Annotated in this window: 46 protein-coding genes and 1 tRNA gene (1 of these 47 running past the window's edge); 19 read left to right on the top strand and 28 right to left on the bottom strand. The window is 51.6% G+C overall.

Features of this window, described 5'->3' with window-relative positions; all coding sequences use genetic code 11:
* Positions 1 to 93 (top strand): IS3 family transposase (locus Q3A88_RS01545; protein ID WP_130960768.1); only part of this gene is annotated, 93 nt, incomplete at its 5' end.
* Positions 94 to 442: 349 nt separating this feature from the next.
* Here the strand turns inward: Q3A88_RS01545 and Q3A88_RS01540 are convergent.
* Positions 443 to 688 carry a CopG family ribbon-helix-helix protein gene (locus Q3A88_RS01540; protein WP_317177276.1) on the bottom strand — a complete coding sequence of 82 codons (246 nt, stop codon included), beginning with the start codon at positions 686 to 688 and terminating at the stop codon, positions 443 to 445.
* 165 nt (positions 689 to 853) lie between these two features.
* Here Q3A88_RS01540 and Q3A88_RS01535 point away from each other — a divergent pair, with 165 nt between their 5' ends.
* Positions 854 to 1,285, top strand: a complete 432-nt coding sequence (locus Q3A88_RS01535; RefSeq protein WP_317177275.1) for a hypothetical protein — start codon at positions 854 to 856, stop codon at positions 1,283 to 1,285.
* Positions 1,286 to 2,048: 763 nt separating this feature from the next.
* On the opposite strand, the gene Q3A88_RS01530 is transcribed toward Q3A88_RS01535, so the two are convergent.
* The 3 genes from Q3A88_RS01530 to Q3A88_RS01520 all read right to left on the bottom strand — a co-directional run bounded on the left by Q3A88_RS01530 (position 2,049) and on the right by Q3A88_RS01520 (position 4,197).
* A tRNA-Pro gene (locus Q3A88_RS01530) sits at positions 2,049 to 2,125 on the bottom strand.
* Positions 2,126 to 2,203: 78 nt separating this feature from the next.
* A complete protein-coding gene (gene yejM, locus Q3A88_RS01525; protein ID WP_039468869.1) occupies positions 2,204 to 3,952 on the bottom strand; it encodes an LPS biosynthesis-modulating metalloenzyme YejM in 1,749 nt (582 codons plus the stop codon).
* 14 nt (positions 3,953 to 3,966) lie between these two features.
* Entirely contained in the window at positions 3,967 to 4,197 is a 231-nt protein-coding gene (locus tag Q3A88_RS01520) for a YejL family protein (RefSeq protein WP_005967239.1), read from the bottom strand.
* Between the two features lie 220 nt (positions 4,198 to 4,417).
* Between Q3A88_RS01520 and yejK the strand changes: the two genes are divergently transcribed.
* Positions 4,418 to 5,428 (top strand): nucleoid-associated protein YejK, encoded by a 1,011-nt coding sequence (gene yejK / locus Q3A88_RS01515; protein WP_317177274.1) that lies wholly within the window; start codon positions 4,418 to 4,420, stop codon positions 5,426 to 5,428.
* 79 nt (positions 5,429 to 5,507) lie between these two features.
* Here the strand turns inward: yejK and Q3A88_RS01510 are convergent, their stop codons facing one another.
* The 4 genes from Q3A88_RS01510 to Q3A88_RS01495 all read right to left on the bottom strand — a co-directional run bounded on the left by Q3A88_RS01510 (position 5,508) and on the right by Q3A88_RS01495 (position 9,450).
* A complete protein-coding gene (locus Q3A88_RS01510) occupies positions 5,508 to 6,656 on the bottom strand; it encodes a DUF1624 domain-containing protein (protein ID WP_317177273.1) in 1,149 nt (382 codons plus the stop codon).
* Positions 6,657 to 6,755: 99 nt separating this feature from the next.
* Positions 6,756 to 7,040 carry a 50S ribosomal protein L25 gene (gene rplY / locus Q3A88_RS01505; protein WP_010277411.1) on the bottom strand — a complete coding sequence of 95 codons (285 nt, stop codon included), beginning with the start codon at positions 7,038 to 7,040 and terminating at the stop codon, positions 6,756 to 6,758.
* A gap of 407 nt (positions 7,041 to 7,447) precedes the next feature.
* Entirely contained in the window at positions 7,448 to 9,208 is a 1,761-nt protein-coding gene (locus tag Q3A88_RS01500) for a DEAD/DEAH box helicase (protein ID WP_317177272.1), read from the bottom strand.
* 2 nt (positions 9,209 to 9,210) lie between these two features.
* Complete coding sequence (locus Q3A88_RS01495; RefSeq protein WP_039287104.1) at positions 9,211 to 9,450, bottom strand: YecH family metal-binding protein; 240 nt, start codon at positions 9,448 to 9,450, stop codon at positions 9,211 to 9,213.
* Between the two features lie 224 nt (positions 9,451 to 9,674).
* On the opposite strand from Q3A88_RS01495, the gene rsuA reads away from it, so the two are divergent.
* The 3 genes from rsuA (at position 9,675) to Q3A88_RS01480 (ending at position 12,326) form a co-directional block, all read left to right on the top strand.
* Positions 9,675 to 10,370 (top strand): 16S rRNA pseudouridine(516) synthase RsuA, encoded by a 696-nt coding sequence (gene rsuA, locus Q3A88_RS01490; RefSeq protein ID WP_010277405.1) that lies wholly within the window; start codon positions 9,675 to 9,677, stop codon positions 10,368 to 10,370.
* A 40-nt stretch (positions 10,371 to 10,410) separates the two neighbouring features.
* Complete coding sequence (locus tag Q3A88_RS01485) at positions 10,411 to 11,601, top strand: Bcr/CflA family multidrug efflux MFS transporter (protein ID WP_014915010.1); 1,191 nt, start codon at positions 10,411 to 10,413, stop codon at positions 11,599 to 11,601.
* 380 nt (positions 11,602 to 11,981) lie between these two features.
* A complete protein-coding gene (locus Q3A88_RS01480; RefSeq protein ID WP_010294807.1) occupies positions 11,982 to 12,326 on the top strand; it encodes a YejG family protein in 345 nt (114 codons plus the stop codon).
* 40 nt (positions 12,327 to 12,366) lie between these two features.
* On the opposite strand, the gene yejF is transcribed toward Q3A88_RS01480, so the two are convergent.
* The 8 genes from yejF to yeiP form a co-directional block, all read right to left on the bottom strand.
* The gene (yejF, locus tag Q3A88_RS01475; RefSeq protein WP_317177271.1) at positions 12,367 to 13,983 is read right to left on the bottom strand and encodes a microcin C ABC transporter ATP-binding protein YejF; all 1,617 of its coding nucleotides are present in this window, start codon (positions 13,981 to 13,983) and stop codon (positions 12,367 to 12,369) included.
* Between the two features lies 1 nt (position 13,984).
* Positions 13,985 to 15,010 carry an ABC transporter permease gene (locus Q3A88_RS01470; RefSeq protein ID WP_014915012.1) on the bottom strand — a complete coding sequence of 342 codons (1,026 nt, stop codon included), beginning with the start codon at positions 15,008 to 15,010 and terminating at the stop codon, positions 13,985 to 13,987.
* Complete coding sequence (locus Q3A88_RS01465; protein WP_014915013.1) at positions 15,007 to 16,104, bottom strand: microcin C ABC transporter permease YejB; 1,098 nt, start codon at positions 16,102 to 16,104, stop codon at positions 15,007 to 15,009. Before Q3A88_RS01465 ends, Q3A88_RS01470 begins: the two co-directional genes overlap by 4 nt.
* A gap of 9 nt (positions 16,105 to 16,113) precedes the next feature.
* Positions 16,114 to 17,922 (bottom strand): extracellular solute-binding protein, encoded by a 1,809-nt coding sequence (locus Q3A88_RS01460; protein WP_317177270.1) that lies wholly within the window; start codon positions 17,920 to 17,922, stop codon positions 16,114 to 16,116.
* A gap of 466 nt (positions 17,923 to 18,388) precedes the next feature.
* Positions 18,389 to 18,970, bottom strand: coding sequence for a bifunctional murein DD-endopeptidase/murein LD-carboxypeptidase (gene mepS / locus Q3A88_RS01455; protein WP_010277383.1), 582 nt, complete (start codon positions 18,968 to 18,970; stop codon positions 18,389 to 18,391).
* 322 nt (positions 18,971 to 19,292) lie between these two features.
* The gene (locus Q3A88_RS01450) at positions 19,293 to 19,994 is read right to left on the bottom strand and encodes a phosphatase PAP2 family protein (protein WP_110164216.1); all 702 of its coding nucleotides are present in this window, start codon (positions 19,992 to 19,994) and stop codon (positions 19,293 to 19,295) included.
* Positions 19,995 to 20,032: 38 nt separating this feature from the next.
* The gene (locus Q3A88_RS01445; protein ID WP_317177269.1) at positions 20,033 to 21,034 is read right to left on the bottom strand and encodes a GTP-binding protein; all 1,002 of its coding nucleotides are present in this window, start codon (positions 21,032 to 21,034) and stop codon (positions 20,033 to 20,035) included.
* A gap of 86 nt (positions 21,035 to 21,120) precedes the next feature.
* On the bottom strand, positions 21,121 to 21,693 hold the full coding sequence (yeiP, locus tag Q3A88_RS01440; RefSeq protein WP_010277377.1) for an elongation factor P-like protein YeiP: 573 nt from the start codon (positions 21,691 to 21,693) through the stop codon (positions 21,121 to 21,123).
* Between the two features lie 357 nt (positions 21,694 to 22,050).
* Between yeiP and Q3A88_RS01435 the strand changes: the two genes are divergently transcribed.
* Positions 22,051 to 22,305 (top strand): YkgJ family cysteine cluster protein, encoded by a 255-nt coding sequence (locus tag Q3A88_RS01435; RefSeq protein WP_039514939.1) that lies wholly within the window; start codon positions 22,051 to 22,053, stop codon positions 22,303 to 22,305.
* Between the two features lie 10 nt (positions 22,306 to 22,315).
* Here the strand turns inward: Q3A88_RS01435 and setB are convergent, their stop codons facing one another.
* A complete protein-coding gene (setB, locus tag Q3A88_RS01430) occupies positions 22,316 to 23,494 on the bottom strand; it encodes a sugar efflux transporter SetB (protein ID WP_039288087.1) in 1,179 nt (392 codons plus the stop codon).
* A gap of 333 nt (positions 23,495 to 23,827) precedes the next feature.
* On the opposite strand from setB, the gene fruB reads away from it, so the two are divergent.
* From fruB to fruA, 3 genes are read left to right on the top strand one after another with little or no spacing between them, the layout of a single operon-like run.
* Entirely contained in the window at positions 23,828 to 24,961 is a 1,134-nt protein-coding gene (fruB, locus tag Q3A88_RS01425) for a fused PTS fructose transporter subunit IIA/HPr protein (protein WP_014915019.1), read from the top strand.
* Entirely contained in the window at positions 24,958 to 25,896 is a 939-nt protein-coding gene (fruK, locus tag Q3A88_RS01420; RefSeq protein ID WP_005967280.1) for a 1-phosphofructokinase, read from the top strand. Before fruB ends, fruK begins: the two co-directional genes overlap by 4 nt.
* Before the next feature lie 18 nt (positions 25,897 to 25,914).
* Entirely contained in the window at positions 25,915 to 27,606 is a 1,692-nt protein-coding gene (fruA, locus tag Q3A88_RS01415; protein ID WP_110164218.1) for a PTS fructose transporter subunit IIBC, read from the top strand.
* A 109-nt stretch (positions 27,607 to 27,715) separates the two neighbouring features.
* Here fruA and nfo read toward each other — a convergent pair whose 3' ends face one another.
* Both nfo and Q3A88_RS01405 read right to left on the bottom strand, forming a co-directional pair.
* Positions 27,716 to 28,561: a deoxyribonuclease IV gene (gene nfo, locus Q3A88_RS01410; RefSeq protein WP_039514553.1), complete on the bottom strand. Its 846-nt coding sequence runs from the start codon at positions 28,559 to 28,561 to the stop codon at positions 27,716 to 27,718.
* 90 nt (positions 28,562 to 28,651) lie between these two features.
* Positions 28,652 to 29,725 carry a YeiH family protein gene (locus Q3A88_RS01405; RefSeq protein WP_180786070.1) on the bottom strand — a complete coding sequence of 358 codons (1,074 nt, stop codon included), beginning with the start codon at positions 29,723 to 29,725 and terminating at the stop codon, positions 28,652 to 28,654.
* Between the two features lie 120 nt (positions 29,726 to 29,845).
* On the opposite strand from Q3A88_RS01405, the gene yieE reads away from it, so the two are divergent.
* The 4 genes from yieE to Q3A88_RS01385 all read left to right on the top strand — a co-directional run bounded on the left by yieE (position 29,846) and on the right by Q3A88_RS01385 (position 36,244).
* Complete coding sequence (gene yieE / locus Q3A88_RS01400) at positions 29,846 to 30,718, top strand: DNA-binding transcriptional regulator YeiE (protein WP_014915023.1); 873 nt, start codon at positions 29,846 to 29,848, stop codon at positions 30,716 to 30,718.
* Between the two features lie 135 nt (positions 30,719 to 30,853).
* Positions 30,854 to 32,329: an amino acid permease gene (locus Q3A88_RS01395; protein ID WP_014915024.1), complete on the top strand. Its 1,476-nt coding sequence runs from the start codon at positions 30,854 to 30,856 to the stop codon at positions 32,327 to 32,329.
* Between the two features lie 316 nt (positions 32,330 to 32,645).
* The gene (locus tag Q3A88_RS01390) at positions 32,646 to 34,790 is read left to right on the top strand and encodes a TonB-dependent receptor (RefSeq protein ID WP_317177268.1); all 2,145 of its coding nucleotides are present in this window, start codon (positions 32,646 to 32,648) and stop codon (positions 34,788 to 34,790) included.
* Between the two features lie 464 nt (positions 34,791 to 35,254).
* Positions 35,255 to 36,244, top strand: a complete 990-nt coding sequence (locus tag Q3A88_RS01385) for a 2-hydroxyacid dehydrogenase (RefSeq protein WP_317177267.1) — start codon at positions 35,255 to 35,257, stop codon at positions 36,242 to 36,244.
* A 420-nt stretch (positions 36,245 to 36,664) separates the two neighbouring features.
* On the opposite strand, the gene Q3A88_RS01380 is transcribed toward Q3A88_RS01385, so the two are convergent.
* Both Q3A88_RS01380 and Q3A88_RS01375 read right to left on the bottom strand, forming a co-directional pair.
* Positions 36,665 to 37,585 carry an ABC transporter permease gene (locus Q3A88_RS01380; protein ID WP_207193806.1) on the bottom strand — a complete coding sequence of 307 codons (921 nt, stop codon included), beginning with the start codon at positions 37,583 to 37,585 and terminating at the stop codon, positions 36,665 to 36,667.
* Between the two features lie 71 nt (positions 37,586 to 37,656).
* Positions 37,657 to 39,168 (bottom strand): sugar ABC transporter ATP-binding protein, encoded by a 1,512-nt coding sequence (locus tag Q3A88_RS01375; protein ID WP_180786074.1) that lies wholly within the window; start codon positions 39,166 to 39,168, stop codon positions 37,657 to 37,659.
* A 266-nt stretch (positions 39,169 to 39,434) separates the two neighbouring features.
* Between Q3A88_RS01375 and Q3A88_RS01370 the strand changes: the two genes are divergently transcribed.
* A complete protein-coding gene (locus Q3A88_RS01370; RefSeq protein ID WP_317177266.1) occupies positions 39,435 to 40,523 on the top strand; it encodes an oxidoreductase in 1,089 nt (362 codons plus the stop codon).
* An 86-nt stretch (positions 40,524 to 40,609) separates the two neighbouring features.
* Here the strand turns inward: Q3A88_RS01370 and Q3A88_RS01365 are convergent, their stop codons facing one another.
* The 5 genes from Q3A88_RS01365 to ptrR form a co-directional block, all read right to left on the bottom strand.
* Positions 40,610 to 40,822, bottom strand: a complete 213-nt coding sequence (locus Q3A88_RS01365; RefSeq protein ID WP_039275478.1) for a KTSC domain-containing protein — start codon at positions 40,820 to 40,822, stop codon at positions 40,610 to 40,612.
* Between the two features lie 213 nt (positions 40,823 to 41,035).
* Positions 41,036 to 41,680 carry a glutathione S-transferase gene (locus Q3A88_RS01360; protein ID WP_317177265.1) on the bottom strand — a complete coding sequence of 215 codons (645 nt, stop codon included), beginning with the start codon at positions 41,678 to 41,680 and terminating at the stop codon, positions 41,036 to 41,038.
* Positions 41,681 to 41,862: 182 nt separating this feature from the next.
* Positions 41,863 to 42,708: an S-formylglutathione hydrolase gene (gene fghA, locus Q3A88_RS01355; RefSeq protein WP_317177264.1), complete on the bottom strand. Its 846-nt coding sequence runs from the start codon at positions 42,706 to 42,708 to the stop codon at positions 41,863 to 41,865.
* Positions 42,709 to 42,750: 42 nt separating this feature from the next.
* Entirely contained in the window at positions 42,751 to 43,872 is a 1,122-nt protein-coding gene (locus tag Q3A88_RS01350; protein WP_010294737.1) for an S-(hydroxymethyl)glutathione dehydrogenase/class III alcohol dehydrogenase, read from the bottom strand.
* Positions 43,873 to 43,985: 113 nt separating this feature from the next.
* Positions 43,986 to 44,876 carry a putrescine utilization regulator PtrR gene (gene ptrR / locus Q3A88_RS01345; protein WP_040033805.1) on the bottom strand — a complete coding sequence of 297 codons (891 nt, stop codon included), beginning with the start codon at positions 44,874 to 44,876 and terminating at the stop codon, positions 43,986 to 43,988.
* Positions 44,877 to 45,564: 688 nt separating this feature from the next.
* On the opposite strand from ptrR, the gene Q3A88_RS01340 reads away from it, so the two are divergent.
* The 3 genes from Q3A88_RS01340 (at position 45,565) to yeiB (ending at position 49,555) form a co-directional block, all read left to right on the top strand.
* Positions 45,565 to 47,244 (top strand): methyl-accepting chemotaxis protein, encoded by a 1,680-nt coding sequence (locus Q3A88_RS01340; RefSeq protein ID WP_317177263.1) that lies wholly within the window; start codon positions 45,565 to 45,567, stop codon positions 47,242 to 47,244.
* Positions 47,245 to 47,583: 339 nt separating this feature from the next.
* Entirely contained in the window at positions 47,584 to 48,246 is a 663-nt protein-coding gene (gene folE, locus Q3A88_RS01335) for a GTP cyclohydrolase I FolE (RefSeq protein ID WP_005967317.1), read from the top strand.
* Positions 48,247 to 48,367: 121 nt separating this feature from the next.
* Positions 48,368 to 49,555 (top strand): DUF418 domain-containing protein YeiB, encoded by a 1,188-nt coding sequence (gene yeiB, locus Q3A88_RS01330; protein WP_233989650.1) that lies wholly within the window; start codon positions 48,368 to 48,370, stop codon positions 49,553 to 49,555.
* A 9-nt stretch (positions 49,556 to 49,564) separates the two neighbouring features.
* Here the strand turns inward: yeiB and sanA are convergent, their stop codons facing one another.
* Both sanA and rimO read right to left on the bottom strand, forming a co-directional pair.
* Positions 49,565 to 50,344 carry an outer membrane permeability protein SanA gene (gene sanA / locus Q3A88_RS01325; protein WP_317177262.1) on the bottom strand — a complete coding sequence of 260 codons (780 nt, stop codon included), beginning with the start codon at positions 50,342 to 50,344 and terminating at the stop codon, positions 49,565 to 49,567.
* Between the two features lie 183 nt (positions 50,345 to 50,527).
* The gene (gene rimO, locus Q3A88_RS01320; RefSeq protein WP_110164228.1) at positions 50,528 to 51,841 is read right to left on the bottom strand and encodes a 30S ribosomal protein S12 methylthiotransferase RimO; all 1,314 of its coding nucleotides are present in this window, start codon (positions 51,839 to 51,841) and stop codon (positions 50,528 to 50,530) included.
* Between the two features lie 222 nt (positions 51,842 to 52,063).
* On the opposite strand from rimO, the gene Q3A88_RS01315 reads away from it, so the two are divergent.
* Positions 52,064 to 53,137 carry the 5' portion of a PQQ-dependent sugar dehydrogenase gene (locus tag Q3A88_RS01315; RefSeq protein WP_317177261.1) on the top strand. It continues 93 nt past the right edge of the window, so the window shows 1,074 of its 1,167 coding nt (coding positions 1-1,074); the start codon lies at positions 52,064 to 52,066; its stop codon lies off the right edge, out of view.

The raw sequence follows: 53,137 nt of genomic DNA, 5'->3' as shown, positions 1-53,137 counted from the left end.
AATTATATTGAGTGCGATTACAATCGCTGGCGTCGCCACAGTGCCTGTGGCGGACTCAGCCCGGAACAGTTTGAAAACCAGAACCTCGCTTAGGGCTGTGTCCACATTACGTGGGTAGGATCATAGTTGGTGGATGTACGTTCGTTAAAATTTAAAAAGGTGATTGTTCACCATTTTGTGGGTAAACGTTTTTGCGCATGAAAGACGCGCAGAATCTGGAGCATATTATCTTTCACACAGTAGGGGATGATCTAGAGATAGAGTGTTAACACTAGCGCATGCGTTCCCGGCACACGTCCAGGTTTTTTTCATTGCTGGCTGTTGCGGTAGTAATTCCGTTAACCTTTGGACTTCATCTACAAATTGGTCAGCAGCTTATGGATTGTCTTGCACGATATAGAGGTACCCTGCTTCCAAATTGACCGCGGATTTACGCAGCTATTTAATTTCCATGTCTTGCCGTACCTAACCTTTTAAATAGGTTATTCATTTCATCTGATGAGACAAAATCACCCGCATCAGCTTCTTTAATAGCTTGCTCGGTCTCTGCTATCTGCCAGGCTTCGCGCGCAAGATAGTCTTCAATGGCTTGTCCAGCCAGAAAAGAGCGGGTACGTCCTGTCGCTTTAGCCAGCGTATCAAGTTGCGCGGTTGTTTCATCATTCAAACGAACTGACATGACACTCATGTTATAGCCTCACTATATTGTATGTTTGTATACATTGTAGTATTCCGAGAGGAGAGGCAAGTTATAACAAAATGGTGTATGATTTTTTGCATAAATAACGTGATTCTAGGCATTTAGGATCGTGGTAAAATTTCCCTTGCATTTATCCAACGTACTGAGAGAACTATGCTTGATAAATTAATTCCTTACCTTCCTTTTGTTGGGATCGTCATTGGTGCTTCTCTACAGTATTTCTTCACACGACATATTGAATACACCCGTTCATTGCGTGATATGAAAACTAAGGCGTATATGGATTATTTGAAAGGTGTTTGTGAACAAGCACAAATATTGATGATTGCTGATGCAGATAATGCTCAGGAAAAGCGTCATGAGGCATTTCTCAAAGTAGCCGATGCTAAAGCAAGAATATGTTTATATGGTTCTGAACGAGTAATTCATGCATTTGCGGAATTTGAAAAACTGGGGGCATCGATGAGTACCAAACCTCAAAGAGATGCTTTTATCAAAATGGCTATGTTCATGAGAAAAGATGCTGGCCTCAAGAAACTCCCGGCAGAGTCTGATCTCTCTATTGTTTTACTCGGACATAGATAGAAATCACACCCAATTTACCATTTTTAATCAAGCTCCCCATACCATTCCTCGCCGACTGCGCCAAAAACCATAGCATTTCTACACACGCATACCGACCAAAAAATTGATTTTAAATTGAATAAAATGAGGTGTGGCGCTGGTTGCCGCGAGGTACGCAGTTCGCACAGCAATGCGTACAACTGCGTACTATATTGCGCATTTTTCCATACTTGCACTGTGTCGTTTTGCGCACTTTCTTGCTGGCAATGGTTTAACCCATCATGATTTTTGTGTGCGCAAATTCTTATAGATAAGCAAAAGTGGCTCGGTTCGGTAGATTCAGTCGATTCACGTAGTCAACTAATTGATAGATAAAGTGATTATTTTCAGAATTGAACCGACCTATGGGTAGGTTCACGCGGTGGGAAAGTCGGTTCATCAAGCCAGCCAGAAAAGAGGCGTTCGGTTAGGTCGGTTCAAAATGGCTAAAGTCGGTTCAGGGTCGGTTCACTATTCAAATAAAAATAACCATAAATCAATGTATTAAAATAATGAACCGACTGAACCTACCTTATTTTACCTTACGCGTGATTTACTCTTCGTCGTCTAGGGCAATCAGTCAGCATGTCGCTGTCGTCTAAAACACAGATCGTCGTTCCGTTATAGTTGACCGTTTCCATTTTCTCATCCCTGATTTTATGACGGGTTATTCCCCCGTAATTCTCCCAGTGAAATCCAGACGAAAAAAAACCAACCGTAAGAGGTTGGTTTTTCTGGGATTATTTGGTCGGCACGAGAGGATTTGAACCTCCGACCCCCGACACCCCATGACGGTGCGCTACCAGGCTGCGCTACGTGCCGATGCTATGGGCATTTATACTACCTTTTCCTGACCTTATTGCAATAGCCGGATGGAACGACTGCTTTAGATTTAGGCAGTTAGTTGGCGATAAAGCGCCTTTCGTTCGTTAGTACCTGCAAGAGTAGGGCAAGCTGCGGTTTTTCATCATTCAACCGATTTCCCGCCATGTCGTAAGCCCGGTAGTTGCCGTTGCTTTCCAATACGATGAGCTGATCCTGCGTTGTGATGAGCAGGGTGCCGCCGTTGCCATTAATCAACCACGGGTAGCGTCGCTGTGCTGAGAACAGGTCTTCACCCTGCGAATAATCATCCGTGCTGTTTTTAACGTGGAGCAGGCGCTGCATTAGCGTGGTCATGACGTCTTTGTTGTCCGTCATTTTCGTAATGGTCTGCGCAGGCGTGTTCGGCCAGTGAACAATGAGCGGTGTTTGCCACTGAGTCCGGGCAAAACGCGCCGCGTTGCTGGCATTAGCATTCTGGTTTTGTGCCGTTGTCACGATGACGACCGTGTTATTCAGAATGTTTTTTTCCTGCAGGGTATGAATGATTTGCCCAATCTGGCGATCAACGTCCTGAATATTCATGCGGCCGTTAGGCCCAGCATCTTTGCCATCTGCGGTTTTCGGTGCGCTGCTCAGTTCAACGTAAGAGAACCAGGGGGCTGGATTATTATCGCGGCTGAGCCATTCCTGCCATTGCGTGATGATGGCATCGCCACTTTGCTGCTGCGGTGCAGGTAAGGAGAAATCAGAAAGCAGTGCCTGACGATAAAGCGGGCTGTTGAAGCCGTTCGCCGAAAATAGCCCGAACTGATAGCCCTGCTGGCTTAACGCGGTGATCAAGGCAGAAGGTTTGCGCGCGCTCAGAATGCCGTCCATATAGGTCGTCGAGAGGCCGTAAAACAGGTTAAACAAGGCGGCGTCTGGCTGAGATCCTGAATCGTAATGATCGCTAAAGCGCACGTTTTCTGCGGCGAAGCGCGACAGATTTGGCATCCGGTTTTGTATGGCGTCGGGCTGCGTATCGTCGATCATCACCATCAGCAGGTTGTAGCCGCTGCCGCTATCGCGGAAGGTGATGTCACTGAGCGGATACTCCACCGTCATGGCTTCAGGATTACCCTGCTGCGTCAGGCGACGCTGATATTCCTGTGCATCCAGCAGACCATGTTTTTCCAGAAAACGACGTGCCGTCATCGGATAAGACAGCGGCAGGTTGGCACGCTGCATGGTAATCGGGCGATAGAAGTTCGCATCGGCCCAAATGTACATCAGATGCGACGCGAAGAACGCCGAGATGAAAACGCCCGCCAGCGGTTTGCCAAAATGGCGGCGATTCAGGCTGCGGAGTTTTTGCCAGCACCAGGTGCCGAACAGCATTTCCGCCATGAAAATCAACGGAATACCGATGAACATCCACTGCCAGTCACGGGCAATCTCACCCTGTCCGGGGTTGACGACGAGTTCCCAAACGGTGCTGTTGAGGTGTAGGTGAAAGCGTGTAAAGACCTCAACATCTACTAACAGTATCGTCAGCCCGGCCGTTGCCAGCGCCGCAGACAGGAACCGCAGCAGGCGCTGCGACATCACAATAAACGTGAGCGGAAAGATGACCAGCAGATAGGCGGCAAAGACGATAAAGCTAAAATGACCCAGCCAGCTAACCAGCGCGTAAAGTCGACCGAACAGGGATGTCGGCCAATCGGCAACAAACAGGTAGCGGCTACCCAGCCCCAAAGTGAGCAAAATGTTGAATAAGGCGAACCAGTGTCCCCAACTGATCATCTGGGAGACTTTTTCGCGGTAGCGCTGACGGTTGGTTACCATACGTTGGTCAAAACTTAGTGAGCTTTATCGGCTTTTTTAATCGAAGCCTGCAGGGCTTCAGCGAAAGAACGCGCCAGAACCTGACGTTGTGCAGGCGCGATGCTGGTGTTAATCAGGTTTGTCACCATGTTACCGAGCACCATCAAAGCAAGATCGGTTGGGGCGTGGTGCTTTTCCAGAACATTGACCATCTCAGAAAGCAGTTGTTCAACGTGTTCGTCACTATAACGGGATGATTGTGGCATAAAATGGCGTATCTCAAGCTGGTAAAGTCGCTTATCTTACCGTATAGGCTTATGCTTTTCTGCACTTTTATCATTAACGTGCTTTTATCACTGGCGTGCTTTTATCAATAAGTAGTGTAGACGCTTAGCGCGCGTACAGATGTAAAGGGCCAGCTTTAATGTGTTGCGGGCCGTTCGTATCAGTGTTTGAATACGCTCCTTGCCAAAAGGAGAGTTTATCATGAGTCTGGATATCGCCCAGATTGCCCTGCATCAGCTAATTAAACGTGACGAACAAACGCTGGAAATGGTGTTGCGTGATTCCCTGCTGTCGACCAATGCGGCAGTAGAAGAGATGATGGCTGAACTGCATCGCGTCTACAGCGCCAAGAGTAAGGCCTATGGGCTGTTTAATGAGCAAAGCGAGCTGGCAGATGCGCTGCGAGCTTGTCGCAAAGGGGATGAGGATTTTCTGAGTTTCTCACGCGCCGCGACCGGGCGTCTGCGTGATGAGCTGGCGAAGTACCCGTTTGCCGAAGGCGGTATCGTGTTGTTCTGCCAGTACCGTTATCTGGCAGTCGAGTATTTACTGATATCCGTGCTCAATAGCTGCAACAGCATGCGAGTTAATGAACTGCTGGATATCAGCACCACGCACTATCTGGATATCAACCATGCCGATATCGTTGCGCGTATCGATTTGACGGAATGGGAGACTAATCCAGAATCGACACGCTATCTGACGTTCCTTAAAGGCCGCGTTGGGCGCAAAGTCTCTGACTTCTTCATGGATTTTCTGGCCGCGTCAGAAGGTCTGGACACCAAAGCACAAAACCGTGGTTTGCTGAAAGCCGTTGATGAGTATTGTGAAGAAGCCCAGTTAGATAAAAACGAGCGCCAGAATTATCGCCAGCAGGTGTATAGCTACTGCAATGAACAGTTGCAGTCCGGTGAGGAAATCGAGCTGGCGTCTCTGTCGCAGGAATTGCCACCGCTGGGCGAGAAAACCTTTCAGCAGTTTTCAACCGAGCAGGGTTATGAGCTGGAAGAGAGCTTCCCTGCCGATCGTGGAACACTGCGCCAGTTGACCAAATTTGCGGGCAGCGGTGGCGGTATCAGTCTGAATTTTGATGCGCTATTGCTCGGCGAGCGAATTTTCTGGGATCCGGCGACGGATACATTGACGATTAAAGGCACGCCACCGAACCTGCGCGATCAGTTACAGCGTCGGACAAGCAGCGGTAAGTCGTAGACATCGCACCAGAATACGCTGCCCTTTTTCTTACTTTATGAAAAGGGCAGCGGCTGATAGCGGGTTGAAACGATAGAGATTAGAAGTATTTAAGCCAGCGGATGTCTCTGCGGCGGGCTTTTAAGCGGGCAAACGCGCGAACTGGCGAAAATAACACGACCATCAGCACCAGAGTGCACACCCACAATTGCCAGACGGCGGAAAAGCCGAACCATTCTCCCTGATTTTGCCCCCAGATCGCGACAGCGATTAAATACATGCCTTTTAAAACATACAGATGCAGTAGGTAGAAAAACATCGGTGCGGCACCGAAGCTCGCCAGTATAACGAGCCAGCGCCGTTGCTGCTGACGCTCGAATACGGCAAGCAAGCAAAGCCCGATGCTAAGCGTCAGGCAGAGGAACAGCAGCGATGGCGGGTATTTCGTGATGTTGAAATAACTCATGAGCGTCTGCGTGATGATATCACCCTGCTGCCAGGGCTTTTCACCATACAGATTGATGCTACGCAGAACGAAGAACAGCGCTAGCATGACTCCTGCCAGAGTGAGCAAGATTTTCTGGCGCTGAAGCGGAAATACCTCTTTTCGATATAGTGCTCCAGCGACGTAGCCAAGTGAAATGACGCCAATCCATGGCAATACTGGGTATGAAGTACGCATACGGAATGTGTCGCCGATGTCTATCCAACCGCGATCGTGTAAAATCGCCCAGGGAATAGACCAGATGGAGCCTGCGGAAGCCTGCAAAGGGTCCAGCAGGTTATGTCCGCCCACGATAATGATGCCCAGTATGAAAACCAGCCCCGCAGGGAGCCAGATCAGCGCGCTGAGGGCAAGCATACTCATACCAATGGCCCAGATAACCTGTAAATAGATGACCTGCGGCGGGAATTGGAACGTCCAGGCGAAGTTGACTAGCGTGAGTTCAAGAAGAATAAGAATTAAGCCGCGCTGGAACAGGAAGAGGGCGGTTTGTCGGCGATCTTGCACTTTCTGATGATAAAGCGCGGCAGAAAGCCCGGTTAAAAAGACAAATACGGGAGCACACAGGTGCGCCAGCGTACGGTTGATGAATAGCATGGGATCGGTACTGGTTACATCAATCGGATCGGCGAGCTGCAGGTGTAGATAAAAGGTTTCCCGCACATGGTCCAGTAGCATAAGTACCATAACCAGACCGCGCAGGGCATCGATAGCGATAAGTCGCTGTGAGATATCACGAGACATGTTCACATTCCTTTGTGAATGAACAAATTTTTATAAAAAAAACGCCGCATAAGCGGCGTTCTTCTTTTCCGGCGTCCCGGAAAACAACTTCAGCGCAAACTAAACGCGAACGAAGTCGATGTGAGTCAGTTTTGGCTTGTAAACGTGACGTTGTACAGCCTGAACTTTAACTTTAACTTCTTTGCCATCGATAGACAGGATAACGGTTTCACCGTAGAAGCCTTCTTTCACTTCTTGGTTTTTTACTGAGTCGTGATCCAGTTCGATAGATACTGGTGCTTCTGAACCACCGTAAACGATGGCTGGGAATTTACCAGCTGAACGCAGGCGGCGGCTCGCACCCTTACCCTGACCTTGACGTGCTTCTGCTTTGATAGTAATCATTTTCTTCTCTACTTATATAAAGTAATCCTGCTACAGGCGACCCAGCAGCAGGTTGGGTTATTCAGCTTTTGCGAACAAAAGCGGGCTGAATTCTAGCGGAATATGGCTCCGCGGGCAAATGAATCCCAAAATTACTCGTCATACTTCAAGTTTCATGTGCGTTGGCAGCGATACTCGGCACACTGGCGTGAGCCTCGCCCCGTTGGGGGCGCTGCAAGCAGCGTTCAAATCTGCTTTTAGCAGATTTGTCTGTCACCCGAATCACTTACCTGAGTAAGCTCATCGGGATTAAATGAGAGACATCCTGTCTCTCACCGGAGGCCAGTCGTTGACTGGTCAAATTCGTTCCCGACGAATTTGTCCCTCACTTGCCGCCTGCCTGAAACTCGAATTATTTAGAGTATACTTTAGCCGCGGATCTCGTTGGCGCGGCGAAAGCGTCCCTGATAATCAAAGAGCTTTTCGCGTATTTGCCAGAATTTTCCGTGTTTACGGGCGACGACAAAATCAGGTGCGCGTAATAATAGCTGCTGCGCGATGATGTCGGCGGCATTTTGCCAGTTAAACGGGGTCCCCGGTGCGCGTTGGTGAACACGTAAGAACTGTTGCAGGAAAACGTGGCGCTGCGCGGTAGTGTGCAGGCGAAAACGTTCACTCACTTCGGCACAGTCTTCATCGTGGTAGGTAATTTTTAACCACTCACCTTTTGCATCCTGCCCCTGCTCGAAACTCATGCCGCTACAGCGTAAAACCAATGCATCTTTCAGTTTCAACGCCGCTTTCAGCATATCGTCAGGATCGACCAATACCTCGTCACACTGGTGGCAGCGGCGCGCGGCAATGTCGTTTTCCGCGCCGCAGTGCGGACAGACTTTAAACCGAAACCGGAAATCACACTGCTGGCGTTGGCCACTTTCCGCCATTTCCCAGCCCTGACAGCGGCGGCCATAGTGTTCGATGATATCGCCGTCCGGGGTCGTTTTCCCCCAGAACAGATTGGCAAAGCCACATTCAGGACAGAAGACCTGTACTGGCTGGCTGCCAGCATGCGGCTTGCTGTTGCCGACTTCTGGCGTATAGAGATCGTGCGGGTTGCCCGCATAATCCAGAATCAGGCAGTCCGTTTTCCCCGGATACAAACGTAAACCGCGTCCGACGATTTGCTGATACAGGCTGACGGATTCTGTTGGTCGAAGGATAGCAATAAGGTCGACATGCGGGGCGTCAAACCCGGTCGTCAGCACCGCCACGTTGACCAGATACCGCAGCGACTGCTGTTTAAAGGCGTCAATCAGCGCATCACGCCCGGCCGCTGGCGTATCGGCGCTAACCAGTGCAGCCTGTCCGTTTGGTAACAAGGCCGTAATTTCTTTGGCATGTTCGACGGTGGACGCAAAAATCATCACGCCGCGCCGCGTTTGCGCATAATCGATGACCTGACTGATGATGTGCGGCGTAATACGCTGCTGGCGTTTGAGTTCGAGGTTCAGGTCGGCTTCGCTGAATAATCCGTTGCTGCGGGCGACGAGCTTACTGAAATCATATTGCACCACTGGCATGTCCAGTCGGTCAGGCGGCACCAGGAAGCCATGTTTGATCATATAACGCAGCGGCAGCTCATAGATGCAGTCGCGGAACAAACTGCGTTCGTCGCCACGGATCATGCCGTGATAGTGATATTGGTATATCCAGCCTTTACCAAGCCGATAGGGCGTTGCCGTTAAGCCGAGCAACCGCAGCTGTGGGTTAGTCTTTTGCAGATGTTGGATGATTTGCTGATATTGGCTGTTATCGTCGTCGCTAATACGGTGGCATTCATCAATGATCAGCAGAGAGAAGGCACCATCGAACTGGTCGAGATTACGCGCGACGGACTGCACGCTGCCAAAGACCACCTTTCCCTGACTCTCTCGCTGCTGTAGCCCTGCTGCGAAGATATCCGCTTCCAAATCCAAGGCGCAATATTTGGCATGGTTTTGTGCGACCAGTTCCTTAACGTGCGCGAGCACCAGCACGCGGCCACGGGCAAGCCGCGCCAGTTCGGCAATGACCAGACTTTTCCCCGCACCGGTAGGCAAAACGATGACGGCCGGTTGGGTGTGACGGCGAAAATAGTCGAGTGTGGCGGAAACAGCCTCACGCTGGTAAGGCCGTAGTGTGAACGACATAGCTAGTGCTGGCAGATTTTACTGGCGCTGGTGGTAAAGCCCGCATCGTGCGGGATAAATTTCCCGCGTTCAGACAGAAACTGTACCAGCATCGAGGCCGTCATATTTTCGGCGGAACAGGTATGAAAACGCGCCTCGTTGCCGAAGCGGGCCTCTATCGTGCTAATCAGCTGTTCGGTGGTAAATGACTCACCTGATGTGAGCATCATTTGCAACACTTCATGACCGTGAATAGATGACATGGGGCTGTCCTTAAAATGTAAAAAATTGCCCTTATTATGCCTGTTGATAATACCTGGCGCGAGGGATAAGCAAGAGGCGTTCAAATTCAAGGTCGGCTAAAAAGAGCAACTTATGGGCCGTGAATTGTAGGACGAGTGAACAAACCCCCGTTATACTACCCTTTCACAATTTAGGGTCTCATGATGTGAGACAGGCAGTTATTTGAGATAGGTAGTGAGCTTTAATGCGATTGGACAAATTTTTATCCCAGCAGTTGGAAATTAGTCGTTCACTGGTGGCGCGCGAGCTCCACGCACAGCGTGTTACCGTTGATGGTGAAGTGGTAAAAAGCGGTGCGTTCAAGTTATCCCCCGAGCATAACGTTGAATTTGATGGTAATCCGTTGAAACAGCAGAACGGCCCACGTTATTTCATGTTGAATAAGCCTCAGGGCTACGTCTGTTCAACGGACGATCCCGATCATCCCACCATTTTGTATTTCATGGATGTCCCGGTGGCTTACAAACTGCACGCGGCGGGGCGTCTGGATATCGATACCACCGGACTGGTGCTGTTAACTGACGACGGGCAATGGTCGCATCGCATTACTTCGCCTAAGCATCAGTGTGAAAAAACGTATCTGGTGACGCTGGAACAGCCGCTGGCCGAGGACACCGCCGCGCAATTTACGGCGGGCGTGCAACTGCATAACGAGAAGAACCTTACCAAACCCGCTACGCTTGAGAAGATAACGGATTATGTCGTTCGACTGACGATTAGCGAAGGCCGCTATCATCAGGTCAAAAGGATGTTTGCGGCAGTGGGGAATCGGGTCGTTGAGCTGCATCGCGAACGTATCGGTGGCATCTATCTGGATAGCGAACTGGAACCGGGGGAATACCGGGAGTTAAGTGCTGAGGAGATCGCCAGCGTAAAATAATGCTGCATAGCATGACCTTTTTTCTAATCTGGAGTTATTAGTGCAATTACGCCGCTCTTCTCATTTCGGGCTGATCTTTATTCTCGGCCTGATTTCGATGCTAATGCCGTTAGCTATCGATATGTATTTACCTGCGTTGCCGACCATTGCTAACGAGTTTGGCGTGGGGGACGGGCATGTCCAAATGACGCTCAGCACCTATGTACTGGGTTTTGCGATTGGCCAGATGTTTTACGGGCCGATGGCGGACAGCCTGGGTCGTAAGCCTGTGATTCTCGGCGGTACGCTGGTTTTTGCGTTTGCAGGCGTGGCCTGTGCGCTGGCACAGACGGTAGAGCAACTGATCTACATGCGTTTTCTGCACGGTGTCTCCGCTGCGGCGGCTGCGGTGGTGATTAATGCCCTGATGCGCGATATGTTCTCACGGGATGATTTTTCTCGCATGATGTCGTTTGTCGTGTTGGTGATGACCGTTGCGCCGCTCATTGCGCCGATTGCCGGTGGCTGGCTGTTGCTGTGGTTTAGCTGGCATTCTATTTTCTGGACGATCTCTGGTGCGGCTTTTCTGGCGTCAGCGCTGATTTTCTTTTTTATCAAAGAAACCTTACCGCCCGCTAAGCGGCAGAAATTTCATCTGCGCACCACCATCGGGAATTTTGCCATCCTGTTCCGCCACAAGCGAGTGTTCAGCTATATGGTGGCAAGCGGGCTTTCGTTTTGCGGCATGTTCTCCTTCCTGAGCGCCGGGCCGTTTGTGTATATCAATCTGTATGGCGTTTCTCCTCAGAATTTTGGCTACTACTTTGCTCTGAACGTCGTCTTTCTCTTTGTGGTCACGTTGTTTAACAGCCGCAATGTGCGACGGCTGGGAGCGATGGCGATGTTCCGTACGGGGCTGGTCATTCAGTTTGTGATGGGAATATGGCTGGTGGTCGTCTGCCTGTTCGATCTCGGGTTCTTACCGCTGGTGTTTGGCGTGGCACTGTTTGTCGGCTGCATTGCGATGGTGGCGTCGAATGCGATGGCGGTGATTCTCGATGATTTCCCGCATATGGCAGGTACGGCCTCGTCGTTGGCTGGCACGTTGCGCTTCGGTCTGGGCGCGATTGTGGGCGTTATCCTATCGCTGGCTTCATTCAACAGCGCCTGGCCGATGGTGCTATCAATGGCACTTTGTTCGATTGGTGCCTTTCTGCTTTATCTATACGCAACCCGTTCCCCCGCGTCCTGATTTTCCCTTCTTCTCAAATGCAGGAAAGATGTTCCTGCATTTGAGTCTGTTCTCTCTTCCTCATTTTGCTTCTTAAGACGATACCCAGGCATAGCTTTTTGTTTTTTTAATGTAAAATATTTGACCCAAAAGTGAATAAATGGGCTAAAAAGGGTTGAGATATTAAATAGAAAAGGTTACATATAGCCGGAAAAGAAGAAAGATTCGTGATCAATTTGGCATTAATAGTCCTTGCAATCAGATCTGTTAGCCACTATCACGATATGAAAAAAGCGTGTTTGTTGTTTTTTTGTTCTCTAAAAGTGGCAAGAAACGGTCTGAACACGCTACTATGATAAATATGTTACTATTTTGTGAATTATTACCTGAGGAAAACAGTAGTGGACAGTTTCCAACTTTCGGTAGTTCATCGTTTGCCGCAAAGTTATCGCTGGTTATCGGGTTTTGCAGGTATCAATGTTGAACCGATTCCTCTGAGCGGCAGAGAAGAAGAGAATAACCTGATTGGCCTCAAGCTGTTGAGCCATGACGGCGATATTGCATGGAAAATCATGCACCAGCTGCATCAGTCTCTGTCTGAAATTCAGGTTGAATGCGCCGTTCTGGAATGGGAAGGCGAACCATGCCTGTTTTTGCATCGCAATGATGAAAGCACGGCAATGTGCCGTCTGAAGAATGTTGGTGTCGCTATCGCTGAGTCCGTATCAGCACAATACCCCTTTTAAACTGCAGCGTCAGCAGACTGACGCTGCGGTATTCCCTCATTTATGCTGACTGCGTTTCCGCCGTATAGGATGAAAACTGTAGCAGTTCACGTGTGTAATGTTCGGCAGGGTGCGCAAATACCTGTTTGCATTCGCCTTGTTCGACCACTTCACCTTGTCGCAACACAATAACCTGATGGCATAGCGAACGGATAACCTGTAAGTCATGGCTGATAAACAGGTAGGCGATTTTGTGCTTTTCCTGTAATGATTTCAGTAGCGCCAGAATTTGTGCCTGCACCGTTCTGTCCAGCGATGAGGTGGGTTCATCAAGGATCAGCAGCTCCGGTTGCAGTATCAGAGCGCGAGCGATAGCGATACGCTGGCGCTGACCGCCGGAAAACTCGGAGGGATAGCGGTAGCGGGTCGTCGGATCCAGCCCAACTTCCTGCATCGCCTCAACCACACGCTGGTCGAGTGCCTCTTTGCTCAACTTATGATGGACAGTCAATCCCTCAGCAATAATTTGCTCTACATTCAGTCGCGGGTTCAGCGCGGAGTTCGGATCCTGAAAGACAACCTGAATCCGGTGGCGGAAAGGCAGCATTTGCTTACGGGTTAGCCCTTGCAGAGGCTGGCCGTCAAACCAGATATCACCACGTGATTGAATCAGGCGCAGCAGCGCGAGCCCGGTCGTGCTTTTTCCTGAACCGGATTCCCCCACCAGACCCAGACTTTCGCCGCGCCGTAAGGTGAAGTTGATATTGTTCACCACCTGCTTTTCGTCAACGGTACGGCGCAAAAGACCACGTTTGATGGGAAACGAAACGTGCAGTTTTTCCACGCGTAAAAGAGGCTCGCCGGCATCTGTTACCGGGAGCGGCTCGCCCGATGGCTCGGCATCCAGCAACTGGCGCGTGTAGGGATGCTGCGGTGCGCTGAAAAGTTGCTGACAGCGATTATGTTCCACGGCCTGACCGGCTTTCATGACCGACACGTTATCTGCCAACTGGCGGACAATATTCAGGTTATGGGTGATGAACAGTAAACTCATCCCCAGTTCCTTCTTCAGCTCGTTCAGCAATTTCAATATTTGCGCTTGGACGGTCACGTCCAATGCCGTTGTGGGTTCATCGGCAATCAGTAAATCCGGCTGTGTCAGCAGCGCCATCGCAATCATGACGCGCTGGCGTTCCCCGCCGGAAAGCTGGTGCGGGAAATCATTTAATCGACTCTTAGCCTGCCGAATACCCACGCGATCCAGACAGGTGATGACTTCGCTGCGGGCTGCTTCGGTGCGCATGCCACGGTGGAGCGAAAGCACTTCAATCAGCTGTTTCTCAATGCTTTGCAGTGGATTAAGCGACACCATCGGTTCCTGAAAGATCATCGCGATCCGATTGCCGCGTATCTGACGCAGTGTTTTTTCATCAGCATGCAACAGCGACTGCCCTGCGAAGCGGATATCTCCTTGCGGATAAACCACGGGCGGGGAGGGGAGCAAACGCAACACCGACAGCGCGGTGACGCTTTTCCCCGAACCCGACTCACCGACCAGCGCCAGCGTCTCACCCGCGTTCACCGCCAATGAAAGCTGGTCGACAACGCGTTGCTCCTGATCGCCTTTGCGGAAGGCAATGCTGAGATTATCTATCTGCAATAAAGGTGAACTGGACATATTAATGCGCCTTGCTGGGGTCAAAGGCGTCGCGCACCGCTTCGCCGATAAAAATGAGTAATGAAAGCACGATGGAAAGCACCATAAACACGGTAATGCCCAGCCACGGCGCCTGAAGGTTATTTTTCCCTTCCAGCAATAAAGTGCCTAATGATGGCGAGCCCATCGGCAGGCCAAAGCCGAGAAAATCCAGCGATGTCAGCGTGGTAATCGAGCCGCAAAGAATAAAGGGCAGATAGGTCAGCGTAGCTACCATCGCGTTTGGCAGCATGCAGCGGAACATAATGGCGCGGTCACTGACCCCCATCGCCTGCGCGGCACGAATATAGTCAAAGTTGCGGGTACGCAGAAATTCCGCCCGTACCACGCCAACCAGACTCATCCAGCCGAAAAGGACGGTAATGCCTAATAGCCACCAAAAATCCGGCTGAATCACGCTGGATAGCAAGATAATCAGAAATAGCGTCGGCATGCCGGACCAGACTTCGATAAAGCGCTGCCCCCACAGGTCGAGACGCCCACCGTAATAGCCCTGTGTTGCACCGACGGCGATACCAATCACGCTGGACAGGATCGTGAGCGCCAGACCGAACAGCAGTGAAATACGGAAGCCATACAGCACCTGCGCGACCACATCTTTCCCCTGGCTATCCGTGCCCAGCCAGTTCTGCCAGTTTGGTGCAGAGGGAAAGGACGCTGTAGTGGCGTAGTTTATGGTGTCGTAACTGTAGTGAATCAGCGGCCAGATGGCCCAACCGTGGCTGCTGATACGTTCGGCGATATAAGGATCGCGGAAATCAGCGGTGGTATCCAACTGTCCGCCGAACATCCTCTCGCTGTGGTCAATGAGCACCGGCGTATAGAACTGGCCGTCATACTTCACCAACAGCGGTTTGTCGTTGGCGATCAATTCGGAAAACAGGCTGACGATAAACAGCGCCATGAAAATCCACAGCGACCAGTAACCGCGACGATTACTTTTAAAGCGTGCCCAGCGCGCCTGATTAATCGGGCTTAAGCGGCTCATTGGCGTCCCTCAAAATCGATACGCGGATCCACCAGCGTATAGGTTATGTCACTGACGATATTCAGCAATAAGCCGATCAGCGTGAAGATATACAGCGTACCGAACATGACGGGATAGTCACGTTGCAGCGTGGCGTCATAGCCCAACAGGCCCAGCCCGTTGAGCGAGAACATCACCTCAATCAGTAGCGAGCCGGTGAAAAACATACTGATAAACGTGGCGGGGAAGCCGGCAATCACCAGCAACATGGCATTACGGAATACGTGACGGTAGAGAATGCTCTTTTCATCCAGCCCTTTAGCGCGCGCGGTAACAACGTACTGCTTACGAATTTCATCCATAAAGGAGTTCTTGGTGAGCATCGTTAGCGTGGCGAAACCGCCAATGACGGAAGCCAGAACCGGTAGCGCGATATGCCACAAGTAGTCGGTAATTTTGCTGTACCACGGCAGGGTATCAAAATTGCTGGAAACCAGCCCTCGAAGCGGGAACCAGTCCAGGTAACTGCCGCCCGCGAATAGCACAATCAAAATGATCGCAAACAAAAACGCCGGAATGGCATAGCCGATAATGATTAACGTGCTGCTCCAGGTATCGAACGGTGTGCCGTTCTTCACGGCTTTTTTGATGCCAAGAGGAATGGAAATCAGGTAGACGATCAGCGTACTCCACAGCCCCAGCGTAATCGAAACCGGCATGCTCTCCTTAATAAGTTGCATCACCGAAGAACCACGGAACAGGCTGTCGCCGAAGTCAAAGCGTACGTAATCCCACAGCAGTTTAAAATAACGTTCATGGATCGGCTTATCGAAGCCATAGCGTTTGGTGATTTCCTCGATGACTTCCGGGTCGAGGCCACGTGAACCGCGATAAGCGTTCTCGATATTCGGTGCGCCGCTGGTGCCCGCACGTGCCATACCGGCATCCATTCCGCTATTAGCGGTATAACCGCTGCCGTGGCCCATTTCAATCGCCGCAATGGCCTGATCCACCGGGCCGCCGGGGGCAATTTGTACAATGAAGAAGTTAATCGTGATGATTGCCCACAGGGTTGGAATAACCAGCAAGAGGCGGCGTAACAGATACGTTCCCATTTTTATTCCTTAACGTCGCTCTGCGGGCAGCGTGGCCGCCTGTTTGGTATCGAACCACCAGCCATCAAACCCAAGCGAATAGGCCGGGCGTACAGCAGGCATGGCAAACTTGTTCCAATAGGCGAAACGGTCATGATTGGAATACCACATCGGAATCATAAGCTGATTCCAGGTCAATACCCTGTCCAGCGCGCGGCCTAATGACAGCAACGGGACTTTCTGCCCCTGATGCTTAACGATTTCTGCGATGAGCGAATCAATCGCGGGATCGCTGACGCCGGAAGTATTGTAGGTTGAGTCGATATACTGCGAGCTCCAGCGCATTTGCAGACTGTCATCGGGGTAGATGAACGCAGGATACACCGTTGCCGTCATATCTAAATCGCGCTTGCGCAGGCGGCTGTTGAACTGCGTGCTGTCGATGTTACGCACGTTCATGGTGATACCGAGTTTTTTCAGGCTCTGTTGAAAAGGCAGGACATACTGCGAGTTACCGGCGCTTGGCAACAGCAGTTCAAACGTAAATGGCTGTCCAGTTTTGCGATTGACCAGCTTTTGATCTTTCAATTCCCAACCGGCTTCTTCCAGCAGTTTGAGTGCCTTAAGCCAGTTTTGTCGATCATAGCCGCTGCCGTCGGAAGAGGGAGGTTGATAGCTGGGGCCAAAGACCTCGGTGGGTATCTTGTTTTTCAGCGGCGTCAGCCAGGCCAATTCTTCTGCGCTGGGTTCGCCTTTAGCGGCATACTCGGTGTTTTGGAAATAGCTGTTGGTACGCTGATAGGCGTTGTAATACAGCGCCTTGTTCATCCAGTTAAAGTCAAATGCCAGCGCTAACGCCTGACGCACGCGTCGATCCTGAAACAGTGGGCGTTGGGTATTGAATACCAGCCAGCGCGTAGACTGGGCGGATTGATTCACCTGATCTTGTTTGATGATGTAGCCGCGTGCAAAGTTGCCGCCCTGATATTGGGTCGCCCAGTTTTTTGGCGAACCTTCCTCACGCAGGTCGAAAGCGCCGGCTTTAAAAGCCTCCAGCGCGACACTGTCATCCATATAGTAGTCGTAGCGAATTTTATCGAAATTGTATTGGCCTTTATTGACCGGCAGATCGGCACCCCAATAGTCTTTCACGCGAGAATAGGTGACATATTGTCCGGTACGATAGGCGGTGATGCGATAAGGCCCACTGGCCGGTGGCGGATACGCTAGCGGTTCGTTGAATTTATGATTCTTCCAGAACTTCTCCGGCATGATTGGCAGCGTCAGCAGGCTGAACATGCGATTTTTGTCGGATACGGGAAAATCGAAACGCACAGTCAGCGGGGCAACGGCCGTGGCGGTGACATCTTTAAAATAGATGCGGAACTGCGGCACGCCCTGCGTCATAAACATATTGTAGGTGAACGCGACGTCAGCGGCGGTGATCGGTGAGCCGTCATGAAAGCGGGCCTTGGGATTCATCTCGATTTCAATCCAGCGAAAATCCGCTGAATGGCGTGTCGTCAGTGCGACCAGCGGATAATAACTGCCGGGCTCGTCATCAGACGTCGTGAAGAGGGAATCGTAGAGGCGTTCGGTACGTGCCGCCGCCACGCCGCGTAGCGCATAACGATTGAAATTGTCAAAAGTACCCAGAGAACTGAGGGTGATGCTGCCGCCTTTCGGGGCATCTGGGTTGACGTAATCAAAATGGCTGAAGTTCTCGGCATATTTGGGTTCACCCAAAAGTGCAAAGCTGGTGCTGTTTTCAATCGTCTCGGCATGCACCCCAAAATGGGCCGTGCAAAGCAATACGGCAGCGATAACGCGTTTTAACATCTGACGGTAATCTCCTGCGAGTGGACGTTATCTGACTAGGCATCGTCTGATGCAGACATACCATACTGTAACGTCAACAATGCCGATTTCCTCGGCATAAAGTTCTTGAAATAATTAACATTCCCATCGGGAAGCTGCGTGTTTTCTTTTTATCATGAAATCAGGTGATAAACCTACCTTAATCACGGCCTGTTAATGTTTCAGGTTGTTGAACAAGTCATATTTTGCGCAGTGTGCCGCAGAAGGGGAGGAACTCGGTGATATTCGGGGGGAAAAGCAGGCATAAAAAAACGTAGGGAACGTTTTTCAACGTTGCGCAGCAACGGCCCGCAGGGTGATGGACAAGGATGTCCATCATAAAAAACGCCGCTTCTGGTGATAAGCGGCGTTAATGTTGTCTGGTTTCGTTGGCTAACAGCAAAGTTCTTTTACTAAAAACAATATCACAGCAAGGGAGCGATATTGTTTAGCTGGTTTTTCCTTTGCTCAGGACACGGCGTCCTTCCTGATAACGCTTATTCCAGTAGTCTTCTGTCATTTTAGAAATGATGACACCACTGCTGGTTGACGCGTGGACGAACTGATCGTTGCCGAGATAAATGCCAACGTGGCGACCGGTCGAACCTGCACGGAACAGGACAAGATCGCCAACGCGCAGTTTACTACGCTGAATCTGCTGGCCCATCTCTTGCTGTTCATAGGTTGAACGCGGTAAATCCATACCAAACTGTTCGCGGAACGTGCGCTGAACGAAAGCTGAGCAGTCAATGCCACGGCGACTATCACCGCCTAAACGGTAACGAACACCCTTCCAACTGGCATATTGGTTAAGCAACTTAGACTTGATGTCCACGTTACGAACCAGTGCTTCAAATTCATCCTGAGAGGCTTGCAGTAAAAGACCATCTTTGTCATTAACTGCATGCATATCAGTTTGAGCTTTACTGTTGTATGCACTATTACTTCCACATGCGGAGAGCATCATCGCTACCGCGACGGCAGGCACTGCCCGCCAGATATATCTCAGAATCGGTTGAGACTTGACCATTATTGTTATGTTCCCTTGCTGTCCTTAACGATAAATATCGCTATGTAGTATCCCCATTTCACTGGGGTATAAATGCCAAACGAAAACGAGACTCAGACTAAATCAGAGTTTCTTCTTAGCCAAACACTCATCGACGAAAGTGTGCCGGAATGCACATTATTTCTCTTGCCGCCGATAGTTCAGTGTGCGCTAAAAAGCAAACCTGAACGAGACTACCGCAACAGCAGCAGGATTGCGAGAAGTTTTAACCATTTTATTTATAAGATTTAATGATGTGTTCAGCTAAAAAATGTCGATGTAAAAAATCTGAAATCATAGGGATTTATACTGTCGATTTTTTAGGTAATAGCCGATTTAACAGGCTAATAGCGGCATCGCTCGCTGGCGTTAATAACCACCAACTCAATCCGACCAGAACAACCGACAGAGAACCGACTGCAATATCGGTAAACCAATGTGCACCAATCATGATGCGAGGCAATGAGAAAATCACCATGATGGCTAGACCGATAGCGAAAGCGGTACGGGTAAAATAGCGCAGCATAAAAGCAGCAAAGATCATCAACATCATGCCGTGGTCGCCGGGGAAGCTGTCCGATGACGCATCTTTGGTCGGAATACCGGTTAAGTCTGAAACGCGGTTGACGTCACTAAAATAGATCGTTGGGCTGGCGTGTTGCACCGGCAATAAATGTCCTGCCTGATTCAGCACGACGGCTGTTAACAGCATGATAAAACCAAGGATCAACAAACGGCGACGTTCTGTGGACGTCGCTTTTAGATAAAACGACAGATACAGCAATCCCATCGCAACGAGCGCACAGCCGTCAAACGCGCGGTTATTGGTAATGGCAATCAGATGTAAAAACGTCGGGCTATCAACCAAGAGACGGTTGAAATAGAAAAAGATATGGCTGTCCAGCGTGAGCCAAAAACCATGATTTTCCGGTAGATACCAGGATAAAAACAGACCGATGCCCAACACATTGAGCACTAAAATAGAAGAAAAACGGGCAAATGACATAAGGTAAAACATCCAAACAAAGACGAAAAAACTCCAGTCTACTCCACGTTAGCTAAACGAGCCTTTAACAACGAGGCTTGTAACGTATTCCATTCTGCTGGTGTTTCATTGATGACTTCGATACGGCTGTCAATCGGTGCCGCCGATCGGGTTTCTATATGCAGATCGTGTCCCTGACGGTTCACGACGAGCGTCCCTTCCTTTATACGCATTACCCCTTTAACTCGACTCACGGGAGAAAGGCGGACCCAGTCCAGCAGGGCTGCGGTATCAAAAGCGGTTTCAGGTGCGAATATCCAGCCACAGGCGTGGTAGCCCTGTCCCTGATTGAGAGAGCGTCGCCAGGATTGACCACCCGGTAATTGCAGCGCGGCCAGGCCATTTTTTGGCTGATGCGCATGGTGATGTGCACCATCTGGAAGTTCGCGTATACGTTCTTGCGATGAAGGGGAGCGCGGTTGGTCGAGCAACTGCCAGTCAACATTTCCCTGACTAGCCTCGATAATTTGTCGACCATCGCCGCTTGCCTGCTGCCACTGCTGCAAGGCCGCGAGATCGTCGGCGGTATAAGTATCACGCTTGTTAGCGATAATCATGTCAGCGGCGGCAAGCTGATCGCGGAAGTTCTCATTTTCCGTGTAACGCGTTTCACTTAACTGGCGAGCATCCAGCAGACACAGCGTCGCCTGTAATGTCAGCCAGGGCTGATAGATATCACTTGTCAGCAAGGAGAGAATTTGTTTCGGGTGGCCGAGCCCCGTAGGTTCGATGAGCAACCGATGAGGTTTCTTCTGTTGCAGCAGCATATTCAGGCCAACCTGCATCGGCAAGCCGTTTACGCAGCACATGCAGCCGCCGGGAATCTCTTTTAACACCGCGCCGCTGTCCGCCAGTAGCGCACCGTCAATACCCACTTCGCCGAATTCATTGACCAGCACCGCCCAGACTTCGTCTTCAGGCTTTTGCGACAGAAGATGACGAATCGTGGTGGTTTTTCCACTACCGAGAAACCCTGTGATCAAATTGACTTTCGTTAGCATGGCAGGCTCCTATGCGGGGGTGAGTTGACGTGTGCCGGATAGATCATCCGGCGACAAGTATTGTGCGGGAAGCACAAGGTAGAATGTTAGTCTGCGCGACCCATGTAGCGACGTTCTGGAATATGAATACGGATCTTTTCACCCGCGCTCAGATATTCTGGAACGGGGATAACCAGACCGGTGCTCATGGTCGCAGGTTTGTTGCGTGAACTGGCAGAGGCACCTTTAATGCCCGGTGCTGTCTCAACAATTTCCAGATCGACCGTTTGTGGCAATTCCAGCGCGATGATTTGGCCGTCCCAGCTCAATACCTGAATCCCCGGCATACCGCCTTCAGGGATAAACAGCAGCTCTTCTTCTATTTGATCTTTTTTGAAGAGGTAAGGGGTGTAGTCCTCATCATCCATGAAGACGTACTCGTCGCCGTCAATATAGGAGAAAGTCACCGTGCGGCGCGTCAGCGTGATGGTATCGATAATGTCGTCGCCTTTAAAACGCTCTTCCACTTTCAAACCCGTGCGGACATCAGAAAAACGCATTTTGTACAGCGTGCTGGCACCGCGGGCGCTGGGACTCTGGACGTCGATGTCCTTTACCAGCAATAACTTGTCGTTATAGTTAACGACCATTCCGCGTTTAATCTCGTTCGCTCTTGCCATAAAAATTACCTGCTATAAGGAGTGTGATTTTTGTGGCGACACGTTACTCGCGCCGAAGAGTTCAGGCAAGTATATACTCGTCATCCTTCAAATTTCATGTACGTTGGCTACGTTCACTCACCCGAATCACTTACTTGTGTAAGCTCATCGGGATGAAATGAGAGACATCCTGTCTCTCACCGAAGGCCAGCAGTTGGCTGGTCAAATTCGTTCCTGACGAATTTGTCCTTCACTTGCCGCCTGCCTGAAATTCGAATTATTTAGAGTATAAGGAAAAAAGGGCTGATATTGGTTTTTTACGGCGGGGCTGCTATCGTGGCGCTCTTACTTCTTGCCAGCCCACCGGAGAGCTTGCTGATGGACTGTCGCCCCCATTGCGGTGCCTGTTGTACCGCACCATCGATTTCAACGCCGATGCCGGGCCTGCCAAACGGCAAGCCTGCAAACACACCCTGTATTCATCTCGATGAGGCGATGCGCTGCGGGCTGTTCCATTCTCCACTGCGGCCTGAGGTTTGCGCGGGGCTAAAGCCGCGCGCGGATATGTGTTTCAGCCATCGTGATGAGGCGATGATTTACCTGCTGAAGCTGGAAGCCGACACCGCCCCTTAATGTGCAGCGATCAGGCGTCTTTGATACGCCACATACAATAGATAGAGCCGGCGATCATCAGCAGCGCGAAGAAGAAGACGGCGTGATAGTTCCAGATTTCAGCAACAATCCCTGCCAGTGAACCAGAGATGATCCAGCCAACGCGCGTGGTATTGGTAAACAGCGTGGTCGCCGCACCTGCCTGTCCGGGCATCAAGTCCTGAAAGTAAAGCATGCCGATTCCCGCCAGAATACCGATGAAAATGGCGTTCAGCACCTGTAACGCCAGCAGCGCTATTTCGCCATCAAGAACCAGCAAGCCGCCGAAGAACAGTAAACCGGAAGCAACGGCAAGCCGCATCAGGAAACGTTTACCGAAGCGTTTGGCAACGTAGCCGGCAATCAGCATCACCGGAATTTCCAGCCCGGCAGCCACACCCATCATGATACCCGCCAGTTTTTCCGGCAGATGCAACTCATGCACCAGATACAGCGGCATGTTAATGAGGTAAATGCCGTTGCAGGTCCACATCAAGGTACACGCCACGAACAGCAAGAGCGTGTCCCGGCGGTTGCGGCGCGGTGATTCCAGTGTGGATGTGGTCTTTTCCACGGCTTTGGGCATGGAAGGCAGAAAGAGTTTGACCAGAATGCCGCACAAGATAAAGACGACAGCGGCGGTCAGGTACATCGTCGTGAAGCCGAATCCCAATGCCAGCGCAAAGGCGATAGGCGGGCCGACAACCCAGGCGAGAGAAATTTGCGCGCGCAGGATAGAGCTGAACATCGCCGCTTCACGACCAGTTTTATCCGCATGCTCCCGCGCCAGCGCAAAAAGCTGTGGGTTCGCGGTCGAGCCAAAGCTGCTCAGCAATACGCCAATAAAGAGCAGGATAAAGTAGTTACGGTTCCAGGCAAACAGCATGCAGGCGAGTGCGCCCAGCAGGCAGCAGACGAAAATCAGCGATTTGCGATCGCCCTGACGGTCCGACCGCGTGGCCAGCATTTGGCTGACGACAATCCCGATAACAGCGCTACCGGTATAAAACATCCCGACTAAGAAAGGACGAGCCTGGACTTCGCTGGAAAGAAAGAGGCTAAGCGTAGGAAGTTGCAGGGCACCGGCCGTTCCGGTCAGGAAGGCAATAACTAAAAATGCTGACGATGTCAGATCGAGCGGACGTCGCGTTGTATTTGCAGGAGTGAACATAAATTGATAGCGCTTGGAAAATAGGCAGAGGCTGTCGAGCGCGACATAGTACTCGGGTTTATAATGAAACAGAAATCTTGTTTCATTATTTTTCGTCAGCACGGCTTCAGCCATTGGGTGATTTTTGTTGGCGGGCAGCGCGTCATCCACGTTAAAATGTGCGTGATGTCAAAATTCTGTTACGTCAGCAGTGTAGAAAGCTTGCATAAATGGCGTAATAGAATGAGACTTTTGAAACGTTTCAGCGGAATTTTTTTGAAACGCCCTAACAATCGACACATTTTTTTCTCATAAAAGCTGAAACGATTCAACTTTCAGCAAGAGAGGAGTGCCATGTTCCAGTTGTCACAGCAAGATATTCATTTGGGCGCAGCGGCCAGTACTAAGCAGGAAGCTATCCAGCTTGTTGCTTCAGCACTGACCGAGGCCGGGTGCGTTAACGCAGGGTATGTCGACGGCATGCTCCAGCGTGAACAGCAAACATCCACCTATTTGGGAAGCGGTATTGCTATCCCTCACGGCACAACCGATACCCGCGATCTGGTATTGAAGACCGGGGTTCAAGTATTTCAATTTCCTCAGGGTATTTCCTGGGGTGAAGATCAAACCGCCTACGTGGTGTTGGGGATTGCAGCCCGTTCTGATGAACACCTTGCGCTGCTGCGTCAACTGACCCACGTTCTGAGCGACGATCGCGTGGCAGCACGTTTGGCAAGCACAACGTCAGCGGAAGAACTGCGTAGCCTGCTGATGGGCGAGCAGCAACTGGCGGAGTTCCGCTTTGATACCTCGCTGATTGCGCTGGATGTGGCGACCGATAATCTGTTGACGCTTCAGGCGCTGAACGCCGGCCGTCTTCAGCAGATCGGTGCAGCAGACGCCAGCTTCGTCAGCACCGCAGTCAGCAGCAAGCCGCTGAATCTGGGGCAAGGTGTGTGGTTCAGCGATAGCGCTGTCGGCAACCTCAGCAGCGCGGCTGCGGTGGCACGTCCGGCTACGCCTTTCAGCGTTGACGGCGAGAACGTGGCCTTACTGGTGACGGTAGCCGCGGCTGACGATCAGGCTTTTGCCCCGATCGATTACCTGAGCAACCTGCTGATTGCGCAAAAAGCGGAACGTCTGCTGACGGCTGACGCACCGACGCTGCTGGCTCTTTTGACTAGCGACGTACCGGAAGAAAGCGAAGTGCTGACGGCAGAGTTCACCATTCGTAACGAACACGGTCTGCATGCGCGTCCGGGAACGATGCTGGTGAACGTGATCAAGCAGTTCAGCAGTGACATTACCGTCACCAATCTGGATGGCACAGGCAAACCGGCAAATGGCCGCAGCCTGATGAAAGTTGTCGCGCTGGGCGTGAAGAAAGGTCACAAATTGCGTTTCACCGCGAGCGGTAGCGATGCAGAACAAGCACTGGCCGCTATTGGCGACGCGATTACGTCCGGTTTGGGCGAGGGGGCAGCATGAGCAGGAGAGTAGCCACAATTACCCTGAATCCAGCTTATGACCTGGTTGGCTATTGCCCGGAAGTTGAGAAAGGCGAAGTCAATCTGGTTCAGACAGCGGGTCTGCACGCCGCAGGCAAAGGTATTAACGTTGCCAAGGTGCTGAAAGATCTCGGGATTGATGTCACGGTAGGTGGCTTTCTGGGTAAAGACAATCAGGATGGTTTTCAGCAATTGTTCAGCGAGCTGGGCATTGCCAACCGTTTCCAGGTTGTGCCAGGACGTACGCGTATTAATGTCAAATTAACCGAAAAAGATGGCGACGTAACTGACTTCAACTTTTCCGGTTTTGAAGTGACACAGCAAGACTGGCAGCGTTTCGTCAATGATTCGCTGAGCTGGCTGGGGCAATTTGACATGGTCGCGGTGAGCGGCAGTTTGCCTGCTGGCGTCGATCCTGATGCCTTTACCGATTGGATGTCGCGTCTGCGTACGCAGTGTCCTTGCATTATTTTCGACAGCAGCCGTGAAGCGCTGGTGGCGGGACTGAAAGCCTCTCCTTGGTTGGTGAAACCAAACCGCCGGGAGCTGGAGATATGGGCTGGGCGTAAATTACCTACGCTGGCTGATGTGGTGGATGCCGCCCACGCGCTGCGTGAGCAGGGTATTGCGCATGTTGTGATCTCACTGGGTGCGGAAGGCGCGCTGTGGGTGAATGCATCGGGTGCGTGGCTGGCAAAACCACCGGCCTGTGATGTGGTAAGTACGGTAGGTGCGGGCGACTCCATGGTTGGGGGGTTGATTTATGGCTTATTAATGCGTGAGTCCAGTGAGCACACTCTGCGTTTGGCTACGGCGGTTTCAGCGCTGGCCGTCAGCCAAAGTAATGTTGGTATTACCGATCGTCCTCAGTTGGCCGCAATGATGGCGCGTGTCGACCTCAAACCCTTTAACTGATACAGCAGGAGATAAACAATGAAAACGCTGCTGATTTTGGATAAATCACTGGGCCTGGCGAGAAGCCAACTGGTGAAAAACCTACTCGGCGCTGCCGCTGCGAAAGCAGGGGTGACGTTTACAGAACAGGTTAACGACGCTGAACTGGCGATCGTTCTGGGTGCATCCGCTGCGGCGGACAGCGCACTGAATGGCAAGCGAGTTTATGTCGGTGACATCGAACTGGCAGTTTCGCAGCCGGAAGCCTTTTTGGCGAAAGCACAGGCTGAAGCCACGGTCTATCAGGCCGCTGCGTCAGCGCCTGTTCAGCAGCCCGCAGCTGCCAAGCGTATTGTGGCGATAACGGCGTGCCCGACGGGCGTCGCGCACACGTTTATGGCGGCAGAAGCGATTGAAAGCGAAGCGAAAAAACGCGGCTGGTGGGTCAAAGTGGAAACGCGCGGCTCTGTTGGCGCGGGCAACGCGATTACTCCTGAAGAAGTTGAACAAGCCGATCTGGTGATCGTGGCTGCGGACATTGAAGTCGATCTGGCGAAGTTTGCTGGTAAGAAAATGTATCGCACGTCGACCGGGCTGGCACTGAAGAAGACGGCGCAGGAGTTAGATAAAGCGCAGGCTGAAGCGAAAGTGTACCAGCCGTCCGGGCAAGCTAGTGCGTCAAGCGCGAGCGAGTCTGGCCAGAAAGGTGGAGCAGGCCCGTACCGTCACCTGTTGACCGGCGTGTCTTATATGCTGCCGATGGTCGTGGCGGGTGGTTTGTGTATCGCCCTGTCGTTTGTTTTTGGTATCGAAGCCTTTAAACAGGAAGGTACACTGGCAGCAGCGCTGATGAAGATCGGTGGCGGTTCTGCCTTTGCGCTGATGGTGCCAGTATTAGCAGGCTATATCGCGTTCTCCATTGCGGATCGTCCAGGCTTAACGCCAGGTCTGGTTGGCGGGATGTTGGCGGTGAGTACGGGTGCAGGCTTCCTCGGTGGGATCATTGCCGGTTTCCTGGCGGGCTATATTGCCAGAGCAATCAACAATAAACTGATTCTACCGCAAAGTTTGACTGCGCTAAAACCGATCCTGATCATTCCGCTGTTCGCTACGCTAATCACCGGTCTCATCATGATTTACGTCGTTGGCACGCCAGTGGCGAAAATCCTGACTGGCCTGACAGGCTGGCTGCAATCCATGGGTACAGCGAATGCGGTGATTCTGGGTGCGATCCTGGGTGCTATGATGTGTACGGATATGGGCGGGCCAGTTAACAAGGTCGCTTACGTCTTCGGTACGACCTTGCTCAGTAGCCAGATTTACGCGCCGATGGCCGCCGTTATGGCAGCCGGTATGGTGCCACCGTTGGCAATGGGTCTGGCGACTGTACTGGCAAGCAAAAAATTCAACCCGACCGAACGTGAAGGGGGCAAAGCGGCGTTTGTACTGGGCCTGTGCTTTATCTCCGAAGGGGCGATTCCTTACGCGGCGCGTGACCCGATGCGCGTTCTGCCTTGCTGCATCATCGGTGGGGCACTGACTGGTGCGCTGTCAATGGCGGTGGGCGCTAAGTTGATGGCACCACACGGCGGTCTGTTCGTGCTGTTGATTCCTGGCGCGATTACCCCGGTTATCGGCTACCTGTTAGCGATCATTGCGGGTACTGCTGTCGCTGGCGTGCTGTACGCACTGCTGAAACGCTCTGATGAACAGCTGGCGAAAGTTGCGTAAGTTTGATCATCATCGTGAATAAAAAGTAATGCCATAACACAAGGATGTGGATGAGATAGCGCCAGTTGGTATTCACCATCTGGCGCTTTTTTTATGGGATGAAAACTAATTAGCATTGGGCTTCAGATTTGAGCCAGGCGATTTCGTCGGCCCAGATATCGGGGTTGATCGTTTCCAGAATCATCGGGATACCGTCAAAGCGGGCATCTTTCATGATATAGCTGAAAGCGGTTTTGCCGATATTGCCTTCTCCCAGACTATGGTGTCGGTCAACGCGGCTGGCGAACGTGCTTTTGGCATCATTCAAATGCATTCCGCGCAGATAGCGAAACCCAACAATGCGATCGAATTCAGCAAAAGTGGCTTCGCAATCGGCTTCTGTCCGCAGATCGTAGCCGCCAGCGAAGGCGTGACAGGTGTCGATACAGACGCCGACGCGGCTTTTATCTTCTACGCCATCGATGATGGCTGCCAGATGTTCAAAGCGGAAACCCAAATTACTGCCTTGCCCGGCGGTGTTTTCAATCACCGCGGTGACGCCGTCCGTTTCCGCCAGCGCGATGTTGATGGACTCGGCGATACGTGCCAGACAGTCAGCTTCCTCGATCTGCTTTAGATGGCTGCCGGGATGAAAATTCAGGAGACTTAGCCCAAGTTGTTGGCAACGGGACATTTCATCAATAAACGCGATGCGTGACTTTTCCAGCGCCTCGGCGTCCGGGTGACCCAGATTAATCAGATAGCTATCGTGGGGCAGAATCTGTGCTGACGTATACGCGTATTGCTCACAGGCGGCTTTAAAACGGTCGATGACCTCGGCGCTGAGCGGTGCAGCCTGCCATTGGCGCTGGTTCTTGGTAAATAACGCGAAAGCCGTCGCCTTTATCTCATGCGCGCGAATCACGGCCTGATCGACCCCGCCAGATGCGCTAACGTGCGCCCCGATGTATTTCATGTTGGTCTCCTTTGGTAACGGAGACATTATGGCATCGTCATGGCTCCGTCGGGCACGTTAATCAGACGTTAACAGGTAAATAATTTATCGTTAGCCGAATAAATGCTCGAAGAACAAATTGATGCCCGCACCGCCAACAACCAGCCAGAGAAACAGAATGAGTGCCAGCAGCAGCGGTTTTGCGCCGGCCTGACGGATGGCGCTGAATCGGGTTGTGAGCCCCAGCGCAACCATCGCCATGGTCAACAGCACATTATCGAGTTGTACCAGCTGCGTGACGAGCGTAGGGGAAAGTAGCTGGAAGGAATTGAAGGCCGCTACGGCGATAAACCCCAGTGCAAACCACGGGAACATCAGTGGAATCGCGTCTTCCGCGTCACTTTTTTGCGTCGTTTTTTTCAGGTAAAACCCAAGAATGAGAAGGAAAGGGGCCAGCAGCATCACGCGCAGCATCTTGCTGATGACGGCGATGTTTTCCGTCGCACCATCAACAGCATGTCCGGCGGCAACAACCTGAGCGACTTCGTGTATCGTTGAGCCGAAGTACAGACCGACGATCTGTGGTGTGGCGTCAATCCAGTGATGTTCGAGATTGAGCTGATAGAGCCACGGATACAAAAACATCGCCGTCGTACCGAAAATCACCACGGTGGAAACGGAGACGGCAATCGCATTGCTGGATGCTTTGACAACCGGTGCGGTTGCCATGATCGCCGCCGCACCACAGATGCTGCTGCCAGCACCGATGAGCATCACGGTTTGATTGTCGAGTTTCAGCCAGCGTTTGCCTATCCAGCAGGCGAGTAAAAACGTCAGCGTGACGATAGTAAGATCGACCGCGACACCGGTAAAGCCAACGGCAGCAACCTGCTGAAAGCTGAGGCGAAAACCATAAAGTATGATGCCCCAGCGGAGTAAATGCTGTTTGGCCCACTGCACGCCAGGATCGCACAGCGGATGAATACGTGGATAAATGCTATTTCCGAGCACGATCCCAATCAGGATCGCCAATGTCAGCGAACCCGGACCCCAGTGGGCGATTTTCGGAATATTTGCCAGCCAGAGGAGCAAAAAAGTCATTAAACTTACTAACAACAGGCCGGGTAATCGCGCTTTTGCTCCATCGGGCGGGGCTATCGTGTGTAATGTCGCAGGAAGAGCCATGGATTGGGTGCCTATTCTGACCGTACCGAAAATTGAGAAGCCAGCTTATAATCCACGAGATTAAAAGAGAAATTGATTATATATTTATAACCTATAAGTATTTCAGATAAAGAGCGCACTATGCATATCACGTTACGTCAGCTGGAAGTCTTTGCCGAAGTCCTGAAAAGTGGTTCAACGACACAGGCCTCCGTTGTGCTTGCCCTGTCTCAATCGGCTGTCAGCGCGGCTCTGGCGGATTTAGAAGGGCAGTTGGGTGTTCAACTTTTCGACCGCGTGGGTAAACGTCTGGTGGTGAATGAGCATGGCCGCCTGCTGTATCCCAAGGCACTGGCACTGCTTGAACAGTCGATGGAAATTGAGCAACTGTTCCGGCGTGATAATGGGGCGCTGCGCGTGTATGCCAGCAGCACCATTGGCAACTATTTATTGCCTGCGATGATTGCCCGCTATCGCCATGACTACCCCGATATTCCGCTGGAACTGCATGTCGGCAATACCAAAGATGTGATCACGCGTGTATCTGAATTCAGTGTCGATTTGGGCTTGATCGAAGGGCCTTGCCATCACCCTGATTTGATTACGCAGCCCTGGCTGGAAGATGAGCTGGTGGTCTTTTGCTCTCCCGAACATCCGCTTAGCCGGGGCACTGTCTCATTAACCGCGCTGGCGGATGCGCACTGGATCCTGCGTGAACGTGGCTCAGGCACGCGCGAAGTGCTGGATCATCTGCTGCTAACGCACCTGTCGCATTTTCATCTGGTGATGGAATTAGGGAATTCAGAGGCGATCAAACATGCGGTTCGCCACGGGATCGGCATCAGTTGCCTGTCGCGGCATGTCATTGCCGAGCAACTGGCGTCAGGCTCGCTGGTGGAGCTGAAGGTGCCGCTGCCTAAACTCACGCGGACGCTGTATCTGGTTCATCACCGACAGAAACATCTTTCAAATGTGCTGCAGCGTTTCCTGAGTTATTGCTGCGAAACGCCATAGCGAAAATATTTTCTGCTGCTAATAATCGGGCGTGAGTTATTAACCTCTCTTATAACTCGACGATCTTAACTATTCAGCACAACGCTATTTGCTACAATCCCGCCTCGATTTTTAGCACGAGCATGCAGGATAACAATGGCTCAGCACGATATTCAACAAACAACACAGGGCACACCGACCCTGCGCCGTGAACTGAAAGCACGGCATTTAACGATGATCGCCATTGGCGGATCGATTGGCACCGGGTTATTTGTCGCGTCTGGTGCGACGGTTTCACAAGCCGGTCCGGGCGGCGCACTTCTGTCTTATGCCCTGATTGGGCTGATGGTTTACTTCCTGATGACCAGCCTGGGTGAACTGGCGGCGTTTATGCCGGTTTCCGGTTCGTTCTCCAGCTACGGTTCCCGCTATGTAGAAGAAGGGTTCGGCTTCGCGCTGGGCTGGAACTACTGGTACAACTGGGCGGTGACCATCGCGGTCGATCTGGTGGCGGCGCAGCTGGTGATGGGATACTGGTTCCCCGATGTCTCTGGCTGGATCTGGAGCGCGCTGTTCCTCGCGTTAATGTTCCTGCTTAACTACATTTCCGTGAAAGGATTTGGCGAAGCGGAATACTGGTTCTCACTGATTAAAGTGGTCACGGTCGTCGTTTTCATTGCTGTTGGCGTGATGATGATTACGGGCATCATGAGCGGCGCGGAAAATGCCGGATTCCACAACTGGGAGATTGGTGATGCGCCGTTTGCTGGCGGTTTCTCTGCCATGATCGGTGTGGCGATGATCGTCGGCTTCTCTTTTCAGGGAACGGAATTGATCGGCGTGGCGGCGGGGGAATCTCAGGAACCCAGCAAAAACATTCCGCGTGCCATCCGTCAGGTTTTCTGGCGCATTCTGTTGTTCTATATCTTCGCGATTCTGATTATCAGCTTAATCATTCCGTATACCGATCCGAACCTGCTGCGTAATGATGTCAAAGACATTACGGTGAGTCCGTTCACTCTGGTGTTTGAGAACGCAGGCCTGCTGTCGGCGGCGGCGGTCATGAACGCGGTTATCCTGACGGCGGTGCTGTCGGCGGGTAACTCCGGGATGTACGCCTCTACGCGTATGCTGTTTACGCTGGCATCGGAAGGTAAAGCACCGCGCATTTTCGCCAGACTGTCAAAAGGCGGCGTGCCGCGTAATGCGCTGTACGCCACCACCGTGGTGGCGGCGCTGTGTTTCCTGTCTTCTTTATATGGTAACCAAACGGTTTACCTGTGGCTGCTGAATACCTCCGGTATGACAGGCTTTATTGCCTGGCTGGGGATCGCGATCAGCCATTACCGTTTCCGCCGCGGCTATGTCATGCAAGGTCACGATCTGAATCGCTTACCTTATTTATCAAGTTTCTTCCCGCTGGGGCCGATCTTTGCGTTTGTGCTCTGTCTGATCATCACGCTGGGGCAGAACTATCAGGCGTTTCTGGAAGATAAAATCGACTGGTATGGCGTAACGGCGACGTACATCGGTATTCCGCTATTCCTGCTGATTTGGTTCGGCTATAAGCTGTGCCGTGGCACGCGCTTTATCAAGTATCAGGATATGACGTACCCCGATCATAAAGACTAAATCGTAAGAATGCGGTTAACTATCGCTGCTTTTTAACTAAGCATATCGCCTTTCACGCCGCTGATAACATACTTATCAGCGGCGTTTTTATTTGGCAAGATCTCAATTTTATATCAAATATTTTGAATTTCATTATTGCTGTAAAATCCTTCCTAACCGTCTTTATTCTTCCTGGTAAGCGCTTTCGTGCTACGTAAATTGGCATTTCTAAACCGCACTTAAACGAAATGAATAATGCTAATACTTATCATTTACGTTTAAAAGCATTCCTTTACACTCTTTTTTGCAAAAAAACTCAATAAAATAACGAGGAATCATGAAAGGAAATTCTCTGATTAATCTCAAGAATGCAGTAGCACTGGCTCTGGCGGCAACAGCAACAAATGTCGCGATAGCGGCAGGTAGTGATGATGTTTTAGTTGTCACCGCGAGTGGTTATGAGAAAAAGTTGACGAACGCACCAGCCTCCATTTCTGTCGTCAGTGAAGAAGAACTCTCGCAAAAAAGTTATCACGATCTGGGTGAAGCCTTAAGCGGTGTGGAAGGGGTTGATGTGCGTAGCGGTACGGGGAAAACGGGTGGTCTGGACATCAGTATTCGTGGTATGCCGAGCAGTTATACCCTGATTCTAATCGATGGCGTACGTCAGAATGCCAGTGGAGATACAACGCCGAATGGTTTTGACACCATGAATACGGCGGTGATGCCGCCATTGTCAGCCATTGAACGTATTGAAGTGATTCGCGGGCCGATGTCGACGCTGTATGGTTCTGATGCGATTGGCGGTGTGGTCAACATTATTACCAAGAAAAACAGTAAACAGTGGAGTGGCAGCGTTAATCTGTCACATACGGTGCAAGAACACCGTAAATGGGGGGACAGCTCAACGCTGGGGTTCTATACCTCCGGCCCGTTGGTGAACGATCAATTTAGTTTGGCATTGCGCGGTAATGTGGAGCATCGTCAGGGATCAAGCGTCACTTCACTGAGCGGGACGGGTGACACGCGTGTTCCATTCCCGACCAAGACTGATAACTACACTGTCGGTGGGAAGCTGAACTTTAAAACCAGCGACGCCAATACCCTGTGGATTGATGGTGATATATCACGCCAGACTTACGATAACCGCAGTAGCCAACTGGGCCCGATTGGTGTTGGTGGCGGTGGATACCGCGATGAATTGCGCTTTGAGCGTAATAAACTGACAGTTGGCCATGACACCGACCTCTCGTTTGGTCGTTGGAGCTCAAATCTGTCCTATGCGGTGACCGAGAACAAGGGACGACTGCTGACACCACGTGTGTTGAATACCGCTAATGCTGGCCTTTCTGGTCGTGACCGTGAACTGAAGAATACCAACACTATCTTCGATACGATGCTCGTGTCGCCAGTCGGGGAGGATCATCTGCTGACTGTTGGTGGGCAATTCTGGGATGCACGCCTTAAAGATGGCATTGTGTTGGCAAACAGCGGTGAAACGTTCGAACAAAAAAGCTGGTCGCTGTATGCAGAAGACGACTGGCAGCTACTCGATCCGCTGTCACTAACGTTAGGTGCCCGCTATGAGAAACACGATAGCTTTGGCGGTCATTTAAGTCCGCGTGCTTATCTGGTCTGGAATGTGGCTGACGATTGGACGGTAAAAGGTGGTGTCAGCACCGGATATAAAGCACCGTCTCTGGCACAACTGCATAATGGCGTCAGCGGCGTGGCAGGGAATGGATGGACGACAGTTCTGGGTAACCCTGATCTGAAGCCGGAAGAAAGTACTAACTTTGAAACAGGGCTGTACTATGGGAATGCCGCGAACGTAAAAGCGAACATTACTGGTTTTGTGAACCATTACAAAAACAAAATCGACAGCTATACGATTAGCAGAAATAGAATAACGTTGCCAAATGGTACGAATGTGACAGAACGCGTTGACTCTAGCCGTAACATTGGTAAAGCCAGAACGCAAGGTGTTGAATTCGCAACGTCTTTCCCTGTGGTTGTTCCTGAGTTAACCCTAGGCCTGAATTACACCTATACGCACAGTGAACAAATCGGTGGGGATAATCCCGGCGCTGCACTCACTAACACCGCTAAGCATATGGCGAATGCTCGCCTGAACTGGCAAATTGACGAGCAGTGGGCTACCTGGCTGGCCGCCGAATATCATGGCAAAACCCCTCGTTTTCTCAGCAATTATGCCAATCTGAGTGATGATGAGAAGCTGGTGTATAATGCGCGCGGTGCCAACCTGAAAGCGTGGACGGTGGTGAATTTGGGTGCCTCTTACAAAGTGACGAAAGATGTTACTCTGAATGGTACGGTAAACAACTTACTGGATAAGGACTTCTCCCAAGTACAATCGTATAACGGGTACTATGCGGGTGATTACTTTGATTCCAGCCGTTCTACGACCGGTTATGTCACCCCAGGTCGTAACTACTGGGTATCGGTAAACGTCAACTTCTGATGTAGCACTTCCCCGGAATGGGTCAGCTCGTTCCGGGGCATTATGACCCTCGCTTACTCCCTCTCTCCAATGATATGGCACCACTTCTGCGGTTTTTCTCGCGAATGTATTCTTTCTGATTAACTACTGGGCTCAGTTGTGACCCGTTATTACGGTTATCTCTTTACCGATGTCATGATAACAATGAGTAGCAGGGCTTTATTGTTTTTGTGATATTTCTGAATATCGACGCTAACAATGTCGATGAATGAAATTCATTATATTAGGTATTGTTAATTGCTTTAATGCTGACTACGCTTCACGTTACGGAGTGATGGATTTCCGATGAGGCAGGAAGTGTAACGTCATTAATACGTTCGTTGTCTTGTGTCATACAGAGAATTTAATTCATTATTTTTGTATGAGAATACCTGTCGTGATTGTCGACTGCGGAGCCCTTGATATCTGCAAGCGGAAATCAGTATATGAATAGCAACCAGGGCACGATGATGTTAAAAATTACCTTTTTGGATAAAGGCTCACTGCCTGAAACCATTTTCCTGAAAAAGACGAGTTTTAGGCGTCCACAATGCCGCCATGAATGGATTGAATATAACTATACCTCGCCCGATCACGTTATCGCCCGAGCAAAAGACACCCACGTTATCATCACGAATAAAGCCCTATTAACGCGAGACACCCTGGCCGCGTTACCTGCGTTGAAGCTGATTGCCGTGACGGCAACGGGCACCGACAATATCGATCTTGTTGCTGCCAAAGAACTGGGTATCACGGTCAAAAATGTACCGGGCTACTCGACGCAAGCCGTATCCGAGCACGTGATTGCTATGATTTTTGCGCTAAAGCATAGCCTGATGGCGTGGTATCGCGATCAACTGGGCGATCGCTGGGCCAGCCAGTCGCAATTTGCTTATTTTGATCATCCGGTCAAGGACATCGCCGGTGCTACGCTGGGCATCATCGGTGCGGGTATGATTGGGCGGGAAGTCGCACGTCTGGCGCAAGCGCTGGGGATGAAGGTGATTTTTGCCGAGCACCGGGGAGCTTCATCGTGTCGCGCTGGGTATCTGCCGTTTGAAGACGTTCTGCGGTTGGCTAATGTGATTTCACTCAACTGCCCGCTCAATGAGAGCACGCAGCATCTGATTAATGCGGAGACGCTCGCACTGTGTAAGCCTACCGCGTTTATTATTAACACGGCCAGAGGCGGGCTGATTGATGAGCACGCGCTGGCAGAAGCCTTGCAGCAGCGCGTCATTGCTGGCGCCGCGCTAGACTGCCTGACGCAGGAACCGCCAGCAAAAGACAACCCATTGATGGCTGCGGCGAAAACCCTGCCTAATCTTCTGATTACTCCGCATATCTCCTGGACATCCGCCTCATCGCTGCAATTACTGATGGAAAAGACGATTGAAAATATTGATGAGTATGCTCAGCAGAACGGATATAAATAACGTGTAGTTTGATTTTTCCGGGTATGACGGAATATTGCCCGGTATCGGAATGATGATATTCATCAATTTTAATTGATTATCAAAATTGAACGTTTCATCGGATTGAATCTTTCCCTGTCGATTATCTCTGTCGCTCTCGCTATATCGGCAGGGAATGGAAGTAGTCCACGTCAGACCTAAAATGAGAACGTTATTATTTGTGATTATTCCGAACCGATCTTGATTGTATGAGCGAATATTTATTTCTTAATAATAACGGAAGTAAATAATAGAGCGAGTGCAGCGATAGGTGTCGGCGGCAAAACGCCGCTTAATGAGAGAAGGCATTGGTGATCTGTATTATGAATCCGCCCCGAATTCGGATGAACGGGGCGGAAGCGAGAAGGTACTGAAATGAGATGCTACTGAACGCGAGAGAGATTAGCGCTTCTGGATATACGTCATGGCTAGCGCAAGTGCCAGAACCAGACCTTTGATGATATCCATGGCGTAATAAGGCACGGAGAGCATCACCAGTCCATTCTGCAAGACGCCAAGAATAACGGCACCGAGCAGCGTACCCAGCGCGTTCGGCTTGCCGGATCCCGCCAGTGAGAAACCGATGTACGCCGCGGCAACGGCATCCATCAAATAGCCGCCTCCGGCATTGACCTGCGAAGAGCCGATGCGCGATGCCAGTAAGATGCCGCCCAGCGCCGCGAGTAGTGACGAAAACACATATGCTTGTACCCGATAACGCGCCGTGCGAATGCCCGCCAGTCGTGCGGCTTCTGGGTTGCCGCCGATGGCGTACATCCGGCGACCGTGTTTGGTAAGGGACAGATACAGTTGTACCAGTACCGTTACCGCCAGCATGATGACAACAATGACCGGTACCTGACCTAGCGTGGCAAAGAATTCAGGAATGACGCCTTCCGCCATTTCGCCGCTAGGCAGCACCATGTTCTGCGTGATGGAACCGCCATAGCTGTAGGTCATCGCCACGCCCTGAATGACGAACAGACTGGCGAGGGTCGCCAGCATATCGGGAATCTTCAGCACGACGATGAGGAAGGCATTGAATAGCCCGACCAGCGTGCACAGCAGCAGCGTCAGGACAATCGCGCCGGTGGTGCCGAATCCATGCCAGACGAAAAGCGAGATAACCAACGCATTAGCCAGCGAGGCTGTTGACCCCACGGAAAGGTCGAATCCGCCCACGGACAGCGAAATGGAGACGCCAATAGCAATCACCGTAACGATGGCGATAGAGCGCAAAATATTGATGATGTTATACGGGTCGAGAAAGTTCTCCGACGCCAGCCCGAAAAGGGCAATCAGCGCAACAACCGTGATCAGCATGCCCCACTTATAGAGAAACTCGAAAACGTGGTGACGGAAGGGGAGCGCCCCGTTAGATGAAAGTGGGTGACTCACGCGGGAGTTCCTCCAGTTGAATATAAAAGTAGGGTTTCTTCGTCAATCTCAGCCGCGTTCAGCTCTGCGACAATGCGGCCGTCCCATAGCACGCAGATGCGATCGCAGAGCCCGACAAGTTCGGAGAACTCGCCCGACGCATAAATAATGCCTTTACCCTGACGGGCGAGGCCGTCAATCAGGGTGAACAAGTCCTGTTTGGCCTTGATATCCACGCCTTTGGTGGGTTCGTCAAAAATCAAAACCTGTGCTTCACTGCGCAGCCACTTGCCGATAGCGACTTTCTGCTGATTCCCACCCGACAGGCGCGCCAGCTTTTGCGCCGGACCGGTGGTGCGAACTGCCAGCCGTTCAACGATCTGTTTTGCCCAGCGCAATGCTTTGCCACGACTGAATACACTCCAACGTGAAAAGCTATCGGTGGCGGTGATGCTGAGATTCATGGTGACAGATTCATCAATAAAAATGCCTTCTTTGCGCCGCTCTTCAGGAACCAGCGCTAGACCCTGTTCGACGGACCGGTGCGGCGAATGTGGTCGCCAGGGTTTACCACGATATTCTCCCTGCGCGATCTGGCAGGGCTCCGCGCCGAACAGCGCTTTACATAGCTCGGTTTTCCCCGCACCAGCCAGCCCGGCAATGCCCAGAATTTCCCCTTTGCGCAGCGTGAGAGAAATATTGTGCAACAGCGTTTCGTCGTGCAAACCCGTAACCTGAAGCAGCGTCTCTGCGGCAGGTGTCGCTCGGCGCGGTGGGAAGATATCGTCAAGCCGGTGCCCCAGCATTCTCTCTACGATCGCTTCCCCGCTGAGTCCCTGCATCGCCCCGCTGCTGACAAACTCGCCGTCACGCAGAACGGTCAACGTATCGCAGATTTCGCTCAACTCATGAATACGGTGGGAAATAAACACGATCCCGATGCCATCGGCCTGTAAACGGCGTACCACCTCGAAGAGGCGCGCGCTTTCGGCCTGATCCAACGGGGCGGTGGGTTCATCCAGAATCAGGAAGCGACATTCGTGAGATAACGCGCGGGCGAGCAGAATTTGCTGTTTCTCAGCGAGCGAGCAGGTATCCAGCCGTTGGCGAACATTAAGGTGAACGCCAAGCTGATCGAGTAGCGTCTGTGCCTGACGGTAGATCTGTGGCCAACTCAGCAGATGTCCGTCCTGCGCCAGCGTATCCAGCATAATATTTTCCGCCACGGACAGCGTGGGGACCAACGCAACATCGACTTCCTGCTGCACCAGATGAATGCCGTATCGCTTGGCATCACGCGGGGAATGGACATCGACCTGCTTACCATTAATCAGAATGTCGCCCTGATAGTGATCGTAAGCGCCCGATAAGATCGTCATCAGCGTGGATTTACCCGCGCCGTTTGCGCCAGTCAGGGCATGAATCGAACCACCTTCCAGTGTGAAATTAACCTGCTTGAGGGCGTGGAAACCAGAAAAGGAGATGGAAATATTGTGCATTTCCAGTCGGCTTTGGGAGGTAGGAATCATGGTCGGTAACGCTCTTGGCGGTCAGGGTCATGAAATAACGGAAAAGAAAGGTAGCACATATCCCAGAGAATTTAATACAGCTTCAAGTGTTTGAGAGTTATTGGCTATGAACGAAAAGGCATAAATTAAATAAAAAAGTTCTTAAGCTGGCGCAGGCAAGTGAATAAGATGGGGTTATCAATAGGGTAGCGCAGCAGATTCATCTATTAGACAAACATAAGATAAGATCCGTGTTCAAGAGAGGACGCGGCGAGGAAGATTCAAACATGCACACAACGACAGTCCGCGTACAGGTTGGCCCTGCTAACTATTTCTCTTTCTCTGGCGCTATCGATAAGCTGCTGGAATTTTATCCATCAGACGTGCTGAAAAACGCGCTGTGGATCTACGGCGAGCGGGCGATTGCTGCGGCTCGACCGTATTTACCGGGCGAATTCGATGCGCCTTCAGCCCGCCGCGTGCAGTTTGGTGCGCATTGTAGCGAAGGGGAAGTCGCAAAACTGGTGGCGCAGGCGGGCGATGAATGTCGGGTCGTTATTGGCGTCGGCGGCGGGGCGGTGCTGGATACCGCGAAGGTCGCCGCGCGTCATATCGGTGTCCCATTGGTCGCTATCCCGACCATTGCGGCGACCTGTGCAGCCTGGACGCCGCTGTCCGTGTGGTATAACGATGCCGGACAGGCGCTGCGCTTCGAGATTTTCACTGATGCTAACCATCTGGTGCTGGTGGAACCGCGGATTATGCTGGCGGCACCGGTGGAATACCTGCTGGCTGGCGTCGGCGACACGCTGGCGAAGTGGTATGAAGCCGTCGTTCTCAGCCCTCAGCCAGAAACGCTGCCGCTTTCTGTTCGTCTGGGCTTACAGGCCGCGCTGGATATCCGCAATGTGTTGCTGCAACAAAGTGCGGCGGCGCTGGAAGCCGTCGAGCGTGGTGAACTGACGCAGGATTTTCTGGATATCGTAGATGCGATCATTGCCGGTGGCGGCATGGTTGGCGGGTTGGGTGAGCGCTATACCCGCGTGGCGGCGGCGCATGCGGTGCATAACGGTTTAACGGTGTTGCCACAAACTGAGCGCTTCCTGCACGGCACCAAGGTGGCTTATGGCATTCTGGTGCAAAGCGCGTTACTGGGCGATAGTGACACACTGCGCCAGTTGAAGGCGGCGTTTAAGGCATTCGGTTTGCCGACCACACTCGCCGCACTGGACGTGGATATTCACGATCGCGCCGCGCTTCAGGCGGTTATTGCCCGCACCTTGCAGGCGGGTGAATCCATTCATTATCTGCCGTTGACGCTCAATGAAGACGTCCTGCTGGCCGCGTTTAATACCGTTGAGTCGACTGGGGAATAACCGGGCAGAAAGCGAAGGGCGGAGAGTACTCTCCGCCCTAAGACTATTATTTATCTTTAAAAATCAGGGCTCTTTATCTTCAAAAACTACTGCGTTTTCTCGTAGGGGAATGAATTTTTGATAAAGCTGGCGTAGTAACGGTACTTCGTCTTGCTGGCCATCAGCTCTTCATAAATCATGCGTGCTACGCCGCTGTAGAGATAGATGCTCCCATTTAGCAATTCGACTTCCAATTGGCTTTTTTCTGCATCGTATCCGACTGAAAACAACTCTGTTGATGAAACTCGTTTTCTCTGCAAAATTAATCACTCCCAACGTGTCAATGCCGCATCCTGACGGTATACCACCTTTTTCGCTATAGCGTGTTATAGCTCGAAATATATCGGGGGTAAACAGCAGCATATCGTTATCAGTTCATGAATAATCAGTAAATGCTCACAGAATTCTTGCTCTGTCGCCCAGCGACCCGCTTTGTTTGTCGTTGTCGATGAGGTGATATTCCAATCGCACCGTTAATCCTGAGCAAGAGCCCGCTGAAAAGCTGGTTGACTTTCTATCCGCTCGATGTATTGCTTGATGTGCGGGTAGTGGCTGAAATCCAAACGCGTTTTCGCCAACACCAGCGGGACGGCCATTTGTATATCGGCACCGCTGAGCGACGTTCCCGCAAACCACTCTTGTTTACTCAAATGCTGTTCGATGAACTGAAGCTGTGTCGTCAGCCGCGGCACAATAAAGGCCTTCTCGATGCTTTGCACAATTTTGCGGGCAATGGGGCGGATGAAAAATGGCATCGGTGCGGATTCTGTTTTCGCCAAGACTAAACGCATCACCAGCAGCGGCATGAGTGAACCTTCCGCAAAATGCAGCCAGAAGCGGTAGTCCAGCAGTGCTTGTCCGCTCTGTGGGCGGAGCCTGCCGTTGCCGTAAGTCTCAATCAGGTATTCCACAATGGCCCCGGATTCGGCAATCGTTAGCTCGCCATCGGTAATCACCGGTGACTTCCCTAACGGGTGGATTTGTTTGAGTGATGCCGGAGCGCTAAACGTTTTTGGGTCACGCACGTAGCGAATGATTTCATAGTCAACGCCCAGCTCTTCCAGCAGCCAGGTTACGCGGGTCGAACGGGATTTTTCGAGGTGATGAACGTGTATCATCAAGGTTTCCTTTTTTTCTTTTTTTATCCGTCATGTTGCACGCGGCAGGTGCGCTCATGTCTTTCAGGGGTTATGACGATGGCGTTATTACAGGAAGAGAAAACGCGCTCAGGAGATTCCTGAGCGCGGCGCTCAACAAGGTAAGCATAGCACCATTATTCGACGCGCTATTCTTCCAATAACTATTCTTCCAATAAATAGCGGGCGTGGAAGCGCAGATGATCTTCGATGAAACTGGCGATGAAGAAATAGCTGTGGTCATAGCCAGACTGTGTCCGCAGCGTCAGCGGCCAGTCATACTGGCTTGCCAGTTCTTCCAGTTTCGCCGGTTGCAGCTGATCGGGAAGGAACTGATCGCAATCGCCCTGATCGACCAGCATGGGCAGCTTCTTCTGGCTATTTGCCAGCAAATGGCAGCTGTCATACTGCAACCACTGCGTTTCATCCTCACCGAGGTAGGCGGTCAGCGCCTTGCGTCCCCAGGGAACCTGACTTGGGTTAACGATCGGTGCGAACGCTGACGCAGACTGGAATTGATCCGGGTTGCGTAGCGCCAGCATCAGCGCGCCGTGGCCGCCCATCGAATGTCCGCTGATGGACTGACGACGATTCACATTAAAATGTTGCTGGATCAACGCCGGCAATTCACTGCTGATGTAGTCATACATCCGGTAGTGTGCCGCCCAGGGTGCCTGCGTAGCATTCACGTAGAATCCCGCTCCCTGACCCAGATCGTATCCCGCGTCGTCTGCTACGCCATCGCCGCGCGGGCTGGTGTCCGGCATGACCAGCACCAGACCCAGCTCGGACGCAACGCGCTGCGCACCGGCTTTCGTCGTAAAGTTTTCGTCGTTGCAGGTTAACCCTGACAGCCAGTAAAGCACGGGCGGCGGTATATCATCCTGTGTCGGCGGCAGATAAATACTGAACGTCATTGCGGTGTTCAGCGTTTCCGACACATGGCGGTAGCGCTGTTGCCAACCGCCAAACATACGGTGTTCTTCCAGCAGTTCCAGTGATGAAGTCATCGCTGTACAGCCTCCTTTATTCTGTTCCTGACAGTAGCGCAATTAACCGAAATGAATCACAGAGCGAATCGATTTGCCTTCGTGCATTAAATCGAATGCCGTGTTGATCTCGTCCAGCCCCATGGTGTGGGTGATGAAGTCATTCAGCGGGAATTCACCTTTCAGGTAACGATCGACAATGCCTGGCAGCTCGCTACGGCCTTTCACGCCGCCGAAAGCAGAACCACGCCATACGCGACCCGTCACCAACTGGAACGGACGAGTGGCGATTTCTTCACCTGCACCCGCTACGCCGATGATGATGGATTCACCCCAGCCTTTATGACAGCACTCTAGCGCGGAACGCATGACATTGACGTTACCGATACACTCGAAGGAGAAGTCCACGCCGCCATCGGTCAGTTCAACGATGACGTCCTGAATCGGCTTATCGTAATCTTTCGGGTTGATCAGATCGGTCGCACCCAGTTTACGCGCCAGATCGAATTTGCTGGTGTTGAGATCGATACCGATGATGCGTCCGGCACCTGCCATTTGCGCGCCGATAATGGCCGACAAACCAATGCCGCCGAGACCGAAAATCGCAACGGTATCGCCCGCTTTCACTTTTGCGGTATTCAGCACAGCGCCCATACCGGTGGTAACGCCACAGCCCAGCAGGCAAACTTCTTCCAGTGGTGCTTCTTTATTCACTTTCGCCAGCGAAATTTCAGGCACAACGGTGTGCTCAGCGAAGGTAGAGGTGCCCATGTAATGGAAAATCGGCTGGCCATTTTTGGAGAAGCGAGTCGTGCCGTCCGGCATCAGACCTTTACCCTGCGTGGAACGAATAGCCTGACACAGGTTGGTTTTGCCAGAGCGACAGAATTTACATTCGCCACATTCTGGGGTGTAAAGCGGAATAACGTGATCGCCAACGGCAACGCTGGTCACGCCTTCCCCGATGGCTTCGACAATCCCGCCGCCTTCATGGCCAAGAATCGCCGGGAATACGCCTTCAGGATCTTTACCGGACAGCGTGTAGGCATCCGTGTGGCATACGCCAGTTGCGACGATGCGCACCAATACTTCACCTTTCTGCGGTGGCATCAGATCCACTTCTTCAACCGACAGTGGCTGGTTGGGACCCCAGGCGATAGCGGCACGGGTTTTAATCATTTGCATGGTGGAGGCTCCTAATGGCATTCCGTTATGGGTGGTAAATTGAATGACAGGACGTGGTATTCATCACGGTGTCGTCCTGTCTTGAAAATGGCTGCTCAGAGAAAATAATGGGTTCATTCCGACTGAGCGGGTGGTTCAATAATGCTGCCCTGTTCAATAATGAGCTTTTTAAGCGCCTCGACATTCGGGCCGAAGGCGTCACGTCGCCAGACAAGCCAGGTGGACGCGGCGGCGATGTCGGACGGTAATTCATGCACCTGAACGCGTGTGCCTGCGGGCAGTGATTCGAGGACGGCATACGGGAGCATGGCGAGTCCGGCACCGCTGGCTACACAGGCAAGCATGGCGTGGTATGAGTGGATTTCCATGATCGTGCCGGGCACCACGCCATCCTGCCGGAACCAGTTCTCAAGGCGCTTTCTATAGGAACAACTGGGGCGGAAGGCAAACAGCGTATCGTGGCTGGCATCCCGCGCATGGGTAATCGGCGCGTGCGTCGTGTCAGATATCAGCACGAGTCGTTCCGTAAAACACGAACAGCCATTCAGCTCATCGTAGACAACGGGGCCATCGACTAACGCTGCCGCTAATGTTCCTGCGCGCACGCGCTCAATGATTTCCCCGGATGTACCGGTATTCAGGGACAGCGAAACATTGGGGTAACGCTGATGGTAAGCCGCTAATAGCGTAGGCAAACGGGTTGCCGCGGTACTTTCCATCGAACCGAGCGCGAAATTACCGGCGGGTTCCCCCGTGCGTGTCATGCTGATCGCCTCCTCACTAAGTGCCAGAATGCGCTGTGCATAACATAAGAAATTGTGGCCAATAGGGGACAGGCGCAGGCGCTGCTTCTCACGGATAAACAGATCGGTGCCCAGTTCTTGTTCCAACTGACGCAGCCGCGTGGTCAGATTTGAGGGTACCCGATGAAGCTGCTCTGCGGCGCGTGCCACGGAGCCCGTTTCGGCGACGAGACAGAACATGCGGAGCTGGGTCAAATCCATATCTTTCTCTTTTCGTAATGAACTGATGTTTAATTATTCATTTTTTGTGAAGTGTAGCGGCAAGCAGCGCATTTCGCAACTGGCTTACGCCACACTGATGTGAACGTAACGTAAACCAGCGTGATGAGATGTGCTCTGAATGATAAAAATGACGGATGTAATTATCATCAGGATTAATATTTATACGTAGAGAGATAAAGCGATAGCAGCCTGAATTAATAGCATCATAATCAACTAATACAAAGAACAGGCTTTGTCCTCTGGAAAATAAGCTAGAATGATAAATAAGAATAATCACAGAAAAATAAAACTGTATTTTATCCTGACGCAATAGCGGAAGCGCGAAAATAAATAGATAATTAAAATAAACAGTTAAATGTGAAAATAAATTGTTGTATTGGAGCAATAGCCAGAAGCTATCGCAATTCTTCATTTTTATCGCATTTGTTGATGAGAAGGCGTAAAGTGCCCGCCTAAAGTGCCGATAATGTTAATGTATGGTAGGAATATCTTATCGTTATTGTAAGGAAGTGTGTCTTTTTGTCATTAAAGGAAAATAACTCTAACTAATGAGAGCCTCTGCTCTTCATTAAATGACGTAACACTCGGCGTATTTCCAATTAAAAATGTGCGGCTATCTTGCAGAAAGCGCAGAGGAAAATCGCCAGATAATTTATAGGAGTCTTCTGTGAATTTTTTAAAAAATATCACCATCAGGGCAATGCTTTTAACAATACTGGGTCTGTTTCTGGTTGTATGGGGGGGCGCGTCTTTCTTTACCACCACCTCATTAAGCAGCATGACCAAACTATTGGAGTCCAGCGAAACTCAGCGTAAAAATGTAGAGATGCTGGTGAAAGGCAATGACCAGTATTTTCGTACGGTTACTCGTGTCGTTCGCTCGATGGATTTCCAACAAACGGGTGATGTCGCCGATGCGGAGAAAGTCTTCACGGCTGCAACCGCAGCATTTAAAATCACGTCAGATCAACTGGCTGCATTTAAACGTATTGAACATGTTGGCGTTGATAAAGAAACCGCAGACAATATGATCGCTGCATGGACCCAGTTACTCGATAACGGGTTGACGCCGATGTTGAACGCTGCGCGTGAGAATCGTCAGGAGGAGTTCCGTCAGCTTTTCCGTAAAACCTATCCGCCGTTGAGCGTGGCATTCGGTGCCAATATGGAGAAATACCAGGCGGCGATCCTTTCCTCGTCAGAGGAGTCAATGAGCGAGGTCTACGGTCTGGTTGGCTGGAGTAATCATATCCTGCTGGGCGCGGCGGTGCTTGGGCTGCTCATCCTGCTGTTGACGGATCGCTATCTGGTTCACTATCTGGTCAAGCCGTTGAATATGATCAAAGGCTATTTTCAGGTACTGGCAGCCGGACAGCTTGGTCACCCGCTTGAAGAGTTTGGCCGCAACTGTGCCGGACAGCTGATCCCTTACCTGAAAGAGATGCAGGGGAGTCTGGTTAATACCGTTTCCATCATCCGTGACAGTTCTGCATCGATTCATCAGGGCTCGAGCGAAATCAAAAGCGGTAACAACGATCTGTCCGCACGTACCGAGCAGCAGGCTGCCGCACTGGAGCAGACCGCTGCCAGTATGGAAGAGCTGAGTGCGACGGTGAAACAGAATGCCGATAACGTTCATCAGGCGACCAAGCTGGCGCAGGACGCTTCTGTTGCGGCGAAGAAAGGTGGCGACGTCACGGCTGATGTGATGGCGACGATGGCAAGTATTACGACCAGTTCGAAGAAAATTGCCGACATCACCAGCGTCATTAACGGTATTGCCTTCCAGACCAATATTCTGGCGTTGAACGCAGCGGTAGAAGCCGCCAGAGCCGGTGAACAAGGTCGTGGCTTTGCGGTGGTAGCGGGCGAAGTTCGCAATCTGGCGCAGCGCAGTGCGCAGGCGGCGAAGGAAATTGAAAGCCTGATTACGGAATCGGTTGAACGCATCAACGTGGGGTCGAATCAGGTTACACAAACCGGTGAAGCGATGGATTCCATCATTTCCGCGATTACCCGGGTGAACGATCTGATGGGAGAAATTGCCTCGGCGTCGGATGAGCAGAGCCGTGGTATTACGCAGATTGGTCAGGCTGTTACCGAGATGGATGGCGTCACACAGCAGAACGCCTCTCTGGTACAGGAATCAGCCGCCGCTGCGGCATCGCTGGAAGATCAGGCACGTCAGTTAACTGAAGCAGTATCGGTATTCCAGCTGTCGGCCGCAGATGCCCCGCGTCGTTCTCAGCAGCGTTTGGCGGAAGCGCCAGCAGTGCAGAAACCGATGTTATTAGCTGCCGCTGGTGGTAAGAAAGGTAACGCTAACGATAACTGGGAAACCTTCTGATAACCCCACAACACGCGGTATCAGGGGGCTGACAGCCGCAAAAATCAGGTGATTTATCGTTAAAAGCACTGGGATAATTTCCCGGTGCTTTTTTGTTTATCACTGACTTTTTTGTTTATCACTGAATAGTTACGGCTGAATAGACGTTTTTTTGTGCATATGATTCAACCTTGTTACTGCACATGGGGACATCCGGCACGCTTGATAACTTGAATCTATTTCAACAATCATGACATACAATCGCTGGATAATCGTGACTCTCTCAACTAGAGTGTTGACGGCGCTAGGGTCTGATCAGGGCCGTGCGATAGGCATAGTTACACCTGCAGGAGAATAATAATGTCATCACTAAGTAAAGAAGCCGTTATGGTGCACGAAGCGCTGTTGGCACGCGGTCTGGAAACGCCGCTGCGCGGGGCGTTGTTGGATCGGGATACGCGTAAGCAACGTATTGCCGAGCATATGACGGAAATTATGAATTTGCTGAGCCTCGATCTGAGCGATGACAGCCTGGCTGAAACACCGACGCGTATCGCCAAAATGTACGTTGATGAAATATTCTCCGGTTTGGACTACGCCAACTTCCCCAAAATCACCATCATTGAAAACAAAATGAAGGTCGATGAAATGGTTACCGTGCGGGATATCACGTTGACCAGCACCTGTGAACACCATTTCGTGACGATCGATGGGAAAGCAACGGTGGCGTATATTCCGAAAGACGGCGTCATCGGCTTGTCGAAGCTCAACCGAATCGTCCAGTTTTTCTCTCAGCGCCCTCAGGTGCAGGAACGCTTAACGCAGCAGATTCTGGTTGCGCTACAAACGCTGTTGGGAACCAACAACGTCGCGGTCTCGATTGATGCGGTGCACTACTGCGTGAAGGCGCGCGGCATCCGTGATGCGACCAGTGCCACGACCACAACATCGCTCGGTGGTCTGTTTAAATCCAGCCAAAATACGCGTCAGGAATTCTTGCGCGCGGTACGTCACCACAATTAAGCCTTCTTATTGACGATGATGAAGAAAATACGCTTTGTCATCGTCAAATCAGTAAGCATCTTCGCTTTTTCTCTGTATCTGCATACAATCGCTACTTCGATGATTTGAAAATGTAATTTGTATGCCTTCTCACTCTATACCGTCACTTCATTCGCCACCTTCGCGGCCACCTTCACGGATAGCCACGCTGGATTTTGCCCGCGGCGTCGCCATCTTGGGCATTTTACTGCTGAATATTACGGCGTTTGGTTTACCGCATGCGGCCTACCTGAATCCCGCCTGGCAAGGGGAACCCACGCTGTCTGATGTCTTAACCTGGGCGGCGATGGATTTGCTTGCGCAGGCGAAATTTCTGACGCTGTTTTCTCTTCTTTTTGGCGCAGGGTTACAGCTGCTGCTGTCGCGGGGAAAACGCTGGGTACATGCACGCCTGTTCTGGTTGATGATCATCGGTCTGATTCATGCCATTTTCCTGTGGGATGGCGACATTTTACTCGACTATGCGCTGATTGGACTCGTGTGTTACGGCATGATTCGTCATGCGGAAAGCAGCCGGTTGCTAATGCGGACGGGGGCGGTTCTGTATCTGGTGGGCATCGGCGTGCTGTTTGTGTTGAGCCAGATTCTGAGCCTGCAACCGGGACGTTTTTGGCTGCCGGGCATGGCGGATATCGCCTATGAAGCCTACTGGCGGGCGTTAGGCGGGCCGGAAGCGTGGGGGAATCGTGTCGACCTGCTAACGGAAAGTCTGTTGTCGCTGGGCGTGCAGTACGGCTGGCTGCTGGCGGGGTCGATGCTGCTGGGGGCTGGCTTGATGCGCAGCGGCTGGCTGAAAGGTGAATTCAGCACGGCACACTATCGTAAGGTTGCGCTGTGGCTGATTCCGCTAGGTATCGCCATTAACAGCGTTGGCGTAGTGGGGCAGTGGCTGGTGGAGTGGGAATATCGCTGGAGTGGGCTGTTATTGCAGATTCCGCGCGAGCTGAGTTCACCTTTGCAGGCGATAGGGTATCTGGCGCTGTGCTATGGCTTCTGGACCACGCTGTGCCAATCGCGCATCACCTACTGGATTACAGATGTCGGGCGCATGGCGTTAACCAACTATTTGCTGCAAACGCTGATTTGCGTCGCATTGTTTAATCAGCTTGGCCTGTTTATGGCGTTTAGCCGTCTGCAACTGCTGGCACTGGTTCCTGCTATTTGGATCGTCAATCTGGTTTTCTCTCACTACTGGCTGCGCTATTTTCGTCAGGGACCACTCGAATGGTTATGGCGCACGCTCACTAATGCGATAGGGAAAACGGCGTAGAGAAAGACGCTACGGCGCGGCCTGCTCGTGGTGAGGTTCGGATTCGGGCTCGGTTTTTGCCGGTTGCTCCGGTTTAGCCTGATGCGCTGGCGCAGGAATCACCTGTTCAGGCAGGACGGCAGGATAATCTGGAGCATCCTCTGGGATAGTATGTTCAGCAGGAATCGGCACCTGCGGCCCTAAAAAGCGCGGCTCGCGTTTCAGGATATACAGATCGAACAGCGCGCCCAAACGAGCGCCAAATTCACGAACTCGCACGGTCATCATGTTTTTCGGGGAGGACACGGCGTAACACTGTGCCTGAATACCCAGGTGCAGCGCGATGAATAGCGCACGTTCACAGTGGAAACGCTGAGTGATGATGGTGAAATCGTTGGTATCAAACACTTTGCGCGTTCTGACGATAGAATCCAGCGTACGGAACCCCGCATAATCCAGCACGATATCCGAAGGTGGAACGCCTGCGGCGATCAAATCGCGACGCATCGTCATCGGTTCATTGTAACTTTGTAGCGCGTTATCACCGCTTAATAGCAGATAGCTGACTTTACCGCTGTTGTAAGCGTTAATCGTCCCTTGCATACGGAACAGGTAATACTGATTGATTACGCCGGTACGGTAGTATTTCGCGGTCCCTAATACGACGCCGACCTGACGTTTCGGCAAGGTCTGAAGCTCATCGTAAATAAAGGGCGCGGTTTTCCAGCTGATCCAACGATCGAGGGCAAAAGCAGAGAGCAGCAGCACGCCAATGAGGGCTAACAAACCGAATGTCAGGCGTTTCCACATGCTTATGCCTCAGGTAAGGCGAGTAGACTAATCATGCCCCCAAGGCTACTTTACCTGACAGGGGGACGCAAGACGAAGGCGAGGAACGGGCGGTTTATTGATTGAATTTTCAGCGTTCGGGACGAGATGGCGTAAAAATAAAACGCCAGCCTTTCGGGCAGAAAAGCTGGCGTGACAGGAGTATTAAACTCGGCTACCCCACAGATCGTACTCGTCTGCGTGTTCAACTTTCACTTTAACGATGTCACCGACTTTCACGCCAGTTTCGCCGTTCAGGTAAACCGCGCCGTCAATCTCAGGGGCATCGGCCATGCTGCGGCCAATCGCGCCTTCTTCGTCGATTTCATCGATCAGCACCAGCACTTCACGGCCAATTTTATCCTGCAAACGCTGGGTAGAAATCGCCTGTTGAAGCTGCATGAAGCGGTGGAAACGCGCTTCTTTGATCTCTTCCGGCACCTGATCCGGCAATTCATTTGCCGCAGCACCTTCGACCGGGCTGAATTTAAAGCAGCCCACGCGGTCAAGCTTGGCTTCTGTCAGGAAGTCGAGCAGCATCTGGAAATCTTCTTCCGTTTCGCCGGGGAAGCCGACAATAAAGGTAGAACGCAGCGTTAAGTCAGGGCAGATTTCGCGCCAGCGCTTAATGCGCTCCAGCGTTCTTTCTACTGCGCCAGGGCGTTTCATCAGCTTGAGAATTTTCGGGCTGGCGTGCTGAAGCGGAATGTCCAGATAAGGCAGGATTTTGCCTTCTGCCATTAACGGGATCACATCGTCTACGTGCGGATACGGGTAGACATAGTGCAGGCGCACCCACACGCCGAGCGATGCCAGTTGCTCACACAGGCTGACCATGCTGGTTTTGACTGGTTGCCCGTTCCAAAAACCGGTACGTTGCTTCACATCTGCGCCGTACGCTGAGGTATCCTGAGAAATTACCAGCAGCTCTTTTACCCCGGCATCAACCAGACGTTTTGCTTCATCCAACACCGAGCCGATTGGACGGCTGTCCAAATCGCCACGCATAGAAGGGATGATGCAGAACGTACAGCGGTGGTTACAGCCCTCTGAAATTTTCAGGTAGGCGTAATGGCGCGGCGTGAGCTTGACTCCCTGCTCGGGAACTAAACTGGTAAACGGGTTATGCGTCGGTTTCGGGACGTATTGATGTACGTGCGACAGCACCTGCTCGTAGCTGTGCGGACCGGTAATTTCCAGAACTTTTGGATGCACTTCGCGTATTTGATTTTCTTTGGCACCCAAACAGCCCGTTACGATGACTTTACCGTTCTCATTCAGCGCTTCGCCGATGGCCTCCAGCGACTCTTGTACGGCGCTGTCAATAAAACCACAGGTATTGACGATCACCAGCTCAGCGTCGTCATAACGTGGGACGACCTGATAACCTTCAGTACGCAGTTCGGTCAGAATCCTCTCGGAGTCGACGAGGTTTTTCGGGCAACCGAGGGAAACAAAGCCGATACGTGGTTGTTGCATATTATTCGCTCACAAAATAAACAGAAAATAAAAACCGGAGGATTCTACACCATAGTTGATTATCCTTATAGTCAGTGGTGTAAAACTCAGCATTTTATCGCTGTGGAGATGACGCTTCTAATGAGCGATTTCTTCAATAAATGTAAACCTTGCCACGTTTTTTTGCACAAACACGGCCTGCCGCCTAAATTTACAGGACTTTTGTTGGATGGAGACAACGCTATGCCCTATCGCCTGATGCCTCGCAATTCTGCTTCACATCCCCTGTTACGACGATTTTCTGCTGCCCCACATTGGCTGCTGCTTAGCGCAACGCTGCTGTTTTCCAGCCAGCTCTTGGCGGCGGAACCGAAAGTGACGGAATTGCAGGATAAGCTGGATCATCCGTGGTCATTAGCGTTTTTGCCGGAAGAGCAGGGAATTCTGATTACGGAACGCGCCGGGAATTTGCGCTTATGGAAAGCGGGCAGCGCGCTGTCTGCGCCAATAGCCGGCGTACCGAAGGTCTTTGCTAAATCACAGGGCGGATTGCTGGAGGTCGCGCTATCGCCGGACTTTGCACAGAATCGACGTATCTACCTGAGCTTTGCCGAAGAAGGGAGCGAGGGTAAAGCGGGGACCGCTGTCGGCTATGGCAAACTCTCCGAGGATAATAAGCGGTTAGAGAATTTCACGGTCTTCTTCCGTCAGGAACCGAAGCTGTCGACGGGTAACCACTTCGGCGGCAAGCTGGCCTTTGATCGACAAGGGCATCTGTTTATCGCACTAGGCGAAAACAACGAACGCCCGACTGCACAAGATCTGGATAAATTACAGGGCAAAATTGTTCGCCTGACCGCGGAGGGGAAAGTACCGGCTGATAACCCGTTTGTGAATACGCCTAACGCACGACCGGAAATCTGGTCTTATGGACATCGCAACCCGCAGGGATTGGCGATTAATCCGTGGTCTGGCGTGCTGTGGGAAAATGAACATGGCCCGAAAGGCGGTGATGAAATTAACATTCCCAAAGCGGGCGAAAATTATGGCTGGCCAATTGCAACGCATGGCATTAACTATTCCGGGCTGAAGATTCCAGAAGCGAAAGGAAAAGAAATCGCCGGTATGGTGAATCCCGATTTTTATTGGGAGAAATCACCGGGCATCAGTGGAATGGCCTTCTATAACAGCGACCGTTTCCCGCAGTGGAGAAACTCAGTCTTTATCGGCGCGCTGGCAGAGAAGAACCTGATTCGGCTGACGCTTGATGGCGACAAAGTCGCGTCCCAAGAACGCTTGCTGGGCGGCCGCGGTGAA

Source organism: Pectobacterium sp. HCp5_1, from assembly GCF_032905925.1.
GTDB lineage: Bacteria > Pseudomonadota > Gammaproteobacteria > Enterobacterales > Enterobacteriaceae > Pectobacterium > Pectobacterium brasiliense_A.
This window is presented reverse-complemented; position numbering and strand designations above follow the sequence as displayed.

Bases quoted from the DNA above. Each gene is read 5' to 3' on its own strand.
- Q3A88_RS01540 (WP_317177276.1), bottom strand. From the start codon at position 688: ATGAGTGTCATGTCAGTTCGTTTGAATGATGAAACAACCGCGCAACTT.
- Q3A88_RS01535 (WP_317177275.1), top strand. From the start codon at position 854: ATGCTTGATAAATTAATTCCTTACCTTCCTTTTGTTGGGATCGTCATT.
- yejM (WP_039468869.1), bottom strand. From the start codon at position 3,952: ATGGTAACCAACCGTCAGCGCTACCGCGAAAAAGTCTCCCAGATGATC.
- Q3A88_RS01520 (WP_005967239.1), bottom strand. From the start codon at position 4,197: ATGCCACAATCATCCCGTTATAGTGACGAACACGTTGAACAACTGCTT.
- yejK (WP_317177274.1), top strand. From the start codon at position 4,418: ATGAGTCTGGATATCGCCCAGATTGCCCTGCATCAGCTAATTAAACGT.
- Q3A88_RS01510 (WP_317177273.1), bottom strand. From the start codon at position 6,656: ATGTCTCGTGATATCTCACAGCGACTTATCGCTATCGATGCCCTGCGC.
- rplY (WP_010277411.1), bottom strand. From the start codon at position 7,040: ATGATTACTATCAAAGCAGAAGCACGTCAAGGTCAGGGTAAGGGTGCG.
- Q3A88_RS01500 (WP_317177272.1), bottom strand. From the start codon at position 9,208: ATGTCGTTCACACTACGGCCTTACCAGCGTGAGGCTGTTTCCGCCACA.
- Q3A88_RS01495 (WP_039287104.1), bottom strand. From the start codon at position 9,450: ATGTCATCTATTCACGGTCATGAAGTGTTGCAAATGATGCTCACATCA.
- rsuA (WP_010277405.1), top strand. From the start codon at position 9,675: ATGCGATTGGACAAATTTTTATCCCAGCAGTTGGAAATTAGTCGTTCA.
- yejF (WP_317177271.1), bottom strand. From the start codon at position 13,983: ATGTCCAGTTCACCTTTATTGCAGATAGATAATCTCAGCATTGCCTTC.
- Q3A88_RS01470 (WP_014915012.1), bottom strand. From the start codon at position 15,010: ATGAGCCGCTTAAGCCCGATTAATCAGGCGCGCTGGGCACGCTTTAAA.
- Q3A88_RS01465 (WP_014915013.1), bottom strand. From the start codon at position 16,104: ATGGGAACGTATCTGTTACGCCGCCTCTTGCTGGTTATTCCAACCCTG.
- Q3A88_RS01460 (WP_317177270.1), bottom strand. From the start codon at position 17,922: ATGTTAAAACGCGTTATCGCTGCCGTATTGCTTTGCACGGCCCATTTT.
- mepS (WP_010277383.1), bottom strand. From the start codon at position 18,970: ATGGTCAAGTCTCAACCGATTCTGAGATATATCTGGCGGGCAGTGCCT.
- Q3A88_RS01450 (WP_110164216.1), bottom strand. From the start codon at position 19,994: ATGTCATTTGCCCGTTTTTCTTCTATTTTAGTGCTCAATGTGTTGGGC.
- Q3A88_RS01445 (WP_317177269.1), bottom strand. From the start codon at position 21,034: ATGCTAACGAAAGTCAATTTGATCACAGGGTTTCTCGGTAGTGGAAAA.
- yeiP (WP_010277377.1), bottom strand. From the start codon at position 21,693: ATGGCAAGAGCGAACGAGATTAAACGCGGAATGGTCGTTAACTATAAC.
- Q3A88_RS01435 (WP_039514939.1), top strand. From the start codon at position 22,051: ATGGACTGTCGCCCCCATTGCGGTGCCTGTTGTACCGCACCATCGATT.
- setB (WP_039288087.1), bottom strand. From the start codon at position 23,494: ATGTTCACTCCTGCAAATACAACGCGACGTCCGCTCGATCTGACATCG.
- fruB (WP_014915019.1), top strand. From the start codon at position 23,828: ATGTTCCAGTTGTCACAGCAAGATATTCATTTGGGCGCAGCGGCCAGT.
- fruK (WP_005967280.1), top strand. From the start codon at position 24,958: ATGAGCAGGAGAGTAGCCACAATTACCCTGAATCCAGCTTATGACCTG.
- fruA (WP_110164218.1), top strand. From the start codon at position 25,915: ATGAAAACGCTGCTGATTTTGGATAAATCACTGGGCCTGGCGAGAAGC.
- nfo (WP_039514553.1), bottom strand. From the start codon at position 28,561: ATGAAATACATCGGGGCGCACGTTAGCGCATCTGGCGGGGTCGATCAG.
- Q3A88_RS01405 (WP_180786070.1), bottom strand. From the start codon at position 29,725: ATGGCTCTTCCTGCGACATTACACACGATAGCCCCGCCCGATGGAGCA.
- yieE (WP_014915023.1), top strand. From the start codon at position 29,846: ATGCATATCACGTTACGTCAGCTGGAAGTCTTTGCCGAAGTCCTGAAA.
- Q3A88_RS01395 (WP_014915024.1), top strand. From the start codon at position 30,854: ATGGCTCAGCACGATATTCAACAAACAACACAGGGCACACCGACCCTG.
- Q3A88_RS01390 (WP_317177268.1), top strand. From the start codon at position 32,646: ATGAAAGGAAATTCTCTGATTAATCTCAAGAATGCAGTAGCACTGGCT.
- Q3A88_RS01385 (WP_317177267.1), top strand. From the start codon at position 35,255: ATGAATAGCAACCAGGGCACGATGATGTTAAAAATTACCTTTTTGGAT.
- Q3A88_RS01380 (WP_207193806.1), bottom strand. From the start codon at position 37,585: ATGCTGATCACGGTTGTTGCGCTGATTGCCCTTTTCGGGCTGGCGTCG.
- Q3A88_RS01375 (WP_180786074.1), bottom strand. From the start codon at position 39,168: ATGATTCCTACCTCCCAAAGCCGACTGGAAATGCACAATATTTCCATC.
- Q3A88_RS01370 (WP_317177266.1), top strand. From the start codon at position 39,435: ATGCACACAACGACAGTCCGCGTACAGGTTGGCCCTGCTAACTATTTC.
- Q3A88_RS01360 (WP_317177265.1), bottom strand. From the start codon at position 41,680: ATGATACACGTTCATCACCTCGAAAAATCCCGTTCGACCCGCGTAACC.
- fghA (WP_317177264.1), bottom strand. From the start codon at position 42,708: ATGACTTCATCACTGGAACTGCTGGAAGAACACCGTATGTTTGGCGGT.
- Q3A88_RS01350 (WP_010294737.1), bottom strand. From the start codon at position 43,872: ATGCAAATGATTAAAACCCGTGCCGCTATCGCCTGGGGTCCCAACCAG.
- ptrR (WP_040033805.1), bottom strand. From the start codon at position 44,876: ATGGATTTGACCCAGCTCCGCATGTTCTGTCTCGTCGCCGAAACGGGC.
- folE (WP_005967317.1), top strand. From the start codon at position 47,584: ATGTCATCACTAAGTAAAGAAGCCGTTATGGTGCACGAAGCGCTGTTG.
- yeiB (WP_233989650.1), top strand. From the start codon at position 48,368: ATGCCTTCTCACTCTATACCGTCACTTCATTCGCCACCTTCGCGGCCA.
- sanA (WP_317177262.1), bottom strand. From the start codon at position 50,344: ATGTGGAAACGCCTGACATTCGGTTTGTTAGCCCTCATTGGCGTGCTG.
- rimO (WP_110164228.1), bottom strand. From the start codon at position 51,841: ATGCAACAACCACGTATCGGCTTTGTTTCCCTCGGTTGCCCGAAAAAC.